This window comes from Amycolatopsis sp. WAC 04169, assembly GCF_003947535.1.
In the GTDB taxonomy this organism is placed as follows: Bacteria; Actinomycetota; Actinomycetes; order Mycobacteriales; family Pseudonocardiaceae; genus Amycolatopsis; species Amycolatopsis keratiniphila.
On sequence record NZ_QHJI01000004.1, the window covers coordinates 280739 to 335793 of the forward strand.

Consider the following 55055-nt stretch of genomic DNA (forward strand, 5'->3'; position numbering starts at 1 on the left):
GATGTTCCACCTCGACGGCGAACCGGCTGCCGGGGGCTTCACGGAGCACGGCGTCCGCCACGCGGCGCATCCCCGTGCCCTGCTGGCCGACGATGAGCGCGGCACCGGCGAGGTCGGCGGGCCGGACCGGGTCCGCGGCGGGAAGCGCCGCCTCGTCGCGGGCCAGCAAGGCGAAGCGCTGGGTCTCCAGATGCGATGCCTCGAGTCCGGGCAACTCCTCGGCCGTCGGCGACGCCGCCACCACGCCGAGTTCGGCATCGCCGGTGGTGAGCATCTTCCCGACGCCGGCGGGGGTGCTCGCCGCGCGGACGGAGATCCGTACCAGCGGGTTGGCGGCGGCGAAGGCGGCGATCAGGTCGGTGAGCGGGCTGACCGACTGCGACGGCATCGAGGCGATGACCAGTTCCCCGCCGAGAAGACCGTCGACGGCCTCGACCGTCGCCCTGGCGAGCTGCAGCCCGCGCATGACCTCCCGCGCGGGCGCCACGAGCGCGTGCCCCGCCGCGGTCAGCACCAGGCGACGGCCGGTCCGGTGGAACAGGAGACTCCCGAGGTCCCGTTCGAGCGTGCGCAACGACTGGGAGACCGACGGCTGGGCGACGAAAAGCTGCTCAGCGGCCCGGTGGACGCTTCCGGCGTCGACGACGGCCAGGAAGTACTTCAGCTGACGGGCATCCACTCCGGTCTCCTCGCGGTCGATAGTCGAGGCCTATCAGCTTGCCAGCTACCCGGTCTTGGACCCGCGAGCCACCCGAAGGGCTTACTGGGTCGCTACGAGGGTCGGCACCGGCGCCGTCCCGCCGCGAGTTCCGAGGAGGGCGCCGTGTCCGATGCCTGGCTCCTTGCCCACACCGGTATCGCCATCGTGGGCATCGTCGTGATGATCACCTGGCTCAAGACGCCGCCGATCTTCGGCCTGCTGATCGGCGCGACCTATCTGGGGCTCGCCACGGGGCTCGGGGTGGACGGCACGACCGAAGCCCTCGCCACCGGATTCGGCGACGTGATGGCCGAGATCGGCATGCTCATCACCTTCGGGGTCGTCATCGGTTCGCTGCTCACGGCCACGAACACCCTGCATCGCGTCCTCGAACGGCTCTTGGCTGTCTTCGGGGAGAAGCGGGTGCCGATGGTGTTCGCGGTCTCCCTGTCGACCGTGTTCACGTCGATCTACTCCGACGTGGTCCTGGTGCTCACCGCGCCGCTGGCCCGGCGCCTCGGCGGCAGGCTGGGCCCGCGCGGTGTCGCGCTCATGGGCGGCGCGCTGACCGCGGGGATCGAGGTCGGGCTCGTGTTCGTCGTCCCCGGGGTGGCCGCGCTGGCCGTCGCGGGACTTCTCCGGGTGCCGCTCGGCGAGATGTTCCTGTTCGGGCTGGCGGTCGGCCTCCCGACCGCGGTGCTCACGACGCTCGTCTTCACCGTGCTGCTGCGCCGGGCGCTCCGGTGGAATCCGGCCGCCGACGAGCTCAAGGCCGATACCGGCGGCGAAACAGCGGTCACCGTCACCGCCTCCCGGCAACTTCCCCTGTCGCTGTCCGTCTCGCCGGTACTGCTGACCTTGTCGTTGCTCGCCCTCGGCGCGCTCGCGGACGCCTTCCGCTTCCCGCTGGGACCGGTCTCGCTGCTGAGCGAGCCGGTGATCGCGATGGCGATCGGCGCCGGCCTCGCGCAGTTGCTAGCCCGGCGCGTCCTTCCCTCGGCCGAAGTCAACGCGGCCGTCGGCAAGGCGCTCGCGCTGGCCGGCCCCATCCTCGTGCTGTCCGGGCTTTCCGGCTCGGTCGCCGAAGTGATCGGCAAATCAGGACTGCGCGACGTGCTGGCGAGTTCGTTCGGCACCGGTTTCCTGCCGCCCCTGGTACTCGTCTGGCTGATCGCCGCCGTCCTGCACATCGCGATGGGATCCATCTCGATCTCCGCGATCACCGCGGCGGGCATCCTCGCGCCGATCGCGGGCTCACTCGGTGTCCCGGTGGTGCTGGTCGCCCTCGCCGCCTGCTCCGGCGCGCTGTTCCTCCCCCACGTGAGCAGCAACTTCTTCTGGATGTTCCAGTCCCTGCTCGGGCTGAGCACCCGGGGCACGTTCAAGACCCACACCGTCGCCATGTCACTGGCGTCGGTGATCTCGCTCCCGCTCGTGCTGGTGCTCGGCCTCGTCGTCTGACGGCGGGAAGTCAGTCACGCCAACGGTTGTTGAGGAAGGCGTCGTCCTCGTCGTCGGCCGGTGCCGGGCGGGCGCGAGGAGCACGCCGGGGCGTGTCCCGTCCGGTAGGGACGGGAGGCGGCTCCGAGCCGAACGGAGCCGCCATGTCCACGGAGTCGTCTTCGAACGCCGACGTGTTGCCCGGCTGCGCGTGCGACCGGTCGGTGCTCCAACCGGACTTCGTCTTGCGCTGCCCCAGTTCCCGCCGATGCTCGACGTACCGCTGAGCGGTCTGGACCTGTTTGGTCATGAACTCCTGCGAGCTGGCCTTGATCTCGTCGGCACGCTGATCCCGCAGCGCCCGGCGCTCAGACTGCTCACGGACGAGACCGTCCAGGGTCGCCCTCATGGCGGCGGTGTCCTCGGCGCTCATCTGTTCTCCCCTGCCCCGGCTCACCGCTTGCGGGTGACCGACTGATCCTCATCGTCCAGCAACGAACCGGTGATCCGGCCGGTGGGTTCGTTGATCCGGTCGAACACCTCGCCCTCGATCCGGTACGCGCGGTTGGTCCGTTCCTGGTCGCCGCCCTGGCCGCCCGCGCCGCCGGCACCCATGCCCATCGGGGGCATCGCGCCGCCGAACGACTGGCCCGTCGTGCCGCTCATCGGAGCCGACGGGGCGCTCGCGGCCACGTGCTGCGGCTGCTGTGTCCCGCCACCGGTGTGCACGCCTTCGGTCAGCGGCTGGCCGGCCGCCGGGCTCGCGGATTCGAAGGGCATCGACGGAGCCGACGCACCTCCGCCGCCGCCGAAACCGCCGCCACCACCGGAACCGCCGCCGATGTCACCGCCGCGGATCCCGTCGGGGACGGTCCCGCCACCACCGTGATGCGGGGTGAACGCCGGCTTGGCGTCGGGCTGCACCGTCCCGGTGACGGGAGTCGCCGGGTGCGATGCCTTGTCCGTGGCCGGTTTGTCCTCGCCGAGGGTGTACGTGGTCGGCTTGCCGGTGCCGTCGTCGACGGTGACGACCGTCGGCCCGGACGGACCGTCGGGACGCTCGGCGGTGATCTTCACATCGCCGTCCTGGATATGGATCTTGCCGTCCGGCCCCGGACGATGGACACCGTCCTTGTCCGGCTTCCCGTCTTCCGAACCGGGAGTGGAGCCCAGCTTGGACTCGTCGCCATCGCCGGTCCAGTCGAGCTTGAAGTCCTTGGCGGGCCCGGAACCGTCCCCGACCTTGATCTCCATCTCGCCGTCTTTGTCCGGCTCGGTCATCTCGAAGGTCTTGTCGCCCTGCTTGACCTTGAGGGTCTCGCGTTCGCCGTCCTCGGCCTTGTCGCCGTCCTCACCGGGTTTGTCACCGGTCAGCTTGTCGCCGCCTTCACCGGGCAGCTCTTCGCCGAGCTTGTCCAAGGCGTCCGAAGCCTTCTTCTTCGCCTCGTCCGCGGACTTCTCGGCATCCTTCGAGTCGCCGTCCTTGGCATCGCCGTCGCCCATGCCGCCAGGGGCGTCACCCAGCTTGTTCAGCGCGTCGGAGGCTTGCTTCTTCGCTTCTTCAGTGGCCTTCTCGGCCGCTGCCTTGGCGTCGGCCGCGGCGTCCGTGTTGCCACCGCCGCCGGGACCACCGCCACCCGGGCCGGAACCGCCGGAACCGCCGAGATCGCCACCGGTCGGACCGTCGCCGAGTTTGCCCAGCGCCTCGGAAGCCTGCTTCTTCGCGTTCTCGGCGGCGGCCGCCGCCTGCTTCTTCGCCTCTTCGGCGGCGGCCTTCTGCTCATCGCCATTCGACGGCGGCGGGACCGAGCCCGAGGGCGACGTCTGGTCCTTCTTCTCGTCGGGTCCACCGCCCGGACCGCCGCCGGGCGATCCTCCACTCTCGGGGATGTTCACGTCCGGGACCGGCGGGGGCTTCTGCGCCGACGGGCCGGTGCCACCGCCCGGACCGGAACCACCCGATCCGGGGCCGCCACCCGGACCGCCGCCCGTGCCACCCTCCGAACCGCCGCCCGGCCCACCACCGGTGCCGCCGGTGAAGTCCGGGCCCTTGCCCGAACCACCAGGCCCGCCACCGGTCTCACCGCCGGGTCCACCGGTGCCCGAACCACCGGGGCCACCGCCGGAACCACCCTGACCACCGGTGAAGTCCGGCCCTTGGCCACCGGGTCCGCCACCAGTGCCGCCAGGCCCGCCGCCCGTGCCACCGGGCCCGCCCGCACCGCCGGCACCGCCCTGGTCGCCCGCGCCTTCGAACTCGTTCTTGACCTTGCCCATCACCTTGTCGAGTTCGTCGTAGGCCTGGTCGACGAACTCCTTGGTGTCCTTGCAGGACTTGACGAAGCCCTCGTAGATGATGGTCCACATCTCGGGGATGAATTGCCGCTGGATCCACTGCTTGGCGAGGTTCTGGCCCTGCTTCTTGAACTCGTCGTCGTCGCAGCAGCCGTCGTTGTTCAGCTGCTGGACCAGGTTGGAGCCGAAGTTGACGTCCATCCAGCCCGCGATCGCGCCGAGGTCCTCCTTGCCGCTCTTCTCACCGGCGGCGATGGCGACGACCTTCTGCGCCATCGGGAAGTCCGCCTTGCCGACGATCTCCTTGTAGAGATCGATGACCGTGTCGGCCTTTCCCTTGCACAGCTTGAACACCGTTGCGCTGGTGTGCAGCGTCGCTTCGCTCGCGTTGTTCAGCGTCTGCGAGAGTTTCGTGGCCTTGGGAAGGATCTTCTCGTTGTAGTTGTCCGACGAGGCGTCCGCGGCCTTGCCGGTCCACGTCCCGTAGAGGGTGTTCAGCTGCGAACCGGTGTCGTCGATGGTCTTCTGGACGGTCTTCGAGCCGGTCTTGAAGTGGGCGGCGTCGTCGACGAAGTTCTGGAAGTTGATGCCGCGCTGCTCGTCGAACGGTTTCTTGATGTCCTTCTCGAAATCGAGCGCGCGGGTGGTGCCCCGGCAGTCCTCCGGGAGCTTCGCCAGCAGGGAGCCGAAGGTTTCGAAGACCTTGAGCGCCGGTGCGGCGGCGTCGAAGATCTCGTCCGACGTCTTGGTCCCCGCGCCCTCGGCGGTGGGTTCCTTGGTGGCGTCGAGTTTCTTGTTGCCCTCGTCGACGGCCTTCGTCTCCGCCTTCCGGTTGAAGCTGGCCTGATCCCCCGCGCCCTTCGCGCTGTTGTAGACCTTGTCGAGGTCGTCGTCGTAGGGCAGGAACGGAAGGGCGTTGTAGGACGCCGCGTACTTCTCGGCTTCCTTGCGCTTCTGCTTGATCTCCTCCGGCTCCTGGTCCGCCGTCCACGGCGGGGGCGCCGGATGCGTCCGCATCCACGAGCCGATGAGCTTGGTCTTCTGCTCGGCGGGAACGGCCGGGTCGTCGAGGACGGCCTTGACGTCGGTCCAGGTGGTCTTGGTCGCCACTAGCGCATCCCCGTCTTGGTGATCTTGTTCTTCTGCTCGTCCTCGTTGGTGCCGTACGCGGTGCCCGCGGTGCCGAGGTTCGTGCCGAACGAGCCGAGCGTGGTGCTGTACCCCTGGACCGAGGCCCACAACGCCGCCACCCCGTCGGTGTACTTCTTCGCGTGGTCGCCGTGCGCCTGGCCGAAACCGGCCGCGTTCACCGGAGTGCTCGACAGATCCGGATTGTCTTCGAGCAACTGCTCCGTCAGCTTTCCGATGTTCTTCGACGCCGATGAAAGCGCATCGGTCGCCGCGGTGAAGCCCCCGCTCATTCTTTTCAGCGCCTTTCGTCGGATCCGTCGGCTTTACCGCCGAGTGCCTCTTCGAGCACTTCGGCCACCGACCCGATGTCGGTGAACCGGTCCAGCTGGTCCAGGTCGATCCTCACGTCGTGGTAGATCTCCAGCGCCGACAGGAGTCTTATCCGTCCCTTGGAGTCGATACCCAGCTCTTCGAGCGGCGCGTCGGACTCGATTTCGGCGGGATCAAGCCGAAAAGTCTCACTGACGACCTTCACGACCTCCGCGCGGTGATCACCCACGGGGCCGACTATAACGCGCCCTCGCCGCGCCTCGCGCCACCTTGCCACTGGAAGTGCGCGGAAGGTCACCGGAGGGAACCAGACGGACAGATCGCAACGTCAGATCATGTTCCCGTGAAACGGCGCGCAATACCACTCTCGTCACTTCTTTGACATCCGCGTCGGCGTTCTTTGCCCATTCGGCCACCAACATCGCCCCTTCGCCCCTTTCGTCCGAGACGCCGAATGCGGCGACGCGGTCGCGGCGGATCGCCGGGTGCGCCTCACCCGCCACCGCTTCGATGTCCTGCGGGTGGAAGTTGCGGCCGTCGATGACGATGAGGTCCTTGAGCCTGCCGGTGATGTAGAGATCGCCGCGGTGGAAAACGCCGAGGTCACCCGTACGCAGCCAACCACCGACGCCCTCGAGTTCGCCACCGAACGCGGCGGCGTCGCCACGGCCCCAGTATCCCGACGCGACGTTCGGCCCGTGGATCCAGATCTCCCCGACGACACCGTCGGGCCGTGCCACGCCGTCGCCGACGATGCGGACCCGCTGGCCGAGCGGGCGCCCCACCGAGACGAGTTCTTGACCGTCCGGCACCTCGATCGCCTGGCCCTGCGCCAGGGTTTCCCTGTCGAACACCGCGCTGCGCGGCCCTTCCGCGCCCGCACTCGCGACGTACACAGTGGCCTCGGCCAGACCGTAGGACGGACGGTGTGCTTCGGCGCGGAACCCCCGTGGTCCGAAGGTTTCCAGGAAGCGCGCGACCGTCCGCGGCCGGACCGGCTCGGCGCCGTTGAGCGCGACCCGGACGTCGGAGAGATCGAGGTCTTCACCGGCTTCTTCGGCGGCTTCGACGGCCAGGTCGAACGCGAAGTTCGGCGCGGCGGTGAACACGGCCGGGTGATCGGCGAGCTGACGCAGCCAGCGCACGGGGCGATGCACGAATTCGGCGGGCGACATGAACACCGATCGCGCTCCCGCGTGGACCGGCAGGCACAGCAGCTGGATCAGGCCCATGTCATGGAAGAACGGGATCCAGCCGACGCAGGTCGTACCCTCGTCGACGGCGTAGGCCCGGCTCGCCTGCCAGCAGGCGGCGGCCACCGCCCGGTGCGGGATCACGGCACCGGCGGGCTCGCGGGTCGACCCGGACGTGTACTGCAGATATGCGGGGCTTCCCGGCGCGACAGGGAGCGGATCGATCCCCGGTCCGGAGAGTTCGTCCACCACGATCAGGTGATCCGGCTCGCCGGCTTCGCGCACTTTCGCGACGGCGGCCGAAGAAGTCAGCCAAACCCTTGCGCCGCAGTCCGCCAGCACCCCGGTGAGCCTGCCTCGCTGGGAAGCGCTGCCCGGCGCCATCAACGGTACGGCCACCAGCCCGGCGGCCAGCGCACCGAAGAAGGCCAAGGGGTAATTGAGGTCCTGGCCGGTGAGCACGGCGACACGATCACCCGGGCGTGTGACCAGGCGCAGCGCGCCCGCGACCACTCGCACCCGGGTGGCGAACTCCGTCCAGGTGACCGTGCTGTCCACACCGGCGCTGTGGTCCTGGTGCGTGAACAGCGGGCGCGGGTCGGCCTCACGGGCGAACAGCCGCTCGACGATCGAGGTGCGCAGCACCTGCTCCGGCACATCCTCCGGCGACGCGGTCATGTCCCGCAACGTACTGGAACCGGCGCGGGTGCGCGCGGAGGGCCCATTCGACCGACTGTCCTAAGTAGACGGCATTCGCTCTTGGGAATTCCGGACAGAAGACCGGACATTCCTCGCTCTTTCCCCGGCCACGGCCCCACACTCGGCGGGCAGTGTGTTTCTTTCCCCCGGCCTTGGAGGAGTAACCATGCGTCGAAGAATCGCCCTGGCACTCGGCGGCGCCGCCGTCCTGACCGCGAGTCTCACTTCCGCCGCCCTGGCCCCGGTCGCGCAGGCGTCCCCCGGATTGCTCGCCGCGATGCAGCGGGACCTGGGGCTCACCGCCGCGCAGGCCTCGACCCGGCTTACCCAGGAAATGACCGCCTCGCGGGTGCTGCCCGACGCGCAGCGGGCCGCCGGAGCGGCGTTCGGCGGCGCCTGGTTCGATCCGGCGCGCGGCACACTCGTCGTCGGCGTGACCGATCCCGCGGCGGCGTCCGCCGTCCGGACGGCGGGCGCCGAACCCACCACGGTCGCGGTCAGCGCGGCCCGGCTCGACTCAGCCAAGGCCGAGATCGACTCGTCGGTCAAGACCCGGCCCGCCCCCGCCGCCGTCAGCGGCTGGCGCGCCGATCCGCGCAGCGGCAGCGTCGTGGTCGCGCTGCGGCCGGGCGCACACGGTTCCGACGTCGACGACTTCCTGGCCAGGGCAAGGAAATCCGGTCCGGTCACGGTGGTCACCGCGCCCAAGGCCGAGCCGTTCGCCGCCGGCACCGTCGGCGGCGACCCGTACTACATCAACGGGAACACCCGCTGCTCGATCGGGTTCAGCGTCCACGGCGGATTCGTCAGTGCCGGCCACTGCGGCGGCACCGGCAGTTCGGTCGTCGGCTGGGACGGCTCGGCGATGGGCAGCTTCGCCGGTTCTTCCTTCCCCGGCAACGATTACGCGTTCATCCGGATCGGCAACGGCTGGTGGACCGCACCGGTCGTCCTCGGCTGGGGCACCGTGAGCGACGCGCTCGTCCGCGGTTCGTGGGTCGCGCCGGTCGGCACCTCGGTGTGCCGGTCCGGCTCGACGACGCACTGGCACTGCGGCACCGTGCTGGGGCACAACGAGACGGTCAACTACTCGCAGGGCGCCGTCCACCAGATGACCCGCACCAACGTCTGCGCCGAACCCGGCGACTCGGGCGGCTCCTTCATCACCGGCGACCAGGCGCAGGGAGTCACCTCCGGCGGCTGGGGCAACTGCGGTTCCGGCGGGGAGACCTGGTTCCAGCCGGTGAACGAGATCCTGCAGAACTACGGTCTGTCGCTCGTCACCGCCTGACGCGGGACGTGAAGGCCTCCTTCACTACCTTCAGGGTAGGCAAGGAGGCCTTCACGGACACGTGATCGGCTTAGCACCAGTGCCTCGGCGGGAGTTCCACCTCGACTCCCATGATCGTCGCGGCCGGCCTGCGGCGAAGCCACCGGCCCCGGCGCCTGACGCCGATCAGGTCACCGGTGAAGGCCTTGCGCTGCGCGGGTGTCACCGCGTGCCAGCGCATCTTGAACACCGGCCGGACCGGCGCGATGAACGGCCGGACCGGCTCGTGGGCGCGCGCGAACACGGCCTCGAAGTCCCGGACGGGCACATACCCCAGTTCCAAATCGATCAGCGGCTCCGGTCCCCCGGCCCGATGACGGCATCGCACGAGGATCCGCGCGAACTCGTCCACCGCGAGCCGCACGGCACCGGGCACCTGGTTCTGCCAGCGGCCGAGGAACGGCGCGTTGATCGCCCCGGCCGTCAGCTCGTCCGGCAGCACGATCACCGCCCGGACCGCGATTCCGGCGAACTCCACGTGCAGCCGCGTCCATCTGCCGCCGGTGTCGAGGAAGAACCGCGGCGGTGGCATCCCGGTATCGACCTGCCGGATCCGCTCTTTCACCGCGACGAACGGTTCGGCGCCCACGGCGCGGCGGCCGTCCGGCAGGACGAACACGAACTCGAGCCGATCGCCGATGAGCTTCAACCCCGCCGGGAACAACGAGCCGAGACCGCCGATGAGCGCCGAGCCGGCGACGAGTGCGTGGTGACTGGACGCGACTCCGGTCATCGCCGGCTTCCCCCGTTCGTCTTCAGACCTGCAACTCCGTCTCGACGCGCTTGAGATAGTGCCGGGCCAGCGCGAGATTCGCCTGGTCCCGGTCCAGCACCAGGTACAGGAAGAGGGAGCTCCTGGCGTTCACGGAATCCAGCAGCCGGATCAGATGGTATTGGCGGTGCAACGTGATGAGGATGTCCTCGATACTGTCGTTGAGCGACAGCGCGGACATGACCCGCATCTTCGATCTGACGACATCGGTGTTCCCCGCCGCCGCGACCTCGAGATTGAGCCAATCACCTCCCCCGCTGGTGCCGAGCGACATCCCGCTGTCGTAATCGACCAGCGCGACACCGACCGCTCCGGCGATCGACATGCATTCCTTGAGCGCGTTTTCGATGTTCATCCGACTCACTTTCCTGATTTGCCGGCTAAGCGGCCAGTATCGAGCTGATCCTGTCGATGACGGGACGGCATTCGAAAAGAAGGCGGCCGACATTCAGCCGCTTGTCCCCCATGATGACCATGAGTGCCATCCGGTCGATGGCGTAAACGGCCATGTAGCCGTCACTACTGAACACGACGGTCTGCCGGAGGGTGCCCTTGCCCGTCACTTCGGCCGCCTGGCGCGCGATCCCGAGATTCGCGGCGGCGAGCGCGGAAACCTCCGCGGGGTCGATGTCCTTCGCCGCGTCGGCGACGATCGGTATTCCGTCGACAGCGGCTATCACCGTGTCGGTCACTCCGGCGACATTTTCCCGCAGGGTCCGCAATTCGGCGATCAGTGCGTCGAAATCCACTACCCGTACTCTCTTTTTGAAAGGTTTTTCGACCGCGATGGACCGTACCACCGAAATCAGCGGTCACCTATGCGCCGGACAGCCCTTTTACGGGCATCACGCGATCGGCTCAAACACCTTCCGTGTACACACCAGGTCATGGGTTTCTTCGTACCGTCGACACCTGAAATCGGCGTGGTACGCGAATCGCCTACCGCCGGGGAAGGGCGAACAACCGGTCCAGTGCCGAGCGGCTTTCCTCGGTCATGGCGCGGTAGATCACCAGGCGCTGGTCCTGATCCTCGAGCGGCGTGAGCACCTCGTAGTCCAGTTCGACCACACCCGCCTCGGGATGCCGCATCACCTTGCGCCCGCGGCCGTTGACCTTGACGTCACGTTTCGCCCACAGCCGCGCGAATTCCTCGTCGGCGGTGAATTCGGTGATCAGCTCGGTCAGGGCCTGATCGTCCGGATGCGCGGCCCAGGCGGCGCGCAGATGCGCGATGCCCCCGCCCAGGTCGGGCTGGCATGGACCCTGCGAAACCCGGGTGTGACGGCTCCGATCATCGGCGCCCGCACCACCGGGCAGCTGGAGGACAACCTCGGCGCACTGGAAGTCGAGCTCACCGCTTCGCACTTAGCTCGCCTCGATGAGGCCTCCGCGATCGAACTCGGCTATCCGCACGAAATTCTCGCCAGGGAATCGATCCTCGCGCTGACCCGCGGCGACATGACGATCGAACCACGCCGCTGATCCTCGCCGCGGTCAGTTGCGGATGATCCTCCGTTCCGTGGCGACGGCCACCGCACCGGCACGGCTGTCGACGCCGAGTTTGTCGTAGATGTGGACGAGGTGGGTCTTCACCGTGGCTTCGGAGATGAACAGGCGCGCGGCGATCTGCCGGTTGATCAACCCTTCCGCCACCAACTGCACGATCTCGGTCTCACGAGGGCTCAGCGCGGGTGCCGGGGCCCGCATATGCCCGAAGAGCCGGGCCGCGACCTGCGGCGCCAGCGCGGTCTCTCCACGCGCGGCCGCGTGAATGCCCTTGAAGAGGTCCTCGGGCGGCCCCGCCTTGAGCAGGTAGCCGGTGGCGCCGGCGGCCACCGCCCTGGTGATGTCCAGTTCGGCGTCGTAGGTGGTGAGCACCAGCACCTTCGGCGGATCCGGCAGGGCGGTCAGGCGTTCGGTGGCGCTCACGCCGTCCGGGCCGTCGCCGAGCTGTAGGTCCATCAGCACGACGTCCGGCTTCCGGGCGGACGCGAACCGCACGGCCTCTTCGGCGCTCGCGCACTCGCCGATCACCTCGAAGCCGGGCTCGCCGGCCAGCAACGCGGCGATACCCGCCCGCACCACCGGATGGTCGTCGACGATCAGCACCTGGACGGTCATCGAACCTCCCTGATGGGCACCGCGACGGCGAGCGCGGTGCCCTCTCCCGGCGCGCTCTCGACGACCATCTCACCACCGAGTTCGGCGACCCGCTCACCGATCATCCGCAACCCGTTCCCCCGCAAGCCGCTCGCGCGGGTCGAATCCGGAGCGAAGCCGACTCCGTCGTCCCGGATGTCGAGGACGACCTTGTCGGCCAGATAGGTCAGCGTGACGGCTGCCTTCGTCGCCCTGGCATGCTCGCTGACGTTCGCCAACGCGCTCTGCGCGACCCGGAGCAGACATGCCTCGACCTCGGATTCCAAGGGATACGGATCCCCGCTGATCTCGAAACGCACCGGGTGCGTGACGGCGAACCCGACCTGCTCGGCGAGTGCCCGCAGGGTCTCGTCGAGGTCGGTGCTCTCCAGCCGCGGGGACCCGAGGCCTTTGACGAACCGGCGCGCTTCGTCGAGGTTGTCCCCCGCCGCTTCGACGGCACGGGACACGTGGGCCTTGGCCAGTTCCGGATCCGTTTCCCACGACCGCTGCGCCGCTTGCAGCAGGATCCGCAAACTCGAAAGCCCCTGCGCGAGGACGTCGTGGATCTCTCGCGCCAGTCGTTCCCGTTCCTCAACCATCCCGGCCACTCGCTGGCTCTCGGCGAGGTCGATCCTGGTGCGCAGGAGCTCCCCGACGGTCTGACCCAGTTCGAGCCGGTCCCGGTCGAGTTGCAGGAACGTCATCGTGGCCATCAGCGCGACCGCGATGGGCGCGAGCACGATGCTCGGGTCGAATCCGTCCGCGATCCTCAGCTGGGCGAGGATGGTCGCGACGGTGAGGATCACGACCACCGCGATCATCATCCGCGGGCGCAGCATCTGCAGGCAGACGAAGAACAGGGGCACGGCGCACCAGGCGAAACTCGGCGCGGCCACCACCAGGGCCAGCCAGACAGCGATCACCGCCGTCAGCCACAAAGGACGCCACCGGTCGAGCGCCTCCCAGCTCAGCACACCCGCCACGTAGACCAGCGCGAGCGCGCCGGTGAGCACGAGGATCAGCGGGGTGGCACCGCTCAATCCGTGCCCCGCGACGAACCGTGCCACGGACGCGGCGAGCAGCAGGAAGAACCCGGCGTGCATCGCGGCGTTCAGCCCGGTGGTCTCGCCCAGATGCGGTTTCATTCCGGCCCTCCCTTCCTCGCCGATGATCGTATGCGGGGAGGCGGGGTGCTCCGCATCAATCGTTCGGTTGATGCCCGCACCGACCGCTCGGCGCCCGACGGATATCCGCTCGCCCGATTCGCCCCGGCCCGCCGGACGGGAAAGTCGAGGGAGAACGAAACACCCCCTCACCGCAAAGGAAATCCGATGAACGCCAAGCTCCCCCGCACTCGTCTCGTCCTGGGTATGACGGCCGGCCTCGCGACCGTCGCGCTGGCCACCGGCGTGGGCGCGGCGCAGGCACAGCAGGACCGCAAGCCGCAGCAGCCCGCCGCCGCGCAGGCCGTCGTGCAGACCAGCGTGCTCGGCGTCGACGCCGCCACCCGTGCCGCGCAGGCCGCGCTGGACGCCGCCGAGAAGGAGGGCCAGCGGGTCACCGTCGCCGTGATCGACCGGTCGGGAGACGTCCGCGTCCTGCTCAAGGGCGACGGCGCCGGGCCGCAGACCGAAGAGTCCGCCAAGCGGAAGGCCTTCACCGCGGTCTCCTTCGGGCAGCCGACCTCCGCGCTGGCCAAGAACGCCCAGGGCGACGGTCCGACCATCCGCGACATCCCGGGCACGCTCTTCCTCGGCGGCGGTGTGCCGGTCGCCGCGAACGGCGGCCCGATCGCCGGGATCGGCGTCGGTGGCGCGCCCAGCGGCGACCTCGACGAGAAGTTCGCCGCGGCCGGGCTGCGCGCCATCGGGGAACTTCGCTGATGATCGGTGAGCGGGCGATCGTGGCTCTGCTCGCCGCCCTCGTGCTCGGTGCCTGCTCCCTGCAGGCACCGAGCGCACCACCCCCGACGGCACCGGGCACCCCGACCACGCCACCCGCTTCGTCCCAGCCGCCCCGACAAGGAGTCCCCGTGAGCCAACTCTTCGAAGCCGACCCGAACCGGGTCCGGCAGGCCGTCGAAGCCGGCGCCGACCTGGAGACCCGTGACGATCGCGGCCGGACCCCGTTGCTCGTCGCCGTCACCGAAGACCGGCTCGAAGTGGCCGAGATCCTCGTCAAGGCGGGCGCCGACCCGAACGCGCTCGACGGTCGGCACGACACACCGTGGCTGGTCACCGGGGTCACCGGCAGTGTCCCGATGGCGAAGCTGCTGCTCCAGGCCAAGCCGGACCTGACCATCACCAACCGGTACGGCGGCGTCTCGCTGATCCCCGCCTCCGAACGCGGGCACGCCGAGTACGTGCGGCTGGTGGCCGGCAGCGGGATCGACGTCGACCACGTGAACGACCTCGGCTGGACCGCGCTGCTGGAGGCGGTCGTCCTCGGCGACGGCGGGCCGCGCCACCAGGAAGTGGTCCGCGCCCTCGTCGCCGCGGGCGCCGACGTGAACCTCGCCGACAAGCAGGGCGTCACTCCGCTCGCCCACGCCCGGGCCAAGGGACAGACGGCCGTCGCCCGGATCCTCGGCGAAGCCGGGGCGCGCTGACTCCGGCGGGACGGTTCACGACGGTGCTGATCAAGGTCCTGACCTAGTGGTTATTTTCTGTTATGCCAATTGACACAAGCCTCCACGGCTGGCTACGGTTCAGCCGTGGAGCAGGCACGAGGACGGGGCAGGCCGCGCAAGGACCCGGCGGCACTGGCCCGATGGACGCCTCCTGAAGGGTGGTCACGGCTGGTCGCGTGGATCTCCCCTGAGGAAAAGAGGGCGCTGAAGCACGTGGCCGTCGAAGCCGACGTTTCCGTGGCGGAGCTGATACGGGCGCTCGCCGGCGGGCTGACCGCCGGTGTCATCACTCCTGAGGAACTCATCGGGCACGTCGTGAAAGGCAAGAAGGTCATGGAGAAGATCCCCACGCTTTTCGAGCGAGACGAGCGCTTCCACGTCGTCGACAGGCCTCGCGCCGAGTGCGCCTGGGTATTCGACGGCGCGGGGGTGGGAACCGAGAAACTCGACGGCACCAACGTCCGGCTGACCGTGCGCTCGGGGCAGCTGGTCCGGGTCGAGCGGCGCCGCAACCCGAGCAAGGCGCAGAAACAGCAGGGCATTGTGGACGGCTGGTACGTCGACACCGACAGCGAATCCGCCGACGACAAGTGGATCCTCGCGGCGGCCGGGAACACCGACGTGTCCGAGTGGCCGGACGGGGAGCATCCGAGCGAAGCGCTCGGCCCTCGTATCCAGGGCAATCCCCTCGGGCTGGAAGAGCACCGGTGCGTCCCGTTCGATCTCCAGGCGCCGTCGTTGCCCGAAGTACCGCGCAGCTACCACGAACTGCGGGACTTCCTCGAAACGCTGGACAGCCGGTTCTCGCCAGGGCACGTGGCGGAGGGCGTCGTCTTCCACCATCCGGACGGCCGCCGGGCCAAGATCAAGCGCAAGGACTTCCCCCGCGCGGTGACGGCCTAGGCCGTGTCCTGTAAGTCTGTTCGATGGGCTTCGTGATCCAGGTGGTTCCTGGCGGTGCGGGCGGGTCGGCCTCGTACCGGGTCGTACTCGGCCGAGCCCGCCCGTGCCGTCAGGGACCGCCTGGGCGCGAAGACCGCGAACATGACTTGCAGGACACGGCCTAGCCCGCCGGCGCCGGAGGTGACCTCACATCCGGCGCCGGTGTCTCGTCGTACCCGGGACACCACACGCGACCAGGGGGCGGAACCCATGAACGAACCAACGCTCGACCCGGGACTCAAGGCGATCGTGAGTGAGCGGCGTCAGCTGATCGGGCTCGCGTATCGCCTGATCGGTTCCCTTTCCGAGGCCGAGGACGTGGTGCAGGAGACCTACACCCGTTGGTACGCCTTGTCCCCCGCGCAGCGGGAAGCGATCGAGTCCCCGGGAGCCTGGCTGACGACGGTCGCCAGCCGGATATGCCTGGACCTCCTGGGGTCGGCACGCGCGCGGAGGGAACGCTATGTCGGCGAGTGGCTTCCCGAGCCGCTGCCGGGACACGTCGAGTGGGCGACCGGGCGGCCGTCCGCCGTCGACCCGGCCGATCGGATCACTCTCGACGAGTCGATCAACATGGCGTTCCTCGTCGTGCTCGAGTCGCTGACCCCGGCCGAGCGGGTCGCGTTCGTCCTGCACGACGTGTTCCGTTACGCCTTCGCCGAGGTCGCGGAGATCGTCGGCCGCAGCCCGGCCGCCTGCCGTCAGCTGGCGTCCTCGGCACGCCGCCGTATCCGTGCGACGCGCGTCGCGCCCGCCCCGGTCGCCACCCAGGCCGATCTCGTCAGGGAATTCAAGAAAGCTTGGGAAGCCAAGGACATCCAAGCGCTCATCGGTCTCCTCGATCCCGATGTGAAGGCGGCCAGCGACGGCGGTGGCGTCGTCAGGGCGGCACTGCATCCGTTCGAAGGGAGCGACGAGGTCGCCTCCTATCTCATCACGTTGGCGCAGTGGACGTCCGGACTCGATCTGGTGGAGCGGGACGTCAACGGCCTGCCCGGCCTCGTGCTCGAACAGGCAGGACAGACCGTCGCCGTCTTCGCGTTCCACGTCTCCGGAGACCGCATCCAGCACATCTGGGGGGTGCGGAATCCGGAGAAGCTCCGTTCCTGGTCCGGAGCCTGACCGCTACGCCGCGAGGGCGCCGAGTTGCCGTAGCTGGGTGAGCACGTCCACCACACCCCAGATCTCGGCGACCCGCCCTCCGGCGAAGCGGAGGATGAAGATCTCGTTGTAGGAAACGGTCTTCCCGGTGGCGGGCAGTCCTCGGTACTCGCCTTGGTGGGTGCCGGTGACGACGTTCCGGCAGACGATCCTGTCCCCGTCGGCGAGCACGTCCTCGGCCGTGACCCGCACGTCGGGGAACGCGCGAAGCAGCACTGTCCACACCTGTTTCAGTGCCTGCGCTCCGGTCGTCTCCATCGGGACCGGCGCGTGGAACACCACGTCCGGCGCGACGACCTCGTCGATCGTCTTCTCGATGAGGGCCAAGTCGCCGGTGTTGGTCGCCTCGTGGAAGCGGCTGAACGCCGCCCGGTTGCGTGCCGTCTCGGTGACGGTCATGCGAACTGCCCCACCTGGTAGTCGCCGCCGGGGTTCTGGACGATGGCGTTCACCCGGTTGAAGGCGTTGATCAGCGAGATCACCCCCACCAGCGCGGCGAGCTGGTCCTCGTCGAAATGCTTGGCGGCGTTCGCCCACGCCTCATCGGTGACTCCGCCGCCGTCGGCCATGCGGCAGGCCTGCTCGGTCACCTCCAGCGCGGCGCGTTCGGCCTCGCTGAAGACGGACGCCTCACGCCAGACGGCGACCAGGTTGATCCGCACGTCCGTTTCGCCCGCGGCGGCGGCTTCCTTGGTGTGGATGTCCAGGCATACCGCGCAGCCGTTGATCTGGCTCGCGCGCATCCGGACCAGCTCCTGGATCGTGAGCGACAGGGGCGAGTCGGCCAGCCCCCTTCCCGCCGAGATCAGGGGCCTCATGAATTTTCCGCCGACCGGGTTGGCGAAGTAGTCGAGCCGGGCGTTCATCGCGTTCTCCTTGCGGTAGTGGATGTTTCTGCCCTACCGACGACGCGGCCGCGCGAAATGTGAGGCCGGGGATCTTCGCCGAGGTCACCGGGGTCCTCAGAACGCGACCAGGATCTTGCCGTCGACCTGTCCACCGGCGAGCGGTTCGAGGCCTCGGCCGACCAAGTCGTCCAACTCGATCACGGAGTGGAGCATCAGCGGGCCGAGCGTGCCTTCGGACAGGATCTCCAGTGCCGGCCCCAGGTCCTCGTCGCAGACGTGAGCCACGGTCGAATCGACGGTGATTTCGCGCAGGGTGAGCGCGAACAGGTCCACGGCGGGCTTTTCCTTGGGCAGGCCGACGGCCAGCACGCGGCCGCCGGTGGCCACCATCCTCAGCGCGGTCTCGAACTGCCCGGGCGCGCCACTCGCCTCGATCACCACGTCGGCGCCCCGGCCCGCGGTGCTCTCCAAGACCGCGTCGACGACGTCCTCGCGCGCGGAGAGCGTGCGATTCGCGCCCAGCTTCAAAGCGCGTTCGAGTTTGGTTCCGGGGAGGTCGATCACGGTGACGTCGGCTCGGCGGAGATGCCCGAGACCGGCCAGGACGAAGGTGCCGATCGCGCCGGCGCCGATGACCACGACCGAGTCGCCGTCACGGACCCCCGCGCGGCGGGCGGCGTGCAGGCCGACCGCCAGCGGTTGCGCCATTCCCGCCGCGTCGAGCGGGAGCCCGTCGGGAATCGGCCTCACCGTCTTGACGGGTGCCGCGACGTACTCGGCGAGGCCGCCCGGCGCGTTCAGGCCGAGGGTGTAGTAGGCGCGGCAGATGTTGGTACGGCCCAGCGCGCAGCGATCGCACTGTCCACACCAGACTCCGGCGCCCGCCGCGACGAGCGTGCCCGCGGGCAGTCCGGCACGGCCGTCGACGACCTCGCCGACGAACTCGTGGCCGGGGATCATCGGCCCGACGTGGCCGCTGGCCGGATGCCGCCGGTGCAGTGGCACCAGCACCGGCCCGGCGGCCCACTCGGTCGCGTCGGTGCCGCAGATCCCGCTGCGCCGGACGGCGACGAGCACCTCGCCCGCGCGGGGTTCCGGGATCGGGACCCGCTCGATCCGGAGGTCGCGGGTTCCGTGGTACACGGCGGCTTTCATGGTCGTGCTCATGTGCCGGCCTCGACTTCGAGCCGGTCGGCGACGGGTTCTTGGGCGCCGGTTCGCGGCAGCAGCAACGTCGCCAGCGCGGCCAGTGCGAAGAAACCGGCGCACACGAGCAGCCCGCCGCTGAACCCGACGACGCCCGCGAGCCCGGCCAGACCGAAGGGCGCGAAGGCGGAGATGCCGCGGCCCACGTTGAAGCAGAATCCCGCGCCGGTCGCGCGAGCCCGCGTGGGGAACAGTTCGCCGAGATAGGAGCCGAAGATGCCGAAGAAGGCGGTGAACGCACCGAACAGCGGGCCGAGCCACAACAGACTCGCCTGATGGGTGGTGAAGGCGTAGACGGGCAGCGTGAGCGCGACACCGAGCAGGGTCAGGATGATCGTCCGCCGGCGGCCGACCCGATCGGCGAGCATGCCGAAACCGTTGTATCCCAAGAACATTCCCAGGTTCAGGATCGTCACGAACAAGGCGACGTCGCCCGCGGGGAGGCCGCGTTCGGCGGTGAGATAGGTCGGCAACCAGGTCGTCGCGCCCCAGTAACCGGTGAGCGCCAGCGCGGCCATCAGGGTGCCCAGCAAGGTGGTCCGGCGCAGCGATCCGCTCAGCACATCCCGCACGGTGACCGCGTGGTCGGTGCGCTGCACCTTGTGCGCGACCCAGTCGGCCGACTCGCGGAAGAAGACCAGCACCACGAGCACGGGCATGACCACCGCGGTTCCGGCGACGAGGAACATCAGCCGCCAGTCGGGCAGGAACTGCCCGGACACCACCGCGGCGAGCGCTCCTCCGGCGGGGAAGGCACTGATCACGAACGCGGCGGCGCGCCCCCGATGCCGCGAAGGCCAGGTCTCGACCACGTAGGCCGACACGACGCTCCACACCGCGCCGAGCCCGATCCCGGCGAGGAACCGCAGGATCAGGAACACGGCGAAGTTCGGCACGACCGCCAAGGCCGCGGTGAACACCCCGAAGACGACCAGCGACGCGATCAGCGCCTTCTTGCGGCCGAAGTTGTCCGCCACATAACCGCCCGCGACGCTGCTGACCCCGATGCCCAGCAACGTCGCGGTCGCGAGGAGACCCGCTTGGGTCGCGGACAGGCCCATGTCGTGCCGGATCGCCGGAAGCGACAACGACAGCAGGACGATCTCCAGCGCGTCGAACAGATACGCGAGGAAACACCCGCCCAACACGATCCATCGGGTACTTCGCATCTTGCACCTCCACAGTGAGGTTTTCCGGGCAGGGGGAACCGGACGGCCACCGCGAAGGGGCCGCCGGACGGGGAAAACGAGGGGTCAGGCCGGCTCGGCGACGAGGACGAGATCGAAGGTCAGGCTCGCCCATTCGCCTTCGGGCCGGGAGCCGTCGGGGGCGGTGCCGCCGTGGTGCTTCCCGCTCTCCACGACGAGACCTTCCTTGACGCCGAACACGGCGTCGCTGTCCAGGTACGGGTCGCCGTCGAGGAAGATATGCGTGATCAGCGTCCGATGCCCCGGCGCGGTGACCTTGAAATGCAGATGCGCGGGCCGCATGGGCCCCCGGCCCGCCGCCTTCAGCAGATCGCCGACGGGACCGTCGTGCGGGATCGGGTAGGGCGCGGGCAGGACCGACCAGAACCGGTACTCCCCGCCCGGCCCCGTGCGCAGCCAGCCGCGCCCGGCCGTGCGGTCGTCGGTGTACTGGACGTCGTAGAAACCGTCCTCGTCGGCTTCCCACACGTCCACCCGCGCACCCGGGATCGGGGTGCCGTCGGTGTCGCGGACATGTCCCGACACATGGCACGGCGTCCCGGCCGCGCCGCGCGCGATGTCGCCGCCGAGCGGGATCTCCGGTGAGTCGTCGACGAAGAAGGGGCCGAACACCGTCGCTTCGGTCGCCCCGGGCACCTTCGGCTCGTTGATGGCGACGGTCAGCATGGACAGGCCGAGAACGTCGGACAGCAGGATGAACTCCTGGCGGCGGTCGTCGGTGATATGCCCGGCGCGGGTGAGGAACCCGATGGCCGCCTCCCATTCCTGTTCACTCAGGCGGACGTCCCTGGCGAAGGCGTGCAGGTGCCGGACGAGGCTCCGCATGACCTGCCGCAGCCGTGGATCGGTAGTCCCGTCGAAACTGGCCAGCACCTCGTCGGTCACGGCCTGTTCGCGGTCCGAAGCGGGGCTCATGGGATCTCCTTCGCGGGATCGGTTCCGGCCCAGGCGGCACGCAGCAGAGCACCAAGGGCATCGGCGGTGACCGGACGCGGATTGTCGGCGGGAGCGAGCGCGAGGATGTCTTCGAGCACGACATCGGCGTAGTCCTCACGCAAGCCGAGTTCCCGCAAACCGGCAGGCACACCGAGCTTTTCGCCGAGCCGCCGCAGCCCCTCGACGGGGTCGGCGGACCCGAGCGCGGAAGCGATACGGGACTCTGCTTCGGGAGCGGCGGCCGCGTTGAATGCCAGGACGTACGGGAGCACGATCGCGTGGGTCTGAGCGTGCGGGAGGTCGAAGGCGCCGCCCAGGACATGGCAGATCTTGTGGTGCAGCCCCGATCCCGCCACGGCGAAGGCCGAGCCGGCGAGATACGCGCCGAGCAGCAGCTCGGTACGCGCGTCGAGGTCACCGGCGTCGGCGGCGACAGCGGGCAGTCCGGCGGTGAGATGCCGGATCCCGTCTTCGGCCACGGCGCTCGACACCGGATTCCGCCGGGGCGCCCAGAACGCTTCGACACAGTGCGCCATCGCGTTCAGTCCACTCGCGACGGACAGGTCCACGGGCAGCGTCAGGGTGAGCTCGGGATCGTAGACGACCGTCCGCGGCAGCACCCGCGAGTCGGTGCCGGTGCGTTTGCGGTTCTCCTCGGTCAGCCCCCACACCGGGGTGACCTCGGAACCGGCATACGTGGTGGGCACGGCGACGATCGGCAGCCCGGTGGTGAGCGCGACGGCCTTGGCGGTTCCGGTCGTGGACCCGCCACCCACGCACAGCACGAGATCCGTTCCCACCGCCATGGCGCGAGCGCTTTCGGCGACCTCGACCGGGACGTGCGGACGGACTCCCGAGAACGTGGCCGCGATCCGGTCCGCGAACGGGGCGCACAGTTCGCGCGCCAGATCCGTCTCCGAATCCGCCGCGACGAGCAGGATCCGCGTCGCCCCGAACGCGTCGACCTCGTTCAGCAGCCCGGTCCGCGCGACGCCGGGCCCGAACACCACCCGTCCGGGCAACGCGTCGTAGGTGAAGGCGGTCATCGGGCGGGCTCCGGCAGGACGGTGGGCTGATACGCCAGCAGCAACCAGCGCTCGTCCTCACGAACCCACACGGCCAGAGACCGGTTCGCGAGGGTCTTGCGGGTCCCGCCCGCGGTGATGTCGGCGTGCATCTCCCCCACCACGGCCGCGGTGTCCCCGGCCACCGTGATCCGGTCCACGGGATGGTCGATGCGGTGGTAGACGTAGAAACCCGAACGCAGTTTGTCCAAATAGGACTCAAGAGTGTCGGTGACCGCGTTCGAATGGGTGTACGCGAGGTCGGGATGGGCGTGCGCGGCGAAGGCGGCGAAATCGCCCGCGATCACCGCCTCGTACCGCGCGTCTTCGAGAGAGCGGATGGTCGATTCGACGTCGCCGCTGGTCATGAGAGTGCTTCCTCCTTGGTCACCGGCCGGTTGCGCAGCCGCAGGGCCGCGAGCACCTGGGCCATGTCCTCTTCGCCGTGCCCCGTCGCCGTCGCCTCGTCCAGCACGGCGTACGCGGCTTCCGCCCCCGGCAGGTCGAGTCCGGCGGCGAGTTCGAGAGCGAGGCCGAGATCCTTGCGGATCAACGAGATCGGGGCCGCGACACCGGCGGACGCCGGGGTCAGGAACGCCGCCTCCTTGTAGCCGACATAAGGCGCGCCCGCCGCGCTCGCGCGCAAAACGTCGTAGAACACCTTGAGGTCCAGCTCGCCCGCTTCGGCGATGAGCAGACCCTCGGCGACGCCCTGGCTGAGGGTGGCGAGCACGGCGTTGACCGCCAGTTTCGCCGCGGACCCCGACCCGGCGGGACCGGTGTGGAACTGTGCCGACGTCATCGCCGCGAGGATCGGGCGGACCCGATCGAACTGCTCCGCGGTGGCGCCGACCATGGTGGTGATCGTGGCCGCCTCGGCCATCGACACGCTCCCGGACACCGGCGCGTCGATCACGTCCACCGGCCCGATGCGGGCCAGTTCCTTCACGAGCGCGGGTCCGACTGTGCCCATGACCACGTGCAGGTGATTTCGCCCGGCGCCGGCCAGCCCGGTCAGGACCAGTTCCCGCGTCGCCGCGCCGTCCGGCAGCATGCTGATGGACAGTTCCGCCTCGGCGAGCCCGGCCGCCGAGCCGGCCACCGTGACACCCTCCGGGACCCGGCCGAGCCCCGGATCATGGGCTAGGACCGTATGTCCCGCTTGTACGAGCCGGCGGGCCATCGGCAGCCCCATCCGGCCGAGGCCGGCGAATCCGATCAGCACGGCATCTCCTCTTCGTCGCCCTTGCCTTGCTCAAGTGTTCACTAATATTGAACACTTGAGCGCGGTCGTCAAGTAGCAGCGGACGAGAAACGCTCAGCCGCGTTCGCCCTTCACCGGCGGGACACCCAGCAGAGCCAAGGCCTCGACGGCGTTCGACGGCCGCGCCGGATTCTCGCCGGAGAGGCCTCCGACCTGGGATTCCACCCACTCGCGAGTGTGGTCGAGATCCCGCCTGCCGGACACGAACCACACGCCGCGCGCGGGTTCGGTGCCGTGATTGAGGTACATATGCGGACGGGTGGAGTCGAAACACAGCGAGTCGCCCGGCGCGAGCAGATGCCGGTCGAAGTCGAGCAGCAGGGTCAGCTCGCCCGAGAACAGGTAGGCGTACTCGGTTCCGCTGTGACGCATCAGTTTCCGGTCGACCGAACTGGCGGCACCGGGCTCGTAGGTGACCAGAAGGGCGTCGACGTCGGTCTGGCCGCCGATGGCCAGCCGCTCCCACCGGACACCGTTCGCCATCTCGAGCACCGGGTTGTCCGCGGCCCGCTGGACGACCCCGGAAGACGTCGGCGCGACCGGGAGCTCCCGGGCGGCGGGCGCGCCGATGCCGAGCAGTTCGTCGAGCGAGATGCCGAGGTGGCTGACCAGCGCGTACAGCGTGCTCACCGAAGGCTGCGACCGGCCGGTCTCGACCTGCGAGAGCAGGCTCGCGGAGATCCCGGCCGCGGTCGCCACCTTGCGCAGGCTCAGCTTGCGTTCTTCCCGCGCCTGCCGCAGCGCGGGCCCGATCCTGTCCTCCACCGCGAGCCCCCTTGCACCTCAGTTCGACGGCACTGGACAGTACCGCCGGGTTCGAGCCTCCGCACCGGTCAGGGTGACCTGCGGCGCGTCTCACTTGACAGTACCGTTCAGTAGCATTAAACACTGCGACGCAACCCGCTCACGATCCGGAGGCACCGATGCCCACTACCGAACCGACGATCGAGGCCGTGCTGGCCGGGCGCCCCGTCTCACGCGAAGACGTGCGAGCGTGGGAGACGAAGCGGATGGGCAAGGCCGCCGCGAAGATCGGCCTCCCGGCGCCGACGGGTGAACTTTCCCTGATGCGGACGGCTTTCGCCGACGCGAAACTCGACCTAGGCCCCGGCGAGATCCGCCGCCGCCTCGACCGGGACATCCGCCGGGCGGACGCCGTCGCGCGGACCGCCACCCGCCTTTCCCGCGGCCGCCGCGTCACCAGCACCTGCGACCTCTTCGTGCGCGGGGCAGGCACCGCCGCCGAATTCCTCGCCTGGTTCGACGACACCGGCCGGGACGACTACGCCCGCAGCATGATCGCCGCCAACCCGGACCACTTCCTGATCGACACCGCGTCCGACGGGCGGCAGGAGGTCGTCGAGACGACCGGCGGCAGCCCGCTCGCGACCCGATTCCTGGTCGACTACACCGACACCGCGGAGATCGTCACCCACCGGGACGCGGCGTTCCCGCTCGAAGCGTCGGGCGTCGCCCGGTCCGGGTCGGGGCTGGCCATCGGCGGGGTCCGGCACGAGTTCCGCGACCACGCCGACGGCTTCCACGCCCACCTCTGCGTCGAGTTCCCGCGGCTCACTATGCCCACGATGGTCAGCCGGCACCGGATGCACCTCGCCTGCGAGTTCTCGAACTGGATCACGCTGGCGTTCGTGCGCTGATCGCGCCGTCCCGCTCGGCCACGCGCTCGACCTTGCCGACCAGGAAGACGTAGGACAGGATCCCGGCGACCGTGATCACGGTCATGTAGGCGAAACCGGGCGCGAAACTGTCGTCGGTGACGATCAGGCCGATGACGATCGGCGTGGCGATCGACGACAGGTTCCCGATGAAGTTGAACATCCCGCCGGTCAGCCCGAGCAGCCGCCGCGGCGCCAGCGCGGACACCAGCGACCAGGTGATCGACGCGAGCCCGTTGCCGAAGAAGGCGATGGACAGGATCACGATGACCATCGCGGTCGAGTCGGTGAACCCGGCCGTGACCATCACGGTGCTCAGCAGCAGCCCGGCGATGATCGGGCCCTTCCGCGCCACCCCGAGCGAAGCGCCGCGCCGCACCAGGAAGTCCGACAGGACACCGGAAACCAGCACGCCGACCAAAGCCGCGATGAACGGGAGCGACGCCAGGAAGCCGGACTTGATGTAGTCCATTTCCCGGTATTCGACGAGATACGTCGGGAACCAGGTGAGGAAGAACCAGAGCGTGGAGGTCAGGCAGAACTGTCCGAAGTAGATTCCCCACAGCTTCCGGCTGCCCAGCACGGTCGCCAGATCCGCACGCGTGATCCGCGCACGCTCCGGCCGCTCGCGCGGCAGGTCCACGAGGCCGCCACCGGAACTGATCAGCTCCACCTCGGCCTCGTTGGCCCGCGAGTCACGCGGTTCGCGGTACTTCGCGTACCAGAGCACGGCCCAGAGGATGCCGACCAGACCGGTGGCGATGAACACCCAGTGCCACGAAAGCACGGTCTGCAACCAGGACAGCACGGGCGTCAGCAGGGCGAGACCGATGAACTGGCCCGAGGTGTAGAAGCCGATCGCCGTGGCGCGTTCGCGTTCCGGGAACCAGACGGTCGCGATCTTGCTGTTGATCGGATAGGCGGGCGCCTCGAAGACGCCGACCATCAGCCGCAACGCGATCAGCGCCACGAACCCGCCGATGATCCCCATGAAGAACGTGGCGAGCGACCACAGGATCAGGCAGGCCGGATAGAGCAGCCGCGGCGGGATCTTGTCGACGAGCCAGCCGCCGGGCAGTTGCAGCGCGGCGTAGGTCCAGCCGAAGGCCGACAGGAGGATGCCCTGTTCCGCTTTGGACAGATCGAGTTCGCCGGCGATCGCGGGCATCGCGATCGACAGGTTCGACCGGTCGAGGTAGTTGATGACGACGGTGATGAACAGCATCACCGCGATGAGCACCCGGAACCTGGTGGGACGCACGGCAGTGGTCATCGCGCTCACCATTCCGCGAAGGAGCCGTCGGCGTGCCGCCACACCGGATTCCGCCAGCGATGGCCCTCGGCCGCCCGCTCGGCGACGTACTCCTCGTTGATCTCGATGCCCAGCCCCGGCCCGCGGGGGATGACGACCTGTCCTCCGTCGTAGGCGAACACCGACGGATCCGCCAGATAGTCGAGGAGATCGTTGCTCGTGTTGTAGTGGATGCCGAGGCTCTGCTCCTGGATCGTCGCGTTGTAGCAGCCCGCGTCGATCTGCAGGCAGGCCGCCAGCGCGATCGGGCCGAGCGGGCAGTGCAGCGCCAGGCCGACGTCGTACGCCTCGGCCATGTGCGCGATCTTGCGTGCCTCGGTGATGCCGCCGCAGTGCGACGGGTCCGGCTGGATGATGTCGACGGCGCCCGAGGCCAGCACGGTCTTGAAATCCCACCGCGAGAACAGCCGCTCGCCGAGCGCGATCGGGATCGGCGAGTTGCGGAGGACGTCGGCGAATCCGTCGACGTGCTCGGAGAGCACCGGTTCCTCGACGAACATCAGCCGGTACGGCTCCAGTTCGCGCAGCAGGACCTTGGCCATCGGCTTGTGCACGCGGCCGTGGAAGTCCACCCCGATACCGATGTTCGGACCCACGGCCTGGCGCACCGCGTCCACATTGGCCACACAGCGGTCGACCTTGTCCCAGGTGTCCAGATAGGACAGTTCCTCGGTCCCGTTCATCTTCACCGCGCTGAAACCGCGGTCCACCACCTCGCGGGCGGCGCGGGCGGTCTCGGCGGGACGGTCGCCGCCGATCCACGAGTACACCTTGATCGCCTCGCGCACCCGGCCGCCGAGCAGTTCGTGCACCGGGACACCGAGCGCCTTGCCCTTGATGTCCCACAGGGCCTGGTCGATCCCGGCCAGCGCGCTCATGTGGAGACCGCCGCCCCGGTAGAAACCGCCGCGGTACAGCACGGTCCACAGATCCTCGATCTGCGAGGGGTCTTTGCCGATCAGGTAGTCGGAGAGCTCCTCGACGGTCGCGGCCACCGAAGCGGCCCGCCCCTCCAGGACCGGTTCGCCCCAGCCGGTGACGCCCTCGTCCGTTTCGATCTTCAGGAACGACCAGCGCGGCGGCACCTGATATGTCGTCATTGACACGATCTTCATGGTTCTTTTTCCTATTCCTGGTGCCAGATCTCGGAAAGTGCGCGGGCACGGACGCCGACCGCGTCGGCGGTGTCACCCGGCTGGTAGAGGCAGGAACCCAGCCCCGCCCCGGCCGCCCCGGCGGCGGCCCAGGCCGCCAGGTTCGTTTCGTCGACCCCGCCGACCGGCAGCAGTCCGGCTTCGCGCGGCAGCACGGCGCGCCACGCCTTCATGCCCCCGATCCCGACCGCGTCGGCGGGGAACAGCTTGAGATTCCGGGCGCCCGCGGCCAGCGCGGTGAACGCCTCGGTCGGTGTGGCGACACCGGGGTACGGCGTCATCCCCCCGGCCACGGCGGCGGAGATCACCGCGGGATCGGTGTTGGGCGCCACGATCAGCCGCGCCCCGGCCGCCTTCGCCCGGCCGACGTCTTCGGTGGTGAGCACGGTGCCCGCGCCGATCTCGCACCGGTCTCCGAACGCGTCGGCGAGCAGGCGGACGCTCGCGAACGGTTCCGGCGAGTTCAGTGGCACCTCGATGGCGGGGAATCCGGCGTCGACGAGCGCCCGGCCGACGCCGACGACCTCGGCCGGGGTCACCCCGCGCAGGATCGCGATCAATCCGGTCACGGTTTCAGTGTCCTTTCGAGACGGTCTTCGAGCAGTCCGGCGGCCGTCGCGATCCGCCACAGCCCTCGGGCGGTGACCTCTTCGGACAGCACGGTGGCCTCCACTCCCCTGCTGGCAAGGGCAGCAGCGTAGCGACGGCAGAGTTCGTCCGCGCCGCACAGCACCACGCGGGTGTCGTTGTCACGCAACAGATGCGAGACCTCGTCGGCGATCAGGACACCGGAGAGGTAGTCATGCAGCGATGCCGGTTCCAGGACGCCGTCGAGCACGAGCGGACGGCCACCGAACGCCTCCGTGGCGAGCCCGCGCGAACGCCGTCCCGCGGCCAGCCCCCGGGAGAAGGCCTCGTCGTCGGCGGCCGGATCGGCGGCCGTGCGGGCGAGGATGCCGTGTGTGATCAGCAATCCGTACAGTTCGCCGGTCATCGCGGTGGTGAAACCGGTGACGATCCCGTCCTCGACACGGACCCATTTGCTGTGCGTGCCGGGGAGTACCACGGTGAGCGGTCCGCCGGAGCCACCGAGCGTTTCGAGCACGCCGACCAACTGTGTTTCCTCACCGCGGATCACGTCGCCGGGATGCGCACCGGACGGGACCCGCAGCCCGGGTACGAGATGGAGCACGCCGTCGCGGTGGGGCACGGGGACGAGCGACGGGAAGTCGAGCCTCGCCGGGACGGTGCGGTAGCCGGAGTCGGCCCAGCCCTGCGCGCTGCCCACCATGCCGGCGGCGAGAGCGGGCAGCCCGGGGAACTCCGTGAGCCAGTCTCCGCAGGTCTTCCGGAAGGCGGACTCGTAGGCGGCCTCCCTGGCTCGCGGGTCGTCGAGGTCCACGTCCTCGGTCGTGGTCAGCAGTCCACGCCCGGCGCTGCGGGCGGCCAGGATCCCGCCGTCCGCGCCGAGCAGCCAGGCACGCTGACCGGAGGTTCCCCAGTCGAGCGCGATCAAGGCGGGTTCGGTGTCGGTCACGAGCGACATCGTGCGGGCGCGTTCCCGATAATGCGATCGCCGTCCCTATATGTAGGATTTCGGCATGTCCGACACGGCACCGCCCGGCACCCAGACGCTCGCCCGCGGCCTCGCGCTGATCCGCGCGGTCGCCGGCGGCGCCACCGACCTCCGCGGCCTGGTGGACCACACCGGGCTGGGCCGCAGCACCGCGCACCGGCTGGTCCAGCTGCTGGTCAGCGAGGGGTACCTGCGCAGCGGACGGGACGGCTACGCGCTCGGGCCCACCTTGATCGAGCTGGGTTTCCAGGCGCTGCACGGCAGTCCGCTGCCGGTGGTCGCCCGGCCGGTGCTGGAGGAGCTGGCGGAGCAGTTGCGCGACACGGTGCACCTGGCCGTCCGCGACGGGGATTCGGTGCTGTACCTGGACAAACTGCCGGGCTCACGGGGCGCGGAGATGCGCTCCCGGATCGGGCACCGGATGCCGTTGACCCGCACCGGTGTCGGTATGGCGCTGCTGCTGGATTCCGCGCCGGAATGGCGGGACCTGTACCTGGCCGAGACGCCCGTGGAACCCGGCAGGGTGCGCCCGGAGGACGTCGACGCGTTCCTGGCGCGTATGCGCGAGTACGCGGAGTCCGGGGTGGCGATGGATCTGGAGGACAACGAACCGGGAATCCGCTGTGTCGCGGCGCCGATCCGGGACGCCACCGGTGCGATCGCCGGGGCCATCAGCGTTTCGGCGACCCGGCCGTACATGCCCGCCGCCCGGATGCGCGGCCTGAACCGCGTCGTCGGCCGCGCGGCCCGGCAGGTCTCGGCCGGCCTCGGCCACCGCGAGCACTGAACCGTCGGCGCGTCAGATCCCCAACGCGCCTACGAGCAAGGCACTGACGGCGTCACGGTTGGCGGGGAGGTCCTCCCAGCGCAACCTCCGTCCCGCTTCGACCACCACCCCGAAACCGGCGTGCACGAGCACCCTCGCCTGCCGCTGGCCGAGCTCCGGCCGCGCCGACCGCAAATGCTGTTCCCAGACGGCGATGTGCTCACGCTGCGCGCCGACCAAAGGACGCTGCAGAGCCGCTGGCAGGCCCGCGAGTTCGGCGTTGGCGACGCTGGTGAGCGCGGTGTGCTCGAAGCTGTAGGCCACGTAGGTCCGCGCCAGCGCGAGCAACGCGTCGCTCGGGCCTTCGACGCCGCGAAGGTTCCGTTCCACCGCCTGGGCCAGGATTCCCGCGGCCTGCAGGCAGGCGGCGGCGAGAATGTCGGCCTTGCCGGGGAAATACCGGTAGAGCGCGGACGGCACCAGCCCGACGGCTTCGGCGATCCGGCCGTTCGTGACGTTGGCGAATCCGTCCCGTTCGAACAGCGGGATGGCCGCCGCGAGGATCTCCGAACGCCGGGTGCGCGGCTCCGTGCCGGACGGCAACTCGACGGCGTGCGTGCCAGGGACGCCCGTCGTCGGATCGGTCGCGGCCACGCGCAGGGCGGACTCGACCAGCACCTCTTCGACCCGGCGCTGGGCGATCGAGGTGCGGTGCATCGTGATCGACCCGATCACGCCGAGGGCGGCCACCGCCCGCAAACCCTCGTCGGGGAGCGGGTACTCCCGCCGCACCGCCTCGGCCACCCGGTCCACGACCTGCCCGAACTTCAGCGCGAGCGACTGCCGGTCCGCACGTTCGAGGTACCGGGATTCCCAGCGGTACAGGCCACTCGACGCGCGATGGACGACCGTCCCCTGCGTGACGGCGGCGAGCACGTCCGCCAGCGGGGCGCCGGGCGCCACCTCGTCGAGCGTGGCGACGAGCCGGTCGGCCATGACGTTCGCGCACGCGGCGAACAAGGCGTACTTGTTCGGGAAATGCCGGTACAGAGCCGCCGCGGTGATGCCCACGTCGGCGGCGATCTCCTCCATCGACGCCGCGTGGTAGCCGTGCTCGCTGAAGATCCGCCCGGCCGCGTCGACGATCTGCTGCTTGCGGTTGCGCGGCCGGGTGGCCGCGCGCGGGGACAGGACCATGCGGGAAGTCAACCACGAACCGGATCACCACCAGGGGGAACGGAGGGCACGGTCGGCGTCGCGATGTGATTTTCGATTAACTTATCGCTTCTCAACCGGCCACTTGGCAGGCATACTGGCCTCGCGACCAGTCCCGCTCCGACACTGAGGATGGCCATGTCGACCGCTTCGGCTCCCGCCTCGTCCTTCCGGCACCACTGGCTGGCGCACGCGGCCACGCACGCGATGATGCGACCGGACAAGCCCGCGCTGCGGTACCTCGGCGAGACGACCACCTGGGCGGACCTGTCGCGACGGTCGTTGAGCCTGGCCGCCGGCCTCGCCGCCCGCGGTGTCACCGAAGGCGATCGCGTGGCGACGCTGACCTTGAACCATCCATGGTTCGTGGAGAGCGTGTTCGCGGCGAACAGCCTGGGCGCCATGGCGGTCCCGCTCAGTTTCCGGCTCGCGCCGGCGGAGCTCGACCACATCCTGGCCGACTGCACGCCGTCCGCCGTCGTCGTCGACGCGCGGTTGCTCCCCCTGCTCGACGCCGCGCCGAACGCCGCTTCGATCTCGACGGTGCTCGTCATCGGCGAGCCGGACGACGCCGAAGGCCGCACGGAGTACGAGGAATTCCTGACCGCGCACGAACCGCTGGAACTGCCCGACGTCAGCGAGGAATCGACGGCGCTGATCATGTACACCTCGGGCACCACCGGCACACCGAAAGGGGTGATGCTGTCCCATCGAAACCTGCAGATGCAGGCGCTCACCTGCATCCGGGCGATGAAGATCTTCGACGACACCGACGTCGCCTTCCTGACCGCTCCCTTCTTCCATATCGCCGGCCTGGGATCGATCGTGGCGAACTTCCTGGTCGGCGGGGTGGTCGTGATCCACCCGCTGGGCGCCTTCGATCCGCGCGCGGTGCTCGACGCCTACGAGCGCGAGGGCGCCACCGTGGTGTTCAACGTCCCCCAGCAGTGGGATCTGATCTGCGCCCAGCCGGACATCGCCGAACGGGAGCTGAAACTGCGGATCATCAGCTGGGGCGCGGCTCCCGCGTCGAAGGCGACGCTGCTCGCCATGGCCGAGAAGTTCCCCGGCGCCCTGAACGTGGCCGTGTTCGGCCAGACCGAGACGTCTCCGATCACCTGCGTGCTCAGCGGCGAGGACTCGATGCGCAAACTCGGCTCGGTCGGCAAACCGATCCCGACCCTCCAATACCGCGTCGTGGACGACGAAATGAACGACGTCGCGCCGGGCGAAGTGGGCGAGATCGTCTATCGCGGGCCCATGGTGACCAAGGGCTACTGGCGGAAACCGCGGGAGACCGCGGAAGCCTTCGCCGGCGGCTGGTTCCATTCCGGCGATCTGGTCTCGCAGGACGAAGACGGTTTCATCTGGGTGGTCGACCGCAAAAAGGACATGATCATCAGCGGCGGCGAGAACATCTACTGCGCCGAACTGGAAAACGCGATTTCCGCGCATCCGTCGGTGCGGGAGGTCGCCGTGATCGGACGGCCCGACGAGCGCTGGGGGCAGGTGCCGGTCGCCTTCATCGCCGCGACGGATACCGAACCGTCCTTGGCCGAACTCGTCGAATTCCTCGACGGCAGGCTCGCGTCGTTCAAATTGCCCAAGGATCTCGTGGTGCTTCCCGAACTCCCGCGCAACGCGGGCGGGAAAGTGGTCAAAGGTGCGCTTCGCGACCTGGACGGAAAAACGATCGAATCACTCATCGGAACCTACCAAGGAAGTTAGGTAAGTAAATGAGCGATCTCAGCAGGAGGAATGTCCTGTCCCTCGGCGTCGCGCTGGGCCTGGTGGGCGCGGCGAGCGTGGCCCCCGCCTGGGGCGCGACGCGGACCGGTTCCGCGGCCGACCCCTGGTGGGTCTGGGACGACGAGATCGACCGCATCATGGCGGGGATCCTCGAAGCGGGCCAGGTGCCCGCGGTCAACACCGCGATGCGGTCCTGGGTGGACAACAACGACCCGCTCCCCGGCGGGCTGCCCGCCGATCTGGCGGGCTACCTCCAGCGCGTCAACCGGTTGCCGTCCTGGGCCGACCCCGCGAAGCTGCGCCGCGCGGCCGATTTCAACCGGCGCAAGGACACCTATCTGTTCATGCTGTACGGGCTCGGCAGCGGCATCATGAGCACGGTCATCCCGCGTGAGGCCAAATCGGTCTACTGGTCCGCGGGCGGGGCCGACATGCAGGACCGCGCGGCCAAGACGTTCACCTTCGGCTACGACCTGAGCGACCTGAACGCCTTCGAGCCCGACGGCCAGTTCGTGGTCACCGCCAACAAGACGCGGCTGGTGCACGCCGCGGTGCGGCATCTGCTGCCGCAGTCGCCGTACTGGAAGGCCGTCGCGGACGAGCGGATCCCGATCAGCAACGGCGACATCCTGGTCACCTTCCACAGTCTCGGCACCTATGTGCACCGGAAGCTCCGCGAATGGAAGGTTCCGATGTCGGCCGCCGACGAGGAGGCCTTCCTCCACATGTGGCAGGTCGCCATCCACCTGCTCGGCGTGCGGGAGGAGTTCATCCCGAAGACATGGGCCGCCGCCTACGCGCAGTCGGCGCAGGTGCTCACCCCGATCCTTTCCCCTTCGCACGAAGGAAAAGAGCTCGCGGAAGACCTGCTGGGGCTGACCGCGCAGGTCGATCTGGGCGTCACCCGGGGATTCCTGAACGAATTCGTGCGCTACGTGCTGAGCGACGCGATCGGCGACTGGCTCGGGCTGCGCCGCGACTACGCGTCCGCGGCCCTCATCCGCACCGCGTGGCCCGCCTACATCGCGTTCCGCGAGGGGCTGATCCCGGTCATGCCCGCCGGGTTCTACATGTTCGACCAGATGGTGCGGGCGCTGGCGATGTTGTTCCTCAACAAGGGCACTTCACCGACCACGACGCTGATCACCATCCCCACGGGGAACCGGGCGGGTACCTGACCACCCCCGTCGCCTCGTGAGTGGTAAGGACGGTTCTAACCGTCCTTACCACTCACGAGGCCGAAATCCTTCCCCACGTGACAGTTTTTCGTTTCTCAGTAGTTTCCACGACGCGCGTCCGGCCGGGCTCCCGCTATATCTGGGAAACCGTTCCGGCTCCGGAACGGTTCTTCCGAGAGGACATGCGCGATGAAGCGTGGATCACGATGGGGCGCCGCGGTGCTCAGTGCGGTGACCGCACTGCTCGTGACGGCGGTACCGGCTGACGCCGAAGAGAATCCCTATGCCCGGGGCCCGGCTCCGACGAACGCCAGTATCGAGGCGGACCGCGGATCGTTCCAGACCGCCACCGAGAAGGTCCCCGCCGGACAAGGTTTCGGCGGCGGGACGATCCATTACCCGACCGCAACCGGCCAGGGCACGTTCGGCGCGATCGCGATCGCGCCCGGCTTCTTCGAAACGGAGAGCGCGATCGCCTGGTACGGCCCGCGTTTGGCCTCCCAGGGATTCGTCGTCATCACGTTCTCCACCAAGAGCACCTGGGACACTCCGGACGTCCGGTCCGATCAGCTGCTCGCGGCTCTGCGCTACGTGACGGACAAGAGCCAGGCCAAGGACCGCGTCGACCCGGGCAGGCTCGCCGTCATGGGCCATTCGATGGGCGGCGGCGGGTCGTTGATCGCCGCGCAGAAAGCCCCCACGCTGAAGGCCGCCATCCCGCTGACGGGCTGGAATCCGAACACGACGTTCTCCGACCTGAAGGTCCCCACCTTCGTCGTCAGTGCCCAGAACGATTTCATCGCCCCGGACGGCTCGCATTCCCGGCCGTTCTACCAAAGCCTTCCCGAATCCTTGGACAAGGCGTACATGCTGCTGGCCGGCGCCGGTCACATGGCGCCGACGAAGCCGAACGTGACCATCGCGAAGTACAGCCTGTCGTGGCTGAAACGTTTCGTCGACGAAGACACCAGGTACGACCAGTTCCTGTGCCCGCTCCCGGCGAACGACCCGAAGATCGCCGTGTACCGGGGCACCTGCCCGCTCGGCTGACACCGGCGGCTCGCGGCCGCTGTGGCCTCCGGGGTCACAGCGGTCCGCGGCCGGCCTGCTCGACCCAGACGGCCAGCTGGGTCCGGTTGGCGAAGTCGAGCTTGTGCGAGATGTGCTGCAGATGCGTCTCGACCGTGCGCCGGGCGATGACCAGTCTCGCCGCGATGTCCCGGTTGCTCAGCCCGGCCGCGACGAGCCGCGCGATCTCCGACTCACGCGGCGTCAGCGGCGGGAGGTCGGCGGGTTCACCGGCGGAAAGGGCCTCGCGCCCGGCCAGGGCGTCGTGCGGGTTCCGTCGCCGGCCCTCGGCGAAGGCCAAGTCGAACCTCTTGACCCCCAAGGCATTCCGGGTGGCGTCGTGGAACATCCGGTGGGCCGCCGTGACGGCCACATCGGGCTCGGCGTTGCAGCGCTCCCAGAGTGTGGCCGCGGTCCCGAACAGTTCCGCCGCGCGCACCCACTCCTCGCGCCGCGCCGAGACCCAGGCCAGACCGTCCACCCGGTAGGCCGCGGACAGCACGTCCGAGGCGCGGAGGTCGATCTCCAGTGCGGAGCGGATGAACCGCTCGCCGTCGTCGAGATCGCCGCCGAAGCAGACCTCGGCGACTCCCAGCCCGAACAGGGCCATGGAGCGATACCGCTCCTCCCCCGCCTCCTCGCACAGACGGCGCATCGAGCCCAGCAGCTCCCGCGCTCCCGGCAGGTCTCCTCGGTAAGCCAACGCGACCCCCTGCCGGAACATCGGGTGCATCTGGCGCCGGACGTCGCCGCGCTCGCCGAAGAGACGCACGGCCTCCGCCGCGTCCACCATCGAATTCGGCTCGGTGGCCAGCATTTTCACGAAGGCCCGCGCGTGCGCGATGTAGGGACTGGCTTCGCCGTCCTCGATCGCTTCGGCGGCGGCCAGCCGTTGCCTGGCTCGTGGCAGATCCGCGTGCAGGGCGGCGCACAAGGCCGCGATCGCCAGGCCGCGGGCCCGTCCCCGGGTCTCCGGCGGCAGCGACTCGAGCGCGCGATCGATCCAGTCCCGCAGTTCCCACGCCGCGCCGCGCGCCACCCAGTATTCGATCATGCCGGTGGCCATCTCCAGCGCCACCGCGCCTTCACCGGGCGTGCGGAGCGACCACGACAGCGCCTCCCGGATGTCGGCGTGCGCCGCCGTCAGGCGCTCGTACGCCTCGTCCTGTCCCGGCCCGAACCACGTGGCGGCCGCCTGGTCGATCAGCCGGGCGTAGTGGTCACGATGCTTCCTCGCCACGGCGAGCTCGTCACCGGATTCGGCGAGCCGGTGCCCGCCGAATTCGCGGAGCAGCCTGAGCATCCGGTAGTGGACGCGGTCCGCGCCATCGATGCGCGCCAACACCGACTTGTCGACCAACCCGTCCACCGCGTCGAGCACGGCGAGCGTGTCCAGCCCGTCTCCGGCGCAGACGTCCTCCGCGGCGGCCAGGTCGAACTGCCCGGCGAACACCGAACAGCGCGCCCAGACGATCCGCTCGGTGTCCGTGCACAGGGAATGGCTCCACTCGATGGTGGCGCGCAGTGTCCGATGCCGCTCGACCGGCATCCGGAGACCGGTGGCCAGTACCTCCGAGTTCTTCTCGACGCGGTCGGCGATCTGCGACGGTGACAAGACCCGGATCCTGGCCGCGGCGAGTTCGATCGCCAGCGGCAGGCCGTCGAGCCGCCGGCAGAGGCGGACCACGTCCGCGACATTGCTCTCGCCGACCTCGAACGCGGGCAGCACGCTGGCGGCACGCTCCGCGAACAGCCGCACCGCGCCGAACGTGAGCGCCTCTCCCGGTGTCTCGACCTCTTCGCCGGGCACGGCCAGAGGCGGGATCGCCAGCACGTGCTCCCCGGCCAGCCCCAGGGAGCAGCGGCTGGTGGCCAGGACGACGAGGTCTTGGCAGTCCCGCAGCAACGCCGTCACCAGGTCCGCGCTGCCGTCGAGGACATGTTCGCAGTTGTCCAGCAGCAGCAACGACCGCCGTGGCCGCAGATACGAAACGACGGCCTCCAAATCGGTGCGGCCCGCCGTGTCGTGCAGGCCCAAGGCGTCGGCGACCGTGCGCGCGACGAGGCGTTCGTCCCGCAGTTCACCCAGCCCGGCGACCGCGACACCGCCGGGGAAGGCCCGGGTGAGCGAGCTGGCCACGTGGGCGGCCAGCCGGGTCTTGCCCACACCACCCGCTCCGGTCAGGGTGACCAGGCGGCCCGCGCCGAGCAGCCGGCGAACCTCGTCCTCGTCGTCCGCACGGCCGACGTAGCTCGTCAGGGGCCGCCGCCCGACCTCGCTGTCGTTCGTCATGATCCGCCCATCGAAGCATGCTCGCCGGACGATGTGGGCTGTTCGCACCACAGCCTGGGCTTTCGCGCACAATGCCCCATGACCGATCGGCTGGACATCGCCAAGGAGCAGGTCGAACGAGCCTTCGGGCCGAAGGTCGCGAAACGGCTCGGCGCGTTCGACGACGGGACGCTGTACGTCTCGGCGGGCGGGTGGGCGGAACTGGCGGCCTGGCTCGTGGACTTCGTCGTCTACCTGCTGTGCGCGGGGATCGGTTTCGTCGTGTTCGCGGTCGCCACCCGGAACAGCGCGATCCCCGACAGTGCGCCCTTGCTCACCCTGCTCGGCCTGCTGATCGGCGTTCCGGTGCTCTACGGCCTGTTCTTCGGCAACGGCCGTGTCCTCGGTGCCGCGCTCACCGGCACCCGGCTCGTCCGGGTCAAGGACGGCGGGCGGATCGGCGCGTCGGCCTGCTGGGCCATGTTCGTGCGGACGGTGCTGTTCCCCCTTCTTCTCGTCGCGATGGTGCTTGCCGGTTCGGGCGGCGTCGGCTCGGTCCGGCGGCTCAGCATCGACGACGAGGCCACCCGGCGGGTGCGCGAACGTTACGGCGTGTCCCATTCGGGCGCGTCGACGAAGTGCACGTCGTAGCGCTCGTGAAGGTGCTCGACCTCTTCCGGTGCGACGTTCCCGCGCAGGATCTCGGGCAGGACCCGGAAATAGCCGAACCGGTCGACGCCGGGCGCCAGCGTGATGAGGACGTCCGCGCCGCTCTCCGGCGGCGCGGCGAACGCGTGCCGGACGCCCGGCGGGATCACCACGTACCCACCGCGCTCGACCGTGATCGTTTCATCGCCCACCAGCATCCGCAGCGCACCGTCGAGCACGTAGAACGCCTCCGCGGATTTCCGGTGATAGTGCGGTTTCGTCCCGGGCTCCCCCGGCTGTAACGACAACCGGTTCGCGCCGAGGAGCCCACCGGTGTGCTCGCCGTCGGCCAGCAGCCGCAACGCGGGCCGCTCGACGACCTCCGCGTCCTTCTCCTGCATCACCCAGGCTTCGTTCGTCATCGTGCTCCCTATCTAGTTGAAGGCTTCAACCAAAGCTAGCCCTAAGTAGTTGAAGGCGTCAACTGTTACTGTGTGCGCCGTGACCGACTGGCTCGACCCGGACCAGCAGCGCGACTGGCGGGCGTTCATCGAAGGATCCGTGCGTTTCGTGGACCTGCTCGACCGGCGGTTACGCGAGGAGCACGGGCTTTCCCTGGCCGAGTTCGAACTCCTGGTACGGCTTTCCGAAGCCACCGGCCGGTCGATGCGCATGGCGGACCTCGCGAAATCGGCGTACTACTCGCGCAGCCGCCTTTCCCACCGCATCAACGGGCTGGAGACACGCGGACTGGTGCAGCGGGAATCGACGGCCGACGACGGCCGCGGCGTGCGGGCCCGGCTCACCGACGAGGGCTACGAGACTTTGAGCCGCGCGGCGCCGGACAATCTCCGCACGGTCCGCGAACACTTCATCGACGTGATCGCGCCGGAAGACCTCCGGGCGGTCGGCCGCGCCATGCGTGCCGTCGCCGGAAAACTCGATCAGTGACGCGGCCCACCTGCCGGAGCCGGTGGCAGCCGGTAATGTCCGCTCCATGAGCGACGCGCCGACCCCTTCCGAGGCCTTCGACCTTCTGCTCGCCGGCAACCGGCGCTTCGTGGCCGGTACTCCGGAGCACCCGAACCAGGACGCCGTCCGCCGCACGGAAACCGCCCCCGAGCAGAGCCCCTTCGCGGTCCTTTTCGGCTGCTCCGACTCACGGCTGGCCGCCGAGATCATCTTCGACCGCGGGCTCGGCGACCTGTTCGTCGTCCGCACCGCGGGCCATGTCGCCGGTTCGGAGGTGCTGGGCAGCATCGAGTACGCCGTCAGCATCCTCGACTGCCCCCTGGTCGTCGTCCTCGGTCACGACTCCTGCGGCGCCGTCGCCGCGACCCGCGAAGCGCTGAAGGACGGGCTCGGTACCAACGGCTTCGTCCGCGATGTCATCGAGCGGGTCACCCCGAGCGTCCTCGCGGCCCGTGCCGCCGGGCTCACCAGCAACGACGACATCATCGACGAGCACATCCGCCACACCGTCGACCTCCTGGTCGACCGCTCCCGGCTGCTCTCCGAGCAGATCGACGCCGGGAAGACCGCCGTGGTCGGGCTGTCCTACCACCTGTCCGACGGCAACGCGCGGGTCGTCACCACCCGGGGACTGGGCTGAACCTCAGCTCGGCAGGAGCGCTCCGGCGAGCGCGAGCACGGTTCCGGCCGCCGCCGCGGCCAGGATCGTGGTCACCACTCCGCGCCGGAACACGAACAGCAGGATCCCGGCACCGGCGAGCACGGCGTACTGCCATCCCTGGGTGAGGCTGAGCGCGAGCGGGATCGCCGAGCCGAGGATGGCGCCGACCGCGGCCGGACCGGCGCCGTCGAGGAACGCCCGGACGTTCGGGTTTCCGCGCAGCCGGTTGAAATGCTTGGCACCGAACAGGATGAACAGGAACGACGGCGCGAAGGCGACCAGCGAGGCCAGGAGGCCGCCGGCGAGCCCGGCCGCGGCGTAGCCGACGACGGCGACGGTCTGCACCACCGGTCCGGGGGTGACCTGGCCGAGCGCGACCGCGTTCAGGAACTCCCCCGCGGTCATCCAGTGGTAGGTGTTCACCGCGTCGTCCTGCATGAGCGGGATGATCACGAAGCCGCCGCCGTAGGACAGCATCCCGACCTTGAGCGCCACCCACGCGACGGACGCGAACACACCGGCGCCCGCGACCGCGGCGGCCCAGGATTGGGCGGGAACGGCGAACAACGCGGCACTGGACTCGCCGCGGCGTGCGCGGTTCACGGTCAGTTCGACCACGCCGCAGCCCAGCAGGACGAGCACCAGCCACGGGCCGAGCAGGGCGGCCGACACGACACCCGCCAGGACGTACAGGGCCCAGCGCACGCGGCCCGTGGCGGCCGCGCGCCGCCAGCCCGCCGGGATCAGGCCGACCCCCGCGTGCACCGCGACGGCGGCGACCGCCGCACCCGCGCCCGCACCGGCCCCGCGCACCCAGGCGGGCGGGGAACCCGTGAGGAACAGCGCGGTCAGCGCCAGGATCACGATGAGGCCGGGCACGATGAACGCCGCGCCCCCGACGAGCGCCCCCGCCCGGCCGCGTACCCGCCACGCGGTGAAGATCGCGAGCTGCGTCGACGCCGGGCCGGGAAGCAGGTTGCACGCGGCGATCGCGTCCTCGAATTCCTGATCCGACAGCCATTCCCGGCGCTGCACGCACAACTTGCGCAGCAGGGCGATGTGCGTGGGCGGCCCGCCGAACCCGATGCAGCCGATCCGGCCCCATTCCCGCAGGACGGTCCCCAGGCTCGGCTCGTGGTGTGGCGTCAACGGGCCGCGGGCTGGAACAGTTCGACCGGGTTGCCCGCCGGGTCGTCGAACACGATCTGGCGGCCACCCGGCCCGGTCACGACGTCACTGCGGAACGGGACACCGTTTTCGCGCAGCCTCGCGACTTCGGCGTCGATGTCGTCGACGACGAGATGGATGCGGTTCCACCCACCCGGCGCCGGTTTCGTGCCGTCCGGCATCGCGCGCCCCGCCGAACTCGCCGGACCGCTGAGCAGCAGCCGGAGATTCCTGCGCACCACGTCGGCGAACGCGGGCAGCACGCTGGATCGCACGGCGAAACCCAGGTGCCCGGTGTAGAACTCGACGGCGGCCGCTACGTCGTCGACCAGGTAACGCACACTCACCAGTTCCGAAGTCATGTCCTGTTCACCTCATCATCGCGATACTCCACGCCGAACCGGGCGGTCAGGAACCCGATCCGGCGGTCCAGTTCGTCGGCGAGCCGTCGGAACGCCGGATAGCTCTCGGGTTCCTTGGCCGGATCCGGCAGACTCCAATGGATGACGCGCGGATGTCCGGGGAACTCCGGGCAGACCTCGCGGACCCGGTCGCAAAGGCTGATCACCCAATGGAATCGCCTGCGCCGGTGATCGTCCACATGGGACGGTTCATGGGTGAGGGCGATGCCGCGTTCGGCGAGGACGCGCACGGCGTCGGGATGCACCGGCTTCGGGTGGCTGCCCGCGCTGGACACCTCGACCCTCGAACCGGCCCGGTGCCGCAGCAGCGCCTCCGCCATCGGCGACCGCCCGCTGTTCCCGGTGCACACGAACAGCACCTTGAGCCTGGATTCGGCCCGCTTCACGGCCACCCCGATCGGCGCCAGGGCGGGGTGCAGCGAACTTCCCGCCGCGGCGAGCGCGTCCGCGCACCGCTCCAGATCGAGGTGGTAGTAGGTGTCCCGGCCGTCGAAGCTGCTCCTCCGCGCCGTGACCAGCTCCGCGGCCCGCAGCTTGCGCAGGTGATAGGACACCAGGTTCTGCGGCTGCCCGACCAGGTCGACCAGCTCCCGCACCCGGCGGTCGCCGTGCGACAACTCGCGCAGCAGCCGCCAGCGCAGCGGATCGCTCGCCAGCCGTACGAACGGCGGCGGATCGGCCGTCTCGGAGGTCGCCACCGTCGGAAGATACATCAACACAGGTTGATATATCTAGACCTCGGTGCCCGGAGCCCGTTATCGTCACCGGGTGCCGTCTCCCGAGAACGTGGAGTTGTCATGACCGCAGATCCGCCGCACCTGCCGCCCAGCGACGAAAACCTCGAGAAACTGGTCGATACGCTGACCGAGCGCTTCCCCGCCGGCCGCGAAGAGGTCGAAGCGATCGTCCACCGGAACTTCACCGAACTCAGTTCCCATGCCCCGGTGGACGCCTACCTGCTCCAATTGACTGAAGGAAAGGCCGCGGACGAACTCCGCGCTCGCTACCCGGCGCGGTAAGAGGCGCGACGGGAACGCGAAAGCGCCAGCCCGCCCAGAGCCGCGGCGATCAGCCCGATCACCAAGGCGACGAAGCCACCGACGATTCCGTACCCCGTGCCGGGCCCGCCCTTCGCCGCGGCTACCACGTAAACGCCGCCCGCCATGCCCAGCAACCCCGCCGTCAGTGCCACGACGGCTCCTCGCCGCGTGTCGCCGGACCGGCGCCGAGCGACGGCCAGTCCGCCGACGACCACCCCGATCACCCCCACCAGCGCGGCGATCAGGGACCAGAGGCGCCCAGGGGTCAGGTACGGCTCGGCCAGCAGGTGGACGGTCATGGGGTGCTCCTTCGCTCGATGACTGATGTCCGCAGATGGTGTCCGCCGGACCCGCCCCGCGTCGTCCGGCGTACGCAGGCATTCCGGACTGCCACCGACGTCGTGGAAACGCCGGGACTACCGCGTACGTGGTAGTCGAGGGATCGTCTGTGCGGAGGAGTCGCCCGCCGGGACGGCTGGTTAGGGTTCTCGCATGAACAGGGTCTGGGACTGGGCGATCGCCGCCGGGGTGACGGTGGTCCTGCTCGTCACGGCACTGTCCAGTGAGGACACCACCACGAACCCACTGGGTTACGTGGCGCTGGTCGCCGGAGGCCTGGCGCTCGCCGCGTATCGCCGGGCGCCCCTCACGGTCCTGGCCGTGACCGCGGTGTGCGCGCTGGGATACCAGGCCGCGGGTTTCACCGTGCCCGCCGTCGCCTATCTGGTCGCGGTCTACGCGGCGGTCCGCGCCGGACACCGGATCGCCGCCGTCGCGGGATCGGTGCTCCTGATCGTCGCGCTCCCGCTCGTGCTCCTGGCCTCCGCCAACGCCGCGTCCGTCGGCGACGCGTTCGCCCAGAGCCGAGACGCCCTTCAGCTGGCCTGGCTGATCGCCGCCGGCGCGGCGGGCGAAGCGCTGCGGCAGGCGGAGCGGCGGGCCGACGAGGCCGAGCGCACCCGTGAGGAGACCGCGCGGCGCCGGGCCGACGAGGAGCGGCTGCACATCGCGCGGGAACTGCACGATTCGCTCACCCATCAGATCTCCGTCATCAAGGTGCAGGCCGAGGTCGCCGTCCATCTGGCCACCAAACGGGGCGAGGCGGTGCCGGAATCGTTGCTGGCGATCCGTGAGGCCGGCCGCGAGGCGACCAGGGAGTTGCGGGCGACCCTGGAAGCCCTGCGTGACGACGATACGAATCCGCCGCACGGACTCGACCGGATCCCCGACCTGGTGGACCGGGCCCGGACGGCCGGCCTGGACGCGACGCTCACCGTCGAAGGGCGACGGCTCGATCTGCCCTCGGCCGTGGACCGCACCGCGTACCGGATCGTTCAGGAGTCCTTGACCAACATCGCCCGGCACGCCGCGGCCAAGACCGCCTCGGTGCGGATCGACCACCGTCCCGGCGCCCTCGCCATCCAGGTCGAGGACGACGGCAAGGCCATTCCTGGCGCCGCACCGATCCCCGGCGTCGGGCTGCTGGGGATGCGTGAACGGGTCACCGCGCTGGGCGGCCGTCTCGACGCCGGGCCGAAAGACACCGGTGGTTTCTCCGTCCGGGCCGAACTTCCCGTGGAGCGCCCGTGATCCGCGTCCTGCTGGTCGACGACCAGCCCCTCATCCGGAGCGGATTCCGCGCACTGCTCGACGTCGAGGACGACATCGAGGTCGTGGCCGAAGCGGCCGACGGGGGCGAAGGCGTGTTGCTCGCCCGAAAGCACCTGCCCGACATCGCGCTCATCGACATCCAGATGCCCGGGGTCGACGGCATCGAGGCGACCCGGCGCATCGCCGCCGATCCGGCGCTGTCCGGGGTGCACGTCGTCATCCTGACCAACTACGGCTTGGACGAGTACGTCTTCAACGCGCTGCGTGCGGGCGCGGCGGGATTCCTCGTGAAGGACATCGAACCCGAAGACTTCCTGCACGCCATCCGCGTCGCCGCACGCGGCGACGCGCTGCTCGCGCCTTCGATCACCCGCAAGCTGATCGACCGGTACGTCACCGTCCCGCTCGGCGGCGCCGGCGGTACCGGGCTGCCGGAACTGACCAACCGCGAACGCGAAGCCGTGGTCCTGGTCGCGCGGGGCCTGTCCAACGACGAGATCGCCGGTCACATGGTGATCAGCCCGTCGACCGCGAAGACGCACGTCAACCGCGCCATGACCAAACTCCACGCCCGCGACCGCGCGCAACTGGTGGTTCTCGCTTACGAGTCAGGCCTGGTCGCACCGGGTTAGCCGTCCCGAGTCGCCGGGTACCCGCCGGAAAACCCCCTCGGAAAGGAGGACCGGTGCCTGGCGGAACAGAAGACGGGACACTCCGGCGGTACCGGCGGGCGTGCGACTACCTCGCCGCGGCGATGATCCATCTCAAGGACAACGTCCTGCTCCGCGAGCCGCTACGGCCGGAACACCTGAAACCCAGGCCGCTCGGGCACTGGGGCACCTGCCCCGGCCTGACCCTCGTGTACGCCGGGCTGAATCGGCTCGTCTCCGAAACCGGGCAACGGACCCTGCTGATCACCGGCCCCGGACACGGCGCGCCCGCCATCCACGCCAACCTGTGGCTGGAGGGCACCCACGCCGAATACGATCCCCGGCTGTCGCTCGACGAGCGCGGGCTCGCGGACCTGGTCGCACGGTTCTCCTGGCCCGGCGGCTTCCCCAGCCACCTCTCCCCCGAGGTTCCCGGCGTCATCCACGAGGGCGGGGAACTCGGTTACGCCCTCGCGACGGCTTTCGGTGCCGCGTTCGACGATCCCGGCCTGCTGGTCGCCTGCGTGATCGGTGACGGCGAAGCCGAGACGGGACCGACCGCCGCCGCGTGGCACAGCCCCAAATTCAGCGGCCCGGATGACGGCAGGGTGTTGCCCATCCTGCATCTCAACGGCTACAAGATCGCGTCACCGACAATCTATGAAGCGATGTCCGACGACGAACTCGTCGCCTATTTCACCGGCTGCGGCTGGCATCCGATCATCGTGGACGTCCGCGGCACCGATGATCCGGACACGCCACTGGCCGAAGCGCTGGCCCGGGCACACGAACACGACACGGACCATCCGCCGATGATCGTCCTGCGGAACACCAAGGGTGCGGGTCTGCCGCCGGCCACGCCGGACGGGACTCCGCTCGAAGGCACCTTCCACGCCCATCAGGTCCCCCTGTCCGGCGCCGCGGACGATCCGCGTGAGCTGGCCGAACTCGAACGCTGGCTGCGGTCCTACCGGCCGGAGGAACTCTTCGACGAGAACGGGGTCCCGGCCGCGGACATCCTCGCGGTCCCACCCGCTCCCGAGTTGCGGCTCGGCCGCGTCCCGCAGGCCAACGGCGGCCTGCTGCGCCGTGACCTGCCCCTTCCCGAGGTGGCGAAGTACTCCGTTGCCGTCGGCGAACCCGGCGCCGCCGACGCCAGTGCCCCCGAGGTGCTGGCCGAGTGGCTGGCGGAGATCGTCCGGCGCGCGCCGAGCACGTTCCGCGTCGTCTGCCCGGACGAACTGGAGTCCAACAAGCTCGGCGTGCTGCTCGAAGCGACGCCGCGGCAATTCGACCGCGAGGTCTCGGGGTACACCGAGCATCTCGGCCCTCGCGGCCGCGTGCACGAAGTGCTTTCCGAGCACCTGTGCCAAGGCTGGCTGCAGGGCTACCTGCTCACCGGACGGCACGGCCTCTTCCCCTGCTACGAAGCCTTCGTGTCCATTGTGGACAGCATGGTGAACCAGTACGCCAAATTCCTCAAGATGTCCGGCGAGGTCGGCTGGCGCGCGCCGGTGGCGAGCCTGAACTACCTGCTCACCAGCGACGGCTGGCGGCAGGAGCACAACGGCTACAGCCATCAGGGGCCCGGGTTCATCAACCAGATGCTGACCAAGAAGGCCACCACGTCCCGGATCTATCTGCCGCCGGACGCGAACACGCTGCTGGAGACGATGCATCGCTGTCTCGGCTCGACCGGGCTGATCAACGTCGTCGTCGCCGGGAAACAGAGCGGCCCGCAATGGCTGTCACCCGACGAGGCCCGGGCGCACTGCCGCGCGGGCGCGGGCGCATGGCCGTGGGCGGGCAACACCGAGGACGCGGCCGACGTCGTCCTCGCCTGCGCCGGAACGACTCCCACCGTGGAAACCCTCGCCGCCGCTCAGTTGCTGCGGGAAACGGCGCCGGAACTGCGGGTGCGCGTGGTGAACGTGGTCGATCTGCTCTCCCTCTGCCCACCGGGCCGGCATCCGAACGGGATGTCCGATGAGGCGTTCGGCGACTGCTTCGGCGACGGGACACCCGTGGTGTTCGCCTTCCACGGCTACCCGTCCGCGGTACACGAGGTGCTGCACGGACGCCCGCGCACCGAGCGCTTCCATGTCCACGGTTATCTGGAGGAAGGCACCACGACCACGCCGTTCGATCTGCTCGCGAGCAACCGGATGACCCGTCACGACCTCGCCGCCGACGCCGTCCGCCGGGCGGATGGCTGGGCGTCGGCAGGCGGGGACCTCGCCCGCGAACTGGTGCGGCGACGGAACTCCGTACTGCGACAGTCCTATCAGGACGGTGAAGATCCGGCCGAGATCACCGGCTGGCGGTGGCACCCGTGAGGACACTGACCGTCAATCCCGGATCGGGCAGTCTGCGGCTGCACGTCGCCGACGGCGAGGACGTCGTCGACTCGGCGGAGATCGGGAAACCACCGGCGGACGCCACCGAAGACGTGCGGTCGTTCGTCAAGGATGTGCGGGTGGACGCGGTCGCGCACCGGCTCGTGCACGGCGGGGCGGCGCTCGTCGCGCCAGCCGTGGTGGACGCCCGGGTACGCGAGGCGATCACGAAGGCGAAATCCCTGGCACCGGAACATGTTCCGAACACCGAAGCCCTGCTGGAGCTGCTGACCGGGCTGCTGCCGGACGTGCCGCACGTCGTCTGCCCGGACACCGCCTTCCATCAGGGTCTGCCCGAGGTCGCGCGGACGTACCCGCTGCCCGCGCGCTGGCGTGAACGCTGGGACCTGCGCCGTTACGGGTTCCACGGGCACTCGTTCGCGTGGGCGGTCCGGCGCGCCGGCGAGCTGCTCGGCCGCCCGCCGGAGGAGCTCGGCCTTCTCGTGGCGCACCTGTCCGGTGGCAGCTCGGTGTGCGCGGTCTCCGGCGGGCGCAGCGTCGACACGTCGATGGGCTTCACCCCGCTCGAAGGCGCGATGATGGTGAAGAGGTCCGGCAGTGTCGATCCCGGGATGCTGCTGTGGCTTTTGCGGGAAGGGCATGTCGGCTTGGACGAACTCGAAGACGGCCTCTATCACCATTCGGGGCTGCTGGGGTTGTCCGGTACCTCGGACGACACCCGGGAGCTGGTCCGGGACAGCCGTTCCGGTGACGCCGGGGCCAGGTTCACCATGGCGGTGTTCGAACATCGCGTCCGCCGCGAACTCGCGGCCGTCGCGGCGAGCCTCGACCGTGTGGACGCGCTGGTGTTCACCGGCGACATCGGCTGGGATCAGCCCGAAGTCGCCGAGGCCGTCGCGCGCGGTCTCGGCGTGCTCGGGATACAGGGGAATCTGTCCACCGACCGCTCCCAGGACGCGATCATCAGCGGCCGGGACGCGCGGATACCGGCACTGACGGTGCGGTCGCGGGAGGAACTGTCCCTGGCGGCGGCGGCCGCCACCGTGACGTCACGGCCAGCTGCCTGAGCCTCCCCGGGCGGCCCCGGCCTGTCCATCGCGATATCGCCCCGCTTCCTGACGCGAGATCAGCGCGGCCAGCAGGGCGCGGATCGGCGGCCCTTGGTCGTCGGTACGCCAGGCGACGCGGATCTCCCGGTGCAGCACCGGGCGGGTGCGGACGAACCGGACGCCGTCCGGGGTGGGCCGCTGCGCCATCCTGGGGACGAGCGCGACGGTGAGCCCGGCGGCGACCAGCGCGAGCTGGGTGGGGTACTCGGCGACCGCGAACCGGATGTCCGGCTCGGCGCCGAGCCCGCGCATGGTCTGGGTGAGCGCCACGTGGGCCTCCGTGCCCGCCGGGCAGCAGGTCCAGGCCTGACCGGCGAGCTCGGCGAGATCGACGACGGACCGGCCGGCGAGCGGATGATCCGCGGCGAGGGCGACCTCGGCCGGTTCCCGGACGAGCGTGCGCACGGCGACCCCCGCGGGCAGGAGCGGCGGCCGGACCTCCCAGCTTTCCATCAGCAGCACCGTGAGCTCGTCGGTGAGCAGCCGGGGAAGCAGGTCCACCACCTCGCCGTCGCGCAGGGACACCGTGAGCCGTGGCCGGTTCGCGACGAGTTCGGCCAGCACGCCCGGCAACAGCTCCCGGATCGCGCTGCCGACGGCCCCGATCCGCAGCGGGCCCGCCACCTCCTGGTCCAGCGCGGCGAGATCGGCTTCGGCCGCGGCGACCTGGGCGAGCACCCGTGCCGCGTGCCCGGCCAGCACCTGGCCCGCGCGGGTGAGCCGGATGCCGCGCCCCGCGGGCTCGAGCAGCGGGTGCCCGGTCTCCTTCTCCAGCTTGTTCAGCTGCTGCGACACCCCGGACGGCGTGACGTGCAGGACCTCCGCGGCGCGGGCGACGGATCCGTACTTCGCGACCGACGCGAGCGCTTGCAGCCGACCCAGGTTCATGAAGCGATGCTACCGATTTACGGGTAGGAACATTCACTTTTGCTATGCGACCGGACTCGGCATAGTGATCGCCATGAGTGTTCGGGCACCCGATCGGCACCGCACGGCCGCGCTGCGGATCAGCGGGGGCGCGGCGTGCACCTCGGTGTCGGCCGGGTTCGCCAAACTGTCCGGCGCGAGCCCGGGTACCACCGCGTTCCTGCGCTGCGCCATCGCACTGACCGTGCTGGTCCCGCTATCGGTCCGGGAATGGCGGCGGATCGGACCGCGGCCGTGGCGGCTGGTGCGTTTCGACCTGGCGGCCGGGGCACTGCTCGGCGTCGACTACGTCTTTTGGGTGGCGAGCATCCAAGACGTCGGCGCGTCCATCTCCACGGTGCTGCTCAACATCCAGGTGGTGGTGTTCCCGCTGCTCACCTGGCTGTTCCTGGGTTCGGCCCCGTCCAGGCGGTTCCTCGCGCTCGCGCCGGTCATGCTGATCGGCGTGACCATGGCGGCCGGCGTGATCGGCCAGGCCGAGCCGGGCACGGATCCGGTCGGGGGCATCGTTTTCGGCACCATCGCGGGCATCGCCTACGCGGGGTACCTGTTCTTCATGCGGCAAGGGAGCGGCCAAGGCCATGTCGTGTTCCCGGTGTGCGCTTCCACGGTGGCGGCGTGTGCCGCGGCGGTCGTGGTCGGCAGTGTATGGACGGGGATCGACCTGGACCTCGACCTGGCCGCGTGGCTGTGGCTGATCGCGCTCGCGCTGGTCGGGCAGGTGCTCGCCTGGCTCCTCATCGCGGGAGCCCTTTCTCAGCTGGCACCTCAGGTGAGTGCTTCGCTTCTGTTGCTGCATCCGGTTCTCGCCGTCGCGTTCGGCGTGCTCGCCCTGCACGAGCGGCCGACTGTCACGCAGCTGGGCGGATGTCTCCTGGTCGTGGTCAGTGTTTGGGCGGTGAGCCGGACTCCGCGGCGGGACCGTGTTTCCGCCGCTCCGTGACGGCTAGGGGTACATGAAGGCCCCCTTCATGTACCTAGGCGCAAGGAAGGGGGCCTTCACGTACTTGGGAAGGTGTGAAGGTCGAGTTTCCTCGGCTGAGCCGAGGGAAGGGGGCCTTCACGCGCGGCCGCTGTGACTGCTGTGGTTGCCGACACCGTGCGCCGGGTAGCCCTCCGGTATGACGAACTGCGAAGTCTGCGGAAACGACTACGAAAAGACGTTCGAGATCCACACCGTCGACGGGGCGAAGCACACCTTCGACTCCTTCGAATGCGCGATCCACCAGCTGGCGCCGATCTGCGAGCACTGCGGCTGCCGCGTGGTCGGACACGGCATCCAGGTGGAGGACCGCTTCTTCTGCTGCGCCCACTGCGCCAGGAAGAGCTCGGTCGCCGGCGGCGATAAGGCGCGCGATGCCGTCGCGACGTCCTGATCCGGTCAGATCGCGAACCGGAGAACGGCGCCGACGCCCTCCGTCAGACCCTCGCCGCTGACGGGGACGATGTCCGCACCTTCGGCCAGCACGGCCACCGGAAGTGCTTCGTCCGCGCGGCACTCGGTCAGCGTTTCCGTCCCGGAGAGTTCGAGATCCTCCTTCGCGGCCGCGACCTGCGTCGGTTCGCCGGACACCCAGACCAGGCGATCGGCCAAGGAATCGGCATCGATCAGCAAGGTCTCGACGGCACCCGAACGCAGGGCCGCCGTCGTCCGCGCGAGCCCGTCCGCCGCGAGGCCGCCCTCGCGACCCTGTTCGGCACGGAAGCGGTCGATCACGTCCTGGCGACGGCGTTCGGCGTGCTCGGCCAGCACCCGGCGCACCTCGGCTTCGAGCGCCTCCGGGCCACTTCCGTCCGCCCGGCCGCCTTCCTCCAGCTCGACGACCTTCTCCTTGCCGCGCGGGGCGAGCTCGTCACGCACCTGCGTACGCGCCTGCACCTCACCCGCGAGCACCAGCACCTCGGCGCCGACGGAATCGGCGAGCTTCACCGCCTCTTGCGCGACCTCCGCGGCGTTGCGTTCGGCCACGGCCTCCACCCGATGCTGGATGTTCCAGTAGGCCGAGCCGCCACCGCGCACCTTGTGCACGGGATGGTCCTCGCCTTGGACGGTCCGCTGTTCGGCGCCGTCCTCGCCCACCGCGAACAGATCGGCGCCCGTCCGATCCGCGACCACGACGACATGCGGCACGACGGCCGGGGTGAGCCGCAGGAGCGGGAGCAGGTACGGCTGTGGTGCGACGCGGGCGACCTCGCGGGGCGGCGGCTCCACGAGTTCCTCGTCGAGTACGACCTCGTTCCCCTCCGCGACCAGGGCCCGGCCCGCCTTGCCCTCCGAAGGCGGGGCGGCGGCCACAGCCGCGTCGAGAGCGGTGAGCGTCCGCTCCTCGGCGCCCTCGTCGGCCAGTTGCCTGCGGATCGACCGCCAGCGCAACTCCAGCTGCGCGGCGGCGTCCTCGGTGTCGTGCGAGTTGTCGAAGTAGACCGACGCGAAAGGTCCTTCGCGGACGGTGACGTCCCGGAGCGTTGAGCTTTGCACGATGCCTCCTGCCTCGTCGGTTCCGTTTTCGATCTTCGGGTACCCGGGAGAAGGCGGCTGAATCACACTTTTGCCCGAGAAGGCGTCGAGGACTCGGCTCCACGCACGGGCGGGCACCCGGGCGGCCGTGTCCGCCGCCCGGGTGCCCGGTCACCGGGTCAGACCACGGCCTGGCGCCAGCGCTCGTTCGCGTCGACGACCTCGCCGTCGCTGATCTGCTCGAGCTTGTAGTTGATGGTCGTCCCCTCCGGGAATTGGTAGTCGCACTCCTTGGACCCGTTCTCCGAACCGTCGTAGTCCTTGCAGTACCCCTCGGTCTTCCCACTCGAATTCGGCAGCGAGCTGGTCCAGTGCAGCCGTGTGCCGTTCCCGTCCCAGGTGTCGTCCGCGACCTTCACGCGGTCTCCGGACGAGATCACACAGCCCCAGTCGTCATTGAGGTAGATCTTCGTCTTGGCGCAGGAGGCCCGATCACCGTCCCGCGTCACGTCCGACGCGCTCGCGGCGGTGACCCCCGCCGTGGCCATGGAACCGATCACCAACGCCGTCACGGCGGCGAATCGCTTCATCTCGCGCACTGTCGTTCCCCCTCATTTCGCTTTCTCCTTGACGGTTTCCATCGTCATCAGCCGGACGGCCCGGCGGCAAGGCGAACGGCGGCGATTGGGACGCGGGAACGAAACACCGCCGTTCACCAGCGGGAACGCGCCGTCCCGGGATGGCGAGAGATGCTCGTCTCCCCCTTAACCGCAGCGATCCGTAACATGAATCCATGACGGGGGAAGAGCGGTTGGTTCAATCCGTTGAAGGGACTCGCGCCGACCTCGGCGAGCCAGACCACGGCCTCCCGTCCCCTCGCGGTGACGAGCACACCGCGCGTGACCCGGACCACGGCGGAACGGGCCACCCGTGAACCGGCGCCGACCACCGAAGAAGCGGTCCGGACGACGCCACCCGCGCGGCCCGATTTCCAGGTGCGTTCTTCGCAGTGGAACGGGCCGTGCAACGACAACGCCTGCTCGATGAGCGCGGTTTTCCGCAACAACGGCGGCACGGGTTCCGGATCCGCGACGTTCTTCGTGCTGTGGCCGGACAAATTCAGCTATCTCGCGCAATGTTCCGTCGCACTGCCGCGCACGGGCGAGAACGACTTCACCAGTGCCGGATGCATCGCGAGCAGCGCGCAACTCCAGGACTATTTCCGCACACACCGCGGCGGAACCGTGCGGCTGTACGTCAAGACCGAGAGCTGACCGCGCTCAGGAGGACGGCCGGTCGGCCAGCTGCTCGAGCCGGGCCATCTCGACGTCGAGGGCGGTCTGCGCCCGGCTCAGCGCCTCCGAGCTGTACGCGCCGCTCGACCGGGCGCGCTGGAGTCGTTCGGACTGTTCGGTCAGGACCCGCAGGCGCAGCCGCAGGTACTGCTCGATTTGTTCCGGAGCCGGGCGGTCGCCCGGCGATGCGGGCGGGACGCGTACGTCCGAGCGCGCCCGGTCCACGACCCGGTCGCCGAAGGGGCCGTTGCCCGGATCCTCCAGGGTGGGATCGTCCAAAAAGGACTTCGCCGCGTCGGCCAGCTCGGTCGTGAGCCGGACGTACTCGCGTCGCAACCGATCGGGATCCTCCGACGGCACCCGCGCCGCGCGGATCACCGCCGGCAGCGTCATTCCCTGCACCAGCAGCGTCGTGGTCGCCACCACGTAGGCGATCAGGACCAGCAGGGCGCGGTCCGGCGTGTCCTGCGGAAGGGTCTGCGCGGCCGCGAGGGTGATCGCGCCACGCATCCCCGCCCAGCCGAGCACCACGCCACCGCGCCAGCCCAGTGTCTCGGTGAGCCGGAACTCGACGTCGGCGGCGGCCCGGTCGAGCCGTTTCCGGAAATGCGCCACCCGCCTCGGTGACGCCTTGTCCAGCCGTTCGGTGACGGCGGGATTCGACTCGTCGCCCCGCAGCACCGCCTGCGTCGTTTCCAGCCGGGGTTTGAACCGCGCGGCCTTCCGCTGCTCGCGGTACAGGCCGCCGACCAACGGCCCGACGAAGACGATGCGCGCGACGATGACGAGCGCCGACGCGGCCAGGCCGATGGCGAGCGCACGCCACACGCTCGAACCGTCCTCGTGCACCTCGTCGATGAGGGTTTTGACGCTGAGTCCCATGAGCAGGAACATCGCGCTTTCCAGCAGGAAGGCCGCGGTGCGCCAGTTGACGGCCTCGGCGAGCCGGTCCGTCGCGCGCAGATGCCGCGGGGCCAGATGCCCGGTCACCAGTCCGGCGACGACGACCGCGAGCACGCCCGACGCTCCGGCCTCTTCCGCGGGCAGGAACGCGATGAACGGGACCACGAACGAGATCGCGGTGTTGAGCACGGCGTTGCCCAGCAACGCGCGCACCCGGACATTGAGGATCCCGACGAGCAGCCCGATCCCGACCGCCACGACGACCGCGTAGACGAACTCTCCCACGATGCCCCAGACCGACACCGACCCGGCGACCGCGGCGACGGCCGACCGCAGCAGCACGAGCGCGGAGGCGTCGTTGACGAGCCCTTCGCCTTCGAGCACGGTCAGCAGCCGGGGCGGCAGGCCGAGCCGCCGTCCCACGGACGTCGCGGCCACGGCGTCGGTGGGGCTGATGACCGCGCCGAGCGCGAACGCGGCGGGCCAGCCGATATCCGGTATCAGCCAATGGAACAGCCAGCCCGCGCCGAGGGTCGTCCCCACCACGAGCAGCACCGCGAGGCCGGTGATCGGCCGGATGTTCCGACGGAAATCGACCACCGGCATGTTCACCGCCGCCGAATACAGCAGCGGCGGGAGGACCCCGGCGAGGATCAGCTCCGGTTCGACCTCGGGATGCGGGACGCCGGGCAGGAAGCTCAGGCCGATACCGGCCACCACGAGGCTCAGCGGGGCGGCGACGTTGAGCCGCTCGGAGAACGCGGCCACCAGGACGATGCTGACGACACCGAGGACGACGACGAGAGTCAGGTTCACCGGGTTCACGTGTCCTCTCGCCGGTCAGTGGCTTGCCGTGTCCATTGGTGACACGAGGTCACCGGACCCGCAAGTCGGAGCCGGTCAGCGCAGCGCCGCCAGGACGTAATCGTCGCCGGACTGCCAAACCGGGGCCACCTCCGCGAAACCCGCCTCCCGCAGCAGCCTGGTGTGCTCCTGCGGGCTGAGCCGGTTGCCGTAGCCGGTCGAGATGCCGCGCAATTCTTCGGCCGTGAAGCGCTCCCGCAGCGCGGGATCCGCGGCCACCGCCGCCCACCAGGTCTTCCAGTCCTCGTTGGCGTGGACCCCGGCACGGGCCGCCCGGCGCTCCTTGACCACCTCGGCGAGTTCGCGGATGGCCGGTTGCTCGTCGTAGAGGTGGTCGCCGTTGACGAGCGCGCCGCCCGCCCTCAGCGCGACGGCGAGGTCACGGTAGACCTGGGCGAGCCGCTCGGGACGCAGCCAGTGCAACGCGGTCGTCGAGACCACGGCGTCGACCGGCCGCCACTTCAGCCAGCCGCTCTCGGCCAAGTCGGCCCGGACGTACTCGATGTCGCTCCGCTCCGGCCGGGTCGCTCGGGCGAGCGCGAGCAGGAACGGGTCGTCGTCGAGGCCGACGATCCGTGCGTGCGGTAACCGCCCGGCGAGCCTGGTGGTCAGCGAGCCCGGGCCGCAGCCGAGGTCCAGCACCAGCGGCTCGGCGACGTCGCGGCAGACGTGCTCGACGACGTCGATCACCACGGTGAAGCGTTCTTCACGGTCG

General features: G+C 69.7%; 59 protein-coding genes and 1 pseudogene (2 of these 60 running past the window's edge). 23 read left to right on the forward strand and 37 right to left on the reverse strand.

Annotation, left to right across the window (positions count from 1 at the left end):
- Positions 1-679, reverse strand: partial view of a LysR family transcriptional regulator gene (locus DMC61_RS10585; RefSeq protein WP_125688831.1) — the 5' portion only. The gene continues 200 nt to the left of window position 1, outside the view; only the first 679 of its 879 coding nucleotides appear in the window; it begins with the start codon at positions 677-679; the stop codon falls past the left edge of the window.
- 144 nt (positions 680-823) lie between these two features.
- On the opposite strand from DMC61_RS10585, the gene DMC61_RS10590 reads away from it, so the two are divergent.
- Positions 824-2161 carry a GntP family permease gene (locus DMC61_RS10590; RefSeq protein ID WP_125688833.1) on the forward strand — a complete coding sequence of 446 codons (1338 nt, stop codon included), beginning with the start codon at positions 824-826 and terminating at the stop codon, positions 2159-2161.
- 10 nt (positions 2162-2171) lie between these two features.
- On the opposite strand, the gene DMC61_RS10595 is transcribed toward DMC61_RS10590, so the two are convergent.
- The 5 genes from DMC61_RS10595 to DMC61_RS10615 are packed head-to-tail and all read right to left on the reverse strand — an operon-like array spanning position 2172 to position 7767.
- On the reverse strand, positions 2172-2573 hold the full coding sequence (locus DMC61_RS10595) for a hypothetical protein (protein WP_038510952.1): 402 nt from the start codon (positions 2571-2573) through the stop codon (positions 2172-2174).
- A gap of 20 nt (positions 2574-2593) precedes the next feature.
- Entirely contained in the window at positions 2594-5545 is a 2952-nt protein-coding gene (locus DMC61_RS10600; protein ID WP_125688835.1) for a WXG100 family type VII secretion target, read from the reverse strand.
- Positions 5545-5856, reverse strand: coding sequence for a hypothetical protein (locus DMC61_RS10605; protein ID WP_016333370.1), 312 nt, complete (start codon positions 5854-5856; stop codon positions 5545-5547). Before DMC61_RS10605 ends, DMC61_RS10600 begins: the two co-directional genes overlap by 1 nt.
- Positions 5857-5861: 5 nt before the next feature.
- Complete coding sequence (locus tag DMC61_RS10610) at positions 5862-6125, reverse strand: acyl carrier protein (RefSeq protein WP_016333369.1); 264 nt, start codon at positions 6123-6125, stop codon at positions 5862-5864.
- Positions 6118-7767 carry a fatty acyl-AMP ligase gene (locus DMC61_RS10615; RefSeq protein WP_125688837.1) on the reverse strand — a complete coding sequence of 550 codons (1650 nt, stop codon included), beginning with the start codon at positions 7765-7767 and terminating at the stop codon, positions 6118-6120. Before DMC61_RS10615 ends, DMC61_RS10610 begins: the two co-directional genes overlap by 8 nt.
- A gap of 187 nt (positions 7768-7954) precedes the next feature.
- On the opposite strand from DMC61_RS10615, the gene DMC61_RS10620 reads away from it, so the two are divergent.
- Complete coding sequence (locus tag DMC61_RS10620) at positions 7955-9079, forward strand: S1 family peptidase (protein WP_125688839.1); 1125 nt, start codon at positions 7955-7957, stop codon at positions 9077-9079.
- A 70-nt stretch (positions 9080-9149) separates the two neighbouring features.
- Here DMC61_RS10620 and DMC61_RS10625 read toward each other — a convergent pair whose 3' ends face one another.
- From DMC61_RS10625 to DMC61_RS10640, 4 genes and pseudogenes are all read right to left on the reverse strand, one after another.
- Positions 9150-9851, reverse strand: a complete 702-nt coding sequence (locus tag DMC61_RS10625; protein ID WP_125688841.1) for a hypothetical protein — start codon at positions 9849-9851, stop codon at positions 9150-9152.
- A gap of 22 nt (positions 9852-9873) precedes the next feature.
- The gene (locus DMC61_RS10630) at positions 9874-10245 is read right to left on the reverse strand and encodes a hypothetical protein (RefSeq protein ID WP_037345225.1); all 372 of its coding nucleotides are present in this window, start codon (positions 10243-10245) and stop codon (positions 9874-9876) included.
- 25 nt (positions 10246-10270) lie between these two features.
- Positions 10271-10639, reverse strand: a complete 369-nt coding sequence (locus tag DMC61_RS10635) for a roadblock/LC7 domain-containing protein (protein WP_063271162.1) — start codon at positions 10637-10639, stop codon at positions 10271-10273.
- A 190-nt stretch (positions 10640-10829) separates the two neighbouring features.
- Positions 10830-11126: pseudogene (locus tag DMC61_RS10640) on the reverse strand (transcriptional regulator); the annotation flags it as partial.
- On the opposite strand from DMC61_RS10640, the gene DMC61_RS10645 reads away from it, so the two are divergent.
- Positions 11115-11372 (forward strand): aldo/keto reductase, encoded by a 258-nt coding sequence (locus DMC61_RS10645; RefSeq protein ID WP_370456396.1) that lies wholly within the window; start codon positions 11115-11117, stop codon positions 11370-11372. The pseudogene DMC61_RS10640 and the gene DMC61_RS10645 sit on opposite strands and share 12 nt — an antisense overlap.
- Positions 11373-11384: 12 nt before the next feature.
- On the opposite strand, the gene DMC61_RS10650 is transcribed toward DMC61_RS10645, so the two are convergent.
- Both DMC61_RS10650 and DMC61_RS10655 read right to left on the reverse strand, forming a co-directional pair.
- Positions 11385-12011, reverse strand: a complete 627-nt coding sequence (locus tag DMC61_RS10650) for a response regulator transcription factor (protein ID WP_016333361.1) — start codon at positions 12009-12011, stop codon at positions 11385-11387.
- On the reverse strand, positions 12008-13177 hold the full coding sequence (locus DMC61_RS10655) for a sensor histidine kinase (protein ID WP_125688843.1): 1170 nt from the start codon (positions 13175-13177) through the stop codon (positions 12008-12010). The genes DMC61_RS10650 and DMC61_RS10655 overlap by 4 nt, the downstream gene beginning before the upstream one ends.
- A 186-nt stretch (positions 13178-13363) precedes the next feature.
- Between DMC61_RS10655 and DMC61_RS10660 the strand changes: the two genes are divergently transcribed.
- From DMC61_RS10660 to sigJ, 4 genes are all read left to right on the forward strand, one after another.
- Positions 13364-13915, forward strand: a complete 552-nt coding sequence (locus DMC61_RS10660) for a heme-binding protein (protein ID WP_125688845.1) — start codon at positions 13364-13366, stop codon at positions 13913-13915.
- A gap of 149 nt (positions 13916-14064) precedes the next feature.
- Positions 14065-14640, forward strand: coding sequence for an ankyrin repeat domain-containing protein (locus DMC61_RS10665; RefSeq protein ID WP_125688847.1), 576 nt, complete (start codon positions 14065-14067; stop codon positions 14638-14640).
- Positions 14641-14745: 105 nt separating this feature from the next.
- Entirely contained in the window at positions 14746-15564 is an 819-nt protein-coding gene (locus DMC61_RS10670) for an RNA ligase family protein (RefSeq protein ID WP_233594758.1), read from the forward strand.
- Between the two features lie 249 nt (positions 15565-15813).
- The gene (gene sigJ, locus DMC61_RS10675; protein ID WP_125688849.1) at positions 15814-16725 is read left to right on the forward strand and encodes an RNA polymerase sigma factor SigJ; all 912 of its coding nucleotides are present in this window, start codon (positions 15814-15816) and stop codon (positions 16723-16725) included.
- Positions 16726-16728: 3 nt separating this feature from the next.
- Here sigJ and DMC61_RS10680 read toward each other — a convergent pair whose 3' ends face one another.
- The 9 genes from DMC61_RS10680 to DMC61_RS10720 all read right to left on the reverse strand — a co-directional run bounded on the left by DMC61_RS10680 (position 16729) and on the right by DMC61_RS10720 (position 24055).
- Positions 16729-17163 carry an ester cyclase gene (locus DMC61_RS10680; RefSeq protein WP_063271171.1) on the reverse strand — a complete coding sequence of 145 codons (435 nt, stop codon included), beginning with the start codon at positions 17161-17163 and terminating at the stop codon, positions 16729-16731.
- A complete protein-coding gene (locus tag DMC61_RS10685) occupies positions 17160-17630 on the reverse strand; it encodes a carboxymuconolactone decarboxylase family protein (protein ID WP_016333355.1) in 471 nt (156 codons plus the stop codon). The genes DMC61_RS10680 and DMC61_RS10685 overlap by 4 nt, the downstream gene beginning before the upstream one ends.
- Positions 17631-17726: 96 nt before the next feature.
- Positions 17727-18779 (reverse strand): zinc-binding dehydrogenase, encoded by a 1053-nt coding sequence (locus DMC61_RS10690; protein WP_233594759.1) that lies wholly within the window; start codon positions 18777-18779, stop codon positions 17727-17729.
- Entirely contained in the window at positions 18776-19987 is a 1212-nt protein-coding gene (locus DMC61_RS10695) for an MFS transporter (protein ID WP_125688851.1), read from the reverse strand. Before DMC61_RS10695 ends, DMC61_RS10690 begins: the two co-directional genes overlap by 4 nt.
- 84 nt (positions 19988-20071) lie before the next feature.
- Entirely contained in the window at positions 20072-20941 is an 870-nt protein-coding gene (locus DMC61_RS10700; protein WP_125688853.1) for an intradiol ring-cleavage dioxygenase, read from the reverse strand.
- The gene (locus DMC61_RS10705; protein WP_125688855.1) at positions 20938-22008 is read right to left on the reverse strand and encodes a maleylacetate reductase; all 1071 of its coding nucleotides are present in this window, start codon (positions 22006-22008) and stop codon (positions 20938-20940) included. The genes DMC61_RS10700 and DMC61_RS10705 overlap by 4 nt, the downstream gene beginning before the upstream one ends.
- The gene (locus tag DMC61_RS10710; protein ID WP_125688857.1) at positions 22005-22394 is read right to left on the reverse strand and encodes a nuclear transport factor 2 family protein; all 390 of its coding nucleotides are present in this window, start codon (positions 22392-22394) and stop codon (positions 22005-22007) included. Before DMC61_RS10710 ends, DMC61_RS10705 begins: the two co-directional genes overlap by 4 nt.
- Positions 22391-23251, reverse strand: a complete 861-nt coding sequence (locus DMC61_RS10715; protein WP_125688859.1) for an NAD(P)-dependent oxidoreductase — start codon at positions 23249-23251, stop codon at positions 22391-22393. The genes DMC61_RS10710 and DMC61_RS10715 overlap by 4 nt, the downstream gene beginning before the upstream one ends.
- Before the next feature lie 93 nt (positions 23252-23344).
- On the reverse strand, positions 23345-24055 hold the full coding sequence (locus tag DMC61_RS10720; protein ID WP_125688861.1) for a helix-turn-helix domain-containing protein: 711 nt from the start codon (positions 24053-24055) through the stop codon (positions 23345-23347).
- A 158-nt stretch (positions 24056-24213) separates the two neighbouring features.
- Between DMC61_RS10720 and DMC61_RS10725 the strand changes: the two genes are divergently transcribed.
- Complete coding sequence (locus tag DMC61_RS10725; protein ID WP_125688863.1) at positions 24214-24948, forward strand: hypothetical protein; 735 nt, start codon at positions 24214-24216, stop codon at positions 24946-24948.
- Here the strand turns inward: DMC61_RS10725 and DMC61_RS10730 are convergent.
- Genes DMC61_RS10730 through DMC61_RS10745 form a run of 4 tightly spaced genes read right to left on the reverse strand, consistent with a single transcriptional unit; the run spans position 24926 to position 28978 of the window.
- The gene (locus DMC61_RS10730) at positions 24926-26239 is read right to left on the reverse strand and encodes an MFS transporter (protein WP_233594760.1); all 1314 of its coding nucleotides are present in this window, start codon (positions 26237-26239) and stop codon (positions 24926-24928) included. The two genes, DMC61_RS10725 and DMC61_RS10730, sit on opposite strands and share 23 nt — an antisense overlap.
- Positions 26240-26244: 5 nt before the next feature.
- Complete coding sequence (dgoD, locus tag DMC61_RS10735) at positions 26245-27393, reverse strand: galactonate dehydratase (RefSeq protein WP_125688867.1); 1149 nt, start codon at positions 27391-27393, stop codon at positions 26245-26247.
- Between the two features lie 11 nt (positions 27394-27404).
- Complete coding sequence (locus DMC61_RS10740; RefSeq protein ID WP_125688869.1) at positions 27405-28001, reverse strand: 2-dehydro-3-deoxy-6-phosphogalactonate aldolase; 597 nt, start codon at positions 27999-28001, stop codon at positions 27405-27407.
- The gene (locus tag DMC61_RS10745; protein ID WP_125688871.1) at positions 27998-28978 is read right to left on the reverse strand and encodes a 2-dehydro-3-deoxygalactonokinase; all 981 of its coding nucleotides are present in this window, start codon (positions 28976-28978) and stop codon (positions 27998-28000) included. The genes DMC61_RS10740 and DMC61_RS10745 overlap by 4 nt, the downstream gene beginning before the upstream one ends.
- A 55-nt stretch (positions 28979-29033) precedes the next feature.
- Between DMC61_RS10745 and DMC61_RS10750 the strand changes: the two genes are divergently transcribed.
- Positions 29034-29795, forward strand: coding sequence for an IclR family transcriptional regulator (locus DMC61_RS10750; protein WP_125688873.1), 762 nt, complete (start codon positions 29034-29036; stop codon positions 29793-29795).
- Positions 29796-29807: 12 nt separating this feature from the next.
- Here DMC61_RS10750 and DMC61_RS10755 read toward each other — a convergent pair whose 3' ends face one another.
- The gene (locus DMC61_RS10755; RefSeq protein ID WP_125688875.1) at positions 29808-30971 is read right to left on the reverse strand and encodes a TetR/AcrR family transcriptional regulator; all 1164 of its coding nucleotides are present in this window, start codon (positions 30969-30971) and stop codon (positions 29808-29810) included.
- A gap of 156 nt (positions 30972-31127) precedes the next feature.
- Between DMC61_RS10755 and DMC61_RS10760 the strand changes: the two genes are divergently transcribed.
- From DMC61_RS10760 to DMC61_RS10770, 3 genes are all read left to right on the forward strand, one after another.
- Positions 31128-32717 carry a long-chain-fatty-acid--CoA ligase gene (locus DMC61_RS10760; RefSeq protein ID WP_125688877.1) on the forward strand — a complete coding sequence of 530 codons (1590 nt, stop codon included), beginning with the start codon at positions 31128-31130 and terminating at the stop codon, positions 32715-32717.
- An 8-nt stretch (positions 32718-32725) separates the two neighbouring features.
- Positions 32726-33916 (forward strand): oxygenase MpaB family protein, encoded by a 1191-nt coding sequence (locus DMC61_RS10765; protein ID WP_125688879.1) that lies wholly within the window; start codon positions 32726-32728, stop codon positions 33914-33916.
- A gap of 189 nt (positions 33917-34105) precedes the next feature.
- Positions 34106-34966: a dienelactone hydrolase family protein gene (locus DMC61_RS10770; RefSeq protein ID WP_125688881.1), complete on the forward strand. Its 861-nt coding sequence runs from the start codon at positions 34106-34108 to the stop codon at positions 34964-34966.
- A 34-nt stretch (positions 34967-35000) separates the two neighbouring features.
- Here the strand turns inward: DMC61_RS10770 and DMC61_RS42015 are convergent, their stop codons facing one another.
- Complete coding sequence (locus tag DMC61_RS42015) at positions 35001-37277, reverse strand: LuxR C-terminal-related transcriptional regulator (RefSeq protein WP_125688883.1); 2277 nt, start codon at positions 37275-37277, stop codon at positions 35001-35003.
- Positions 37278-37355: 78 nt separating this feature from the next.
- Here DMC61_RS42015 and DMC61_RS10780 point away from each other — a divergent pair, with 78 nt between their 5' ends.
- On the forward strand, positions 37356-37907 hold the full coding sequence (locus tag DMC61_RS10780; protein ID WP_125688885.1) for an RDD family protein: 552 nt from the start codon (positions 37356-37358) through the stop codon (positions 37905-37907).
- On the opposite strand, the gene DMC61_RS10785 is transcribed toward DMC61_RS10780, so the two are convergent.
- Positions 37862-38326, reverse strand: coding sequence for a cupin domain-containing protein (locus tag DMC61_RS10785; RefSeq protein ID WP_233594761.1), 465 nt, complete (start codon positions 38324-38326; stop codon positions 37862-37864). The genes DMC61_RS10780 and DMC61_RS10785 overlap by 46 nt on opposite strands.
- Before the next feature lie 79 nt (positions 38327-38405).
- On the opposite strand from DMC61_RS10785, the gene DMC61_RS10790 reads away from it, so the two are divergent.
- Positions 38406-38855: a MarR family winged helix-turn-helix transcriptional regulator gene (locus DMC61_RS10790; protein WP_233594762.1), complete on the forward strand. Its 450-nt coding sequence runs from the start codon at positions 38406-38408 to the stop codon at positions 38853-38855.
- Between the two features lie 46 nt (positions 38856-38901).
- A complete protein-coding gene (locus DMC61_RS10795; protein WP_016333342.1) occupies positions 38902-39516 on the forward strand; it encodes a carbonic anhydrase in 615 nt (204 codons plus the stop codon).
- A gap of 3 nt (positions 39517-39519) precedes the next feature.
- On the opposite strand, the gene chrA is transcribed toward DMC61_RS10795, so the two are convergent.
- Genes chrA through DMC61_RS10810 form a run of 3 tightly spaced genes read right to left on the reverse strand, consistent with a single transcriptional unit; the run spans position 39520 to position 41824 of the window.
- Entirely contained in the window at positions 39520-40686 is a 1167-nt protein-coding gene (chrA, locus tag DMC61_RS10800) for a chromate efflux transporter (protein ID WP_125688889.1), read from the reverse strand.
- On the reverse strand, positions 40683-41066 hold the full coding sequence (locus tag DMC61_RS10805; RefSeq protein ID WP_125688891.1) for a VOC family protein: 384 nt from the start codon (positions 41064-41066) through the stop codon (positions 40683-40685). Before DMC61_RS10805 ends, chrA begins: the two co-directional genes overlap by 4 nt.
- Complete coding sequence (locus DMC61_RS10810; protein ID WP_125688893.1) at positions 41063-41824, reverse strand: ArsR family transcriptional regulator; 762 nt, start codon at positions 41822-41824, stop codon at positions 41063-41065. Before DMC61_RS10810 ends, DMC61_RS10805 begins: the two co-directional genes overlap by 4 nt.
- Before the next feature lie 99 nt (positions 41825-41923).
- Here DMC61_RS10810 and DMC61_RS10815 point away from each other — a divergent pair, with 99 nt between their 5' ends.
- Entirely contained in the window at positions 41924-42145 is a 222-nt protein-coding gene (locus tag DMC61_RS10815) for a three-helix bundle dimerization domain-containing protein (RefSeq protein WP_125688895.1), read from the forward strand.
- On the opposite strand, the gene DMC61_RS10820 is transcribed toward DMC61_RS10815, so the two are convergent.
- Positions 42130-42465, reverse strand: a complete 336-nt coding sequence (locus DMC61_RS10820; RefSeq protein WP_125688897.1) for a DUF6223 family protein — start codon at positions 42463-42465, stop codon at positions 42130-42132. The genes DMC61_RS10815 and DMC61_RS10820 overlap by 16 nt on opposite strands.
- Before the next feature lie 193 nt (positions 42466-42658).
- On the opposite strand from DMC61_RS10820, the gene DMC61_RS10825 reads away from it, so the two are divergent.
- From DMC61_RS10825 to DMC61_RS10840, 4 genes are read left to right on the forward strand one after another with little or no spacing between them, the layout of a single operon-like run.
- The gene (locus DMC61_RS10825; protein WP_125688899.1) at positions 42659-43756 is read left to right on the forward strand and encodes a sensor histidine kinase; all 1098 of its coding nucleotides are present in this window, start codon (positions 42659-42661) and stop codon (positions 43754-43756) included.
- Entirely contained in the window at positions 43753-44409 is a 657-nt protein-coding gene (locus tag DMC61_RS10830) for a response regulator transcription factor (RefSeq protein WP_125688901.1), read from the forward strand. Before DMC61_RS10825 ends, DMC61_RS10830 begins: the two co-directional genes overlap by 4 nt.
- 53 nt (positions 44410-44462) lie before the next feature.
- Positions 44463-46763, forward strand: a complete 2301-nt coding sequence (locus DMC61_RS10835; RefSeq protein WP_125688903.1) for a phosphoketolase family protein — start codon at positions 44463-44465, stop codon at positions 46761-46763.
- Positions 46760-47851 carry an acetate/propionate family kinase gene (locus tag DMC61_RS10840; RefSeq protein ID WP_233594763.1) on the forward strand — a complete coding sequence of 364 codons (1092 nt, stop codon included), beginning with the start codon at positions 46760-46762 and terminating at the stop codon, positions 47849-47851. The genes DMC61_RS10835 and DMC61_RS10840 overlap by 4 nt, the downstream gene beginning before the upstream one ends.
- On the opposite strand, the gene DMC61_RS10845 is transcribed toward DMC61_RS10840, so the two are convergent.
- Positions 47834-48781: a LysR family transcriptional regulator gene (locus DMC61_RS10845; protein ID WP_125688907.1), complete on the reverse strand. Its 948-nt coding sequence runs from the start codon at positions 48779-48781 to the stop codon at positions 47834-47836. The genes DMC61_RS10840 and DMC61_RS10845 overlap by 18 nt on opposite strands.
- A 73-nt stretch (positions 48782-48854) precedes the next feature.
- On the opposite strand from DMC61_RS10845, the gene DMC61_RS10850 reads away from it, so the two are divergent.
- Complete coding sequence (locus tag DMC61_RS10850; protein WP_125688909.1) at positions 48855-49763, forward strand: DMT family transporter; 909 nt, start codon at positions 48855-48857, stop codon at positions 49761-49763.
- A 178-nt stretch (positions 49764-49941) separates the two neighbouring features.
- On the forward strand, positions 49942-50196 hold the full coding sequence (locus DMC61_RS10855) for a Prokaryotic metallothionein (RefSeq protein WP_125688911.1): 255 nt from the start codon (positions 49942-49944) through the stop codon (positions 50194-50196).
- 5 nt (positions 50197-50201) lie between these two features.
- On the opposite strand, the gene DMC61_RS10860 is transcribed toward DMC61_RS10855, so the two are convergent.
- Positions 50202-51299 carry a Vms1/Ankzf1 family peptidyl-tRNA hydrolase gene (locus DMC61_RS10860; protein WP_125688913.1) on the reverse strand — a complete coding sequence of 366 codons (1098 nt, stop codon included), beginning with the start codon at positions 51297-51299 and terminating at the stop codon, positions 50202-50204.
- Positions 51300-51457: 158 nt separating this feature from the next.
- Entirely contained in the window at positions 51458-51868 is a 411-nt protein-coding gene (locus tag DMC61_RS10865) for a hypothetical protein (protein WP_125688915.1), read from the reverse strand.
- Between the two features lie 309 nt (positions 51869-52177).
- Here DMC61_RS10865 and DMC61_RS10870 point away from each other — a divergent pair, with 309 nt between their 5' ends.
- Positions 52178-52552: a hypothetical protein gene (locus DMC61_RS10870; protein WP_233594764.1), complete on the forward strand. Its 375-nt coding sequence runs from the start codon at positions 52178-52180 to the stop codon at positions 52550-52552.
- 6 nt (positions 52553-52558) lie between these two features.
- Here the strand turns inward: DMC61_RS10870 and DMC61_RS10875 are convergent, their stop codons facing one another.
- Positions 52559-54292: a sodium:proton antiporter gene (locus DMC61_RS10875; protein ID WP_125688917.1), complete on the reverse strand. Its 1734-nt coding sequence runs from the start codon at positions 54290-54292 to the stop codon at positions 52559-52561.
- 84 nt (positions 54293-54376) lie between these two features.
- Positions 54377-55055 carry the 3' portion of a trans-aconitate 2-methyltransferase gene (locus DMC61_RS10880; RefSeq protein ID WP_125688919.1) on the reverse strand. The gene runs 65 nt beyond the window's last position, so only the last 679 of its 744 coding nucleotides appear in the window; the start codon falls outside the window, past its right edge; the stop codon is at positions 54377-54379.

What these genes read in the sequence shown, in the direction of transcription:
- DMC61_RS10645 (WP_370456396.1), top strand. Translation starts at nt 11,115, where the DNA reads ATGCGCGATGCCCCCGCCCAGGTCGGGCTGGCATGGACCCTGCGAAAC.
- DMC61_RS10765 (WP_125688879.1), top strand. Translation starts at nt 32,726, where the DNA reads ATGAGCGATCTCAGCAGGAGGAATGTCCTGTCCCTCGGCGTCGCGCTG.
- DMC61_RS10825 (WP_125688899.1), top strand. Translation starts at nt 42,659, where the DNA reads ATGAACAGGGTCTGGGACTGGGCGATCGCCGCCGGGGTGACGGTGGTC.
- DMC61_RS10795 (WP_016333342.1), top strand. Translation starts at nt 38,902, where the DNA reads ATGAGCGACGCGCCGACCCCTTCCGAGGCCTTCGACCTTCTGCTCGCC.
- sigJ (WP_125688849.1), top strand. Translation starts at nt 15,814, where the DNA reads ATGAACGAACCAACGCTCGACCCGGGACTCAAGGCGATCGTGAGTGAG.
- DMC61_RS10805 (WP_125688891.1), bottom strand. Translation starts at nt 41,066, where the DNA reads ATGACTTCGGAACTGGTGAGTGTGCGTTACCTGGTCGACGACGTAGCG.
- DMC61_RS10760 (WP_125688877.1), top strand. Translation starts at nt 31,128, where the DNA reads ATGTCGACCGCTTCGGCTCCCGCCTCGTCCTTCCGGCACCACTGGCTG.
- DMC61_RS42015 (WP_125688883.1), bottom strand. Translation starts at nt 37,277, where the DNA reads ATGACGAACGACAGCGAGGTCGGGCGGCGGCCCCTGACGAGCTACGTC.
- DMC61_RS10820 (WP_125688897.1), bottom strand. Translation starts at nt 42,465, where the DNA reads ATGACCGTCCACCTGCTGGCCGAGCCGTACCTGACCCCTGGGCGCCTC.
- DMC61_RS10730 (WP_233594760.1), bottom strand. Translation starts at nt 26,239, where the DNA reads ATGACCACTGCCGTGCGTCCCACCAGGTTCCGGGTGCTCATCGCGGTG.
- DMC61_RS10785 (WP_233594761.1), bottom strand. Translation starts at nt 38,326, where the DNA reads ATGACGAACGAAGCCTGGGTGATGCAGGAGAAGGACGCGGAGGTCGTC.
- DMC61_RS10705 (WP_125688855.1), bottom strand. Translation starts at nt 22,008, where the DNA reads ATGACCGCCTTCACCTACGACGCGTTGCCCGGACGGGTGGTGTTCGGG.
- DMC61_RS10700 (WP_125688853.1), bottom strand. Translation starts at nt 20,941, where the DNA reads ATGAGCCCCGCTTCGGACCGCGAACAGGCCGTGACCGACGAGGTGCTG.
- DMC61_RS10690 (WP_233594759.1), bottom strand. Translation starts at nt 18,779, where the DNA reads ATGAGCACGACCATGAAAGCCGCCGTGTACCACGGAACCCGCGACCTC.
- DMC61_RS10625 (WP_125688841.1), bottom strand. Translation starts at nt 9,851, where the DNA reads ATGACCGGAGTCGCGTCCAGTCACCACGCACTCGTCGCCGGCTCGGCG.
- DMC61_RS10725 (WP_125688863.1), top strand. Translation starts at nt 24,214, where the DNA reads ATGCCCACTACCGAACCGACGATCGAGGCCGTGCTGGCCGGGCGCCCC.
- DMC61_RS10615 (WP_125688837.1), bottom strand. Translation starts at nt 7,767, where the DNA reads ATGACCGCGTCGCCGGAGGATGTGCCGGAGCAGGTGCTGCGCACCTCG.
- DMC61_RS10710 (WP_125688857.1), bottom strand. Translation starts at nt 22,394, where the DNA reads ATGACCAGCGGCGACGTCGAATCGACCATCCGCTCTCTCGAAGACGCG.
- DMC61_RS10815 (WP_125688895.1), top strand. Translation starts at nt 41,924, where the DNA reads ATGACCGCAGATCCGCCGCACCTGCCGCCCAGCGACGAAAACCTCGAG.
- DMC61_RS10605 (WP_016333370.1), bottom strand. Translation starts at nt 5,856, where the DNA reads ATGAGCGGGGGCTTCACCGCGGCGACCGATGCGCTTTCATCGGCGTCG.
- DMC61_RS10780 (WP_125688885.1), top strand. Translation starts at nt 37,356, where the DNA reads ATGACCGATCGGCTGGACATCGCCAAGGAGCAGGTCGAACGAGCCTTC.
- DMC61_RS10595 (WP_038510952.1), bottom strand. Translation starts at nt 2,573, where the DNA reads ATGAGCGCCGAGGACACCGCCGCCATGAGGGCGACCCTGGACGGTCTC.
- DMC61_RS10650 (WP_016333361.1), bottom strand. Translation starts at nt 12,011, where the DNA reads ATGACCGTCCAGGTGCTGATCGTCGACGACCATCCGGTGGTGCGGGCG.
- DMC61_RS10695 (WP_125688851.1), bottom strand. Translation starts at nt 19,987, where the DNA reads ATGCGAAGTACCCGATGGATCGTGTTGGGCGGGTGTTTCCTCGCGTAT.
- DMC61_RS10855 (WP_125688911.1), top strand. Translation starts at nt 49,942, where the DNA reads ATGACGAACTGCGAAGTCTGCGGAAACGACTACGAAAAGACGTTCGAG.
- DMC61_RS10680 (WP_063271171.1), bottom strand. Translation starts at nt 17,163, where the DNA reads ATGACCGTCACCGAGACGGCACGCAACCGGGCGGCGTTCAGCCGCTTC.
- DMC61_RS10750 (WP_125688873.1), top strand. Translation starts at nt 29,034, where the DNA reads ATGTCCGACACGGCACCGCCCGGCACCCAGACGCTCGCCCGCGGCCTC.
- DMC61_RS10865 (WP_125688915.1), bottom strand. Translation starts at nt 51,868, where the DNA reads ATGAAGCGATTCGCCGCCGTGACGGCGTTGGTGATCGGTTCCATGGCC.
- DMC61_RS10685 (WP_016333355.1), bottom strand. Translation starts at nt 17,630, where the DNA reads ATGAACGCCCGGCTCGACTACTTCGCCAACCCGGTCGGCGGAAAATTC.
- DMC61_RS10755 (WP_125688875.1), bottom strand. Translation starts at nt 30,971, where the DNA reads ATGGTCCTGTCCCCGCGCGCGGCCACCCGGCCGCGCAACCGCAAGCAG.
- DMC61_RS10620 (WP_125688839.1), top strand. Translation starts at nt 7,955, where the DNA reads ATGCGTCGAAGAATCGCCCTGGCACTCGGCGGCGCCGCCGTCCTGACC.
- dgoD (WP_125688867.1), bottom strand. Translation starts at nt 27,393, where the DNA reads ATGAAGATCGTGTCAATGACGACATATCAGGTGCCGCCGCGCTGGTCG.
- DMC61_RS10655 (WP_125688843.1), bottom strand. Translation starts at nt 13,177, where the DNA reads ATGAAACCGCATCTGGGCGAGACCACCGGGCTGAACGCCGCGATGCAC.
- DMC61_RS10745 (WP_125688871.1), bottom strand. Translation starts at nt 28,978, where the DNA reads ATGTCGCTCGTGACCGACACCGAACCCGCCTTGATCGCGCTCGACTGG.
- DMC61_RS10845 (WP_125688907.1), bottom strand. Translation starts at nt 48,781, where the DNA reads ATGAACCTGGGTCGGCTGCAAGCGCTCGCGTCGGTCGCGAAGTACGGA.
- DMC61_RS10770 (WP_125688881.1), top strand. Translation starts at nt 34,106, where the DNA reads ATGAAGCGTGGATCACGATGGGGCGCCGCGGTGCTCAGTGCGGTGACC.
- DMC61_RS10850 (WP_125688909.1), top strand. Translation starts at nt 48,855, where the DNA reads ATGAGTGTTCGGGCACCCGATCGGCACCGCACGGCCGCGCTGCGGATC.
- DMC61_RS10630 (WP_037345225.1), bottom strand. Translation starts at nt 10,245, where the DNA reads ATGAACATCGAAAACGCGCTCAAGGAATGCATGTCGATCGCCGGAGCG.
- DMC61_RS10660 (WP_125688845.1), top strand. Translation starts at nt 13,364, where the DNA reads ATGAACGCCAAGCTCCCCCGCACTCGTCTCGTCCTGGGTATGACGGCC.